Annotated in this window: 50 protein-coding genes (1 of these 50 running past the window's edge); 10 read left to right on the forward strand and 40 right to left on the reverse strand. The window is 44.0% G+C overall.

Annotation, left to right across the window (positions count from 1 at the left end; translation table 11 throughout):
* Positions 1-55 precede the first annotated feature (55 nt).
* The 3 genes from R7Q38_RS19575 (at position 56) to R7Q38_RS19585 (ending at position 3931) form a co-directional block, all read left to right on the forward strand.
* Positions 56-1591 (forward strand): bifunctional GNAT family N-acetyltransferase/carbon-nitrogen hydrolase family protein, encoded by a 1536-nt coding sequence (locus R7Q38_RS19575; protein WP_005381670.1) that lies wholly within the window; start codon positions 56-58, stop codon positions 1589-1591.
* 204 nt (positions 1592-1795) lie between these two features.
* Positions 1796-2383 (forward strand): DedA family protein, encoded by a 588-nt coding sequence (locus R7Q38_RS19580; protein ID WP_005383738.1) that lies wholly within the window; start codon positions 1796-1798, stop codon positions 2381-2383.
* A 180-nt stretch (positions 2384-2563) separates the two neighbouring features.
* A complete protein-coding gene (locus R7Q38_RS19585; RefSeq protein WP_017635705.1) occupies positions 2564-3931 on the forward strand; it encodes a Na+/H+ antiporter NhaC family protein in 1368 nt (455 codons plus the stop codon).
* Positions 3932-4005: 74 nt separating this feature from the next.
* Here the strand turns inward: R7Q38_RS19585 and R7Q38_RS19590 are convergent, their stop codons facing one another.
* The 4 genes from R7Q38_RS19590 to R7Q38_RS19605 all read right to left on the reverse strand — a co-directional run bounded on the left by R7Q38_RS19590 (position 4006) and on the right by R7Q38_RS19605 (position 8675).
* The gene (locus tag R7Q38_RS19590) at positions 4006-4845 is read right to left on the reverse strand and encodes a 3-keto-5-aminohexanoate cleavage protein (protein WP_047102133.1); all 840 of its coding nucleotides are present in this window, start codon (positions 4843-4845) and stop codon (positions 4006-4008) included.
* Positions 4836-6167, reverse strand: a complete 1332-nt coding sequence (locus tag R7Q38_RS19595; RefSeq protein WP_137281745.1) for an aspartate aminotransferase family protein — start codon at positions 6165-6167, stop codon at positions 4836-4838. Before R7Q38_RS19595 ends, R7Q38_RS19590 begins: the two co-directional genes overlap by 10 nt.
* A 208-nt stretch (positions 6168-6375) precedes the next feature.
* Positions 6376-7644 carry an O-acetylhomoserine aminocarboxypropyltransferase/cysteine synthase family protein gene (locus R7Q38_RS19600; protein ID WP_005381677.1) on the reverse strand — a complete coding sequence of 423 codons (1269 nt, stop codon included), beginning with the start codon at positions 7642-7644 and terminating at the stop codon, positions 6376-6378.
* A 119-nt stretch (positions 7645-7763) separates the two neighbouring features.
* Positions 7764-8675 (reverse strand): LysR substrate-binding domain-containing protein, encoded by a 912-nt coding sequence (locus R7Q38_RS19605; RefSeq protein WP_137281744.1) that lies wholly within the window; start codon positions 8673-8675, stop codon positions 7764-7766.
* A gap of 106 nt (positions 8676-8781) precedes the next feature.
* Here R7Q38_RS19605 and R7Q38_RS19610 point away from each other — a divergent pair, with 106 nt between their 5' ends.
* The gene (locus R7Q38_RS19610) at positions 8782-10038 is read left to right on the forward strand and encodes a D-amino acid dehydrogenase (protein ID WP_047102136.1); all 1257 of its coding nucleotides are present in this window, start codon (positions 8782-8784) and stop codon (positions 10036-10038) included.
* A 307-nt stretch (positions 10039-10345) separates the two neighbouring features.
* Positions 10346-11893: an alanine/glycine:cation symporter family protein gene (locus R7Q38_RS19615; RefSeq protein WP_005381681.1), complete on the forward strand. Its 1548-nt coding sequence runs from the start codon at positions 10346-10348 to the stop codon at positions 11891-11893.
* Positions 11894-11993: 100 nt separating this feature from the next.
* Here R7Q38_RS19615 and R7Q38_RS19620 read toward each other — a convergent pair whose 3' ends face one another.
* The 5 genes from R7Q38_RS19620 to R7Q38_RS19640 all read right to left on the reverse strand — a co-directional run bounded on the left by R7Q38_RS19620 (position 11994) and on the right by R7Q38_RS19640 (position 17685).
* Positions 11994-12584, reverse strand: coding sequence for an acetate uptake transporter (locus R7Q38_RS19620; RefSeq protein ID WP_005381682.1), 591 nt, complete (start codon positions 12582-12584; stop codon positions 11994-11996).
* 182 nt (positions 12585-12766) lie between these two features.
* Entirely contained in the window at positions 12767-14449 is a 1683-nt protein-coding gene (locus tag R7Q38_RS19625; RefSeq protein ID WP_137281743.1) for a chitinase, read from the reverse strand.
* A 212-nt stretch (positions 14450-14661) separates the two neighbouring features.
* A complete protein-coding gene (locus R7Q38_RS19630; protein WP_239938831.1) occupies positions 14662-16185 on the reverse strand; it encodes a Na+/H+ antiporter NhaC family protein in 1524 nt (507 codons plus the stop codon).
* A 213-nt stretch (positions 16186-16398) separates the two neighbouring features.
* The gene (locus tag R7Q38_RS19635; RefSeq protein WP_020840155.1) at positions 16399-16584 is read right to left on the reverse strand and encodes a hypothetical protein; all 186 of its coding nucleotides are present in this window, start codon (positions 16582-16584) and stop codon (positions 16399-16401) included.
* Positions 16585-16707: 123 nt separating this feature from the next.
* Positions 16708-17685 (reverse strand): WYL domain-containing protein, encoded by a 978-nt coding sequence (locus R7Q38_RS19640; RefSeq protein ID WP_151514542.1) that lies wholly within the window; start codon positions 17683-17685, stop codon positions 16708-16710.
* A gap of 169 nt (positions 17686-17854) precedes the next feature.
* On the opposite strand from R7Q38_RS19640, the gene R7Q38_RS19645 reads away from it, so the two are divergent.
* The gene (locus R7Q38_RS19645; RefSeq protein WP_020840153.1) at positions 17855-18025 is read left to right on the forward strand and encodes a hypothetical protein; all 171 of its coding nucleotides are present in this window, start codon (positions 17855-17857) and stop codon (positions 18023-18025) included.
* A 659-nt stretch (positions 18026-18684) separates the two neighbouring features.
* On the opposite strand, the gene R7Q38_RS19650 is transcribed toward R7Q38_RS19645, so the two are convergent.
* The 7 genes from R7Q38_RS19650 to R7Q38_RS19680 form a co-directional block, all read right to left on the reverse strand.
* Positions 18685-19800 carry a hypothetical protein gene (locus R7Q38_RS19650; RefSeq protein ID WP_318114326.1) on the reverse strand — a complete coding sequence of 372 codons (1116 nt, stop codon included), beginning with the start codon at positions 19798-19800 and terminating at the stop codon, positions 18685-18687.
* 174 nt (positions 19801-19974) lie between these two features.
* Complete coding sequence (locus R7Q38_RS19655; RefSeq protein WP_020840151.1) at positions 19975-21435, reverse strand: hypothetical protein; 1461 nt, start codon at positions 21433-21435, stop codon at positions 19975-19977.
* Between the two features lie 248 nt (positions 21436-21683).
* Positions 21684-23294 (reverse strand): P-type conjugative transfer protein TrbL, encoded by a 1611-nt coding sequence (gene trbL, locus R7Q38_RS19660; RefSeq protein WP_318114327.1) that lies wholly within the window; start codon positions 23292-23294, stop codon positions 21684-21686.
* A 10-nt stretch (positions 23295-23304) separates the two neighbouring features.
* Entirely contained in the window at positions 23305-23541 is a 237-nt protein-coding gene (trbK, locus tag R7Q38_RS19665) for an entry exclusion lipoprotein TrbK (RefSeq protein WP_050498103.1), read from the reverse strand.
* A gap of 12 nt (positions 23542-23553) precedes the next feature.
* Positions 23554-24324, reverse strand: a complete 771-nt coding sequence (trbJ, locus tag R7Q38_RS19670; RefSeq protein WP_102600896.1) for a P-type conjugative transfer protein TrbJ — start codon at positions 24322-24324, stop codon at positions 23554-23556.
* A 972-nt stretch (positions 24325-25296) separates the two neighbouring features.
* Positions 25297-26310, reverse strand: a complete 1014-nt coding sequence (locus R7Q38_RS19675) for a replication protein RepA (RefSeq protein ID WP_102600895.1) — start codon at positions 26308-26310, stop codon at positions 25297-25299.
* A gap of 12 nt (positions 26311-26322) precedes the next feature.
* Positions 26323-26547, reverse strand: coding sequence for a helix-turn-helix transcriptional regulator (locus R7Q38_RS19680; RefSeq protein ID WP_020840146.1), 225 nt, complete (start codon positions 26545-26547; stop codon positions 26323-26325).
* Between the two features lie 83 nt (positions 26548-26630).
* On the opposite strand from R7Q38_RS19680, the gene R7Q38_RS19685 reads away from it, so the two are divergent.
* Positions 26631-27788, forward strand: coding sequence for a transcriptional regulator (locus R7Q38_RS19685; RefSeq protein WP_065769829.1), 1158 nt, complete (start codon positions 26631-26633; stop codon positions 27786-27788).
* Positions 27789-27986: 198 nt separating this feature from the next.
* Positions 27987-30515, forward strand: coding sequence for a dGTP triphosphohydrolase (gene dgt / locus R7Q38_RS19690; protein ID WP_318114328.1), 2529 nt, complete (start codon positions 27987-27989; stop codon positions 30513-30515).
* A gap of 91 nt (positions 30516-30606) precedes the next feature.
* Here the strand turns inward: dgt and R7Q38_RS19695 are convergent, their stop codons facing one another.
* The 3 genes from R7Q38_RS19695 to guaB form a co-directional block, all read right to left on the reverse strand.
* On the reverse strand, positions 30607-31794 hold the full coding sequence (locus R7Q38_RS19695) for a tyrosine-type recombinase/integrase (protein ID WP_025441338.1): 1188 nt from the start codon (positions 31792-31794) through the stop codon (positions 30607-30609).
* 307 nt (positions 31795-32101) lie between these two features.
* Positions 32102-33655 carry a glutamine-hydrolyzing GMP synthase gene (gene guaA, locus R7Q38_RS19700; RefSeq protein WP_005381685.1) on the reverse strand — a complete coding sequence of 518 codons (1554 nt, stop codon included), beginning with the start codon at positions 33653-33655 and terminating at the stop codon, positions 32102-32104.
* Between the two features lie 99 nt (positions 33656-33754).
* Positions 33755-35221 carry an IMP dehydrogenase gene (guaB, locus tag R7Q38_RS19705; RefSeq protein WP_017633908.1) on the reverse strand — a complete coding sequence of 489 codons (1467 nt, stop codon included), beginning with the start codon at positions 35219-35221 and terminating at the stop codon, positions 33755-33757.
* Positions 35222-35452: 231 nt separating this feature from the next.
* Here guaB and xseA point away from each other — a divergent pair, with 231 nt between their 5' ends.
* On the forward strand, positions 35453-36784 hold the full coding sequence (gene xseA / locus R7Q38_RS19710; RefSeq protein ID WP_017633909.1) for an exodeoxyribonuclease VII large subunit: 1332 nt from the start codon (positions 35453-35455) through the stop codon (positions 36782-36784).
* 13 nt (positions 36785-36797) lie between these two features.
* Here the strand turns inward: xseA and R7Q38_RS19715 are convergent, their stop codons facing one another.
* The 20 genes from R7Q38_RS19715 to trmJ form a co-directional block, all read right to left on the reverse strand.
* Entirely contained in the window at positions 36798-37022 is a 225-nt protein-coding gene (locus R7Q38_RS19715) for a zinc ribbon domain-containing protein (RefSeq protein ID WP_005381691.1), read from the reverse strand.
* Positions 37023-37331: 309 nt separating this feature from the next.
* On the reverse strand, positions 37332-38207 hold the full coding sequence (locus tag R7Q38_RS19720) for a metal-dependent hydrolase (RefSeq protein ID WP_104979999.1): 876 nt from the start codon (positions 38205-38207) through the stop codon (positions 37332-37334).
* A 59-nt stretch (positions 38208-38266) separates the two neighbouring features.
* Positions 38267-39763, reverse strand: coding sequence for a ribosome biogenesis GTPase Der (der, locus tag R7Q38_RS19725; protein WP_017820569.1), 1497 nt, complete (start codon positions 39761-39763; stop codon positions 38267-38269).
* Between the two features lie 167 nt (positions 39764-39930).
* Positions 39931-41091 carry an outer membrane protein assembly factor BamB gene (gene bamB, locus R7Q38_RS19730; protein ID WP_151514538.1) on the reverse strand — a complete coding sequence of 387 codons (1161 nt, stop codon included), beginning with the start codon at positions 41089-41091 and terminating at the stop codon, positions 39931-39933.
* A 12-nt stretch (positions 41092-41103) separates the two neighbouring features.
* Positions 41104-41718, reverse strand: a complete 615-nt coding sequence (locus R7Q38_RS19735; RefSeq protein WP_005381697.1) for a YfgM family protein — start codon at positions 41716-41718, stop codon at positions 41104-41106.
* A gap of 126 nt (positions 41719-41844) precedes the next feature.
* Positions 41845-43113 carry a histidine--tRNA ligase gene (gene hisS, locus R7Q38_RS19740; RefSeq protein WP_005381698.1) on the reverse strand — a complete coding sequence of 423 codons (1269 nt, stop codon included), beginning with the start codon at positions 43111-43113 and terminating at the stop codon, positions 41845-41847.
* A gap of 26 nt (positions 43114-43139) precedes the next feature.
* Positions 43140-44258, reverse strand: a complete 1119-nt coding sequence (gene ispG / locus R7Q38_RS19745) for a flavodoxin-dependent (E)-4-hydroxy-3-methylbut-2-enyl-diphosphate synthase (protein ID WP_005381699.1) — start codon at positions 44256-44258, stop codon at positions 43140-43142.
* 6 nt (positions 44259-44264) lie between these two features.
* Positions 44265-45215 carry a cytoskeleton protein RodZ gene (gene rodZ, locus R7Q38_RS19750; RefSeq protein ID WP_213964413.1) on the reverse strand — a complete coding sequence of 317 codons (951 nt, stop codon included), beginning with the start codon at positions 45213-45215 and terminating at the stop codon, positions 44265-44267.
* Positions 45216-45650: 435 nt separating this feature from the next.
* Complete coding sequence (locus tag R7Q38_RS19755; protein ID WP_017633913.1) at positions 45651-46778, reverse strand: bifunctional tRNA (adenosine(37)-C2)-methyltransferase TrmG/ribosomal RNA large subunit methyltransferase RlmN; 1128 nt, start codon at positions 46776-46778, stop codon at positions 45651-45653.
* A 373-nt stretch (positions 46779-47151) separates the two neighbouring features.
* Complete coding sequence (gene ndk / locus R7Q38_RS19760; RefSeq protein WP_005381702.1) at positions 47152-47577, reverse strand: nucleoside-diphosphate kinase; 426 nt, start codon at positions 47575-47577, stop codon at positions 47152-47154.
* Between the two features lie 95 nt (positions 47578-47672).
* On the reverse strand, positions 47673-48971 hold the full coding sequence (gene pepB / locus R7Q38_RS19765; protein WP_136976156.1) for an aminopeptidase PepB: 1299 nt from the start codon (positions 48969-48971) through the stop codon (positions 47673-47675).
* Positions 48972-49132: 161 nt separating this feature from the next.
* A complete protein-coding gene (iscX, locus tag R7Q38_RS19770) occupies positions 49133-49327 on the reverse strand; it encodes a Fe-S cluster assembly protein IscX (RefSeq protein ID WP_005381711.1) in 195 nt (64 codons plus the stop codon).
* Between the two features lie 44 nt (positions 49328-49371).
* Positions 49372-49710 carry an ISC system 2Fe-2S type ferredoxin gene (gene fdx, locus R7Q38_RS19775; protein WP_005381713.1) on the reverse strand — a complete coding sequence of 113 codons (339 nt, stop codon included), beginning with the start codon at positions 49708-49710 and terminating at the stop codon, positions 49372-49374.
* 13 nt (positions 49711-49723) lie between these two features.
* Positions 49724-51577, reverse strand: coding sequence for a Fe-S protein assembly chaperone HscA (hscA, locus tag R7Q38_RS19780; RefSeq protein WP_213968981.1), 1854 nt, complete (start codon positions 51575-51577; stop codon positions 49724-49726).
* 21 nt (positions 51578-51598) lie between these two features.
* Complete coding sequence (gene hscB, locus R7Q38_RS19785) at positions 51599-52114, reverse strand: co-chaperone HscB (protein WP_213968982.1); 516 nt, start codon at positions 52112-52114, stop codon at positions 51599-51601.
* A gap of 55 nt (positions 52115-52169) precedes the next feature.
* Entirely contained in the window at positions 52170-52493 is a 324-nt protein-coding gene (iscA, locus tag R7Q38_RS19790; protein ID WP_005381717.1) for an iron-sulfur cluster assembly protein IscA, read from the reverse strand.
* Between the two features lie 70 nt (positions 52494-52563).
* Entirely contained in the window at positions 52564-52947 is a 384-nt protein-coding gene (gene iscU, locus R7Q38_RS19795) for a Fe-S cluster assembly scaffold IscU (protein ID WP_005381718.1), read from the reverse strand.
* Positions 52948-52985: 38 nt separating this feature from the next.
* The gene (locus tag R7Q38_RS19800; protein WP_005381719.1) at positions 52986-54200 is read right to left on the reverse strand and encodes an IscS subfamily cysteine desulfurase; all 1215 of its coding nucleotides are present in this window, start codon (positions 54198-54200) and stop codon (positions 52986-52988) included.
* A gap of 28 nt (positions 54201-54228) precedes the next feature.
* Positions 54229-54735 carry a Fe-S cluster assembly transcriptional regulator IscR gene (iscR, locus tag R7Q38_RS19805; protein WP_005381720.1) on the reverse strand — a complete coding sequence of 169 codons (507 nt, stop codon included), beginning with the start codon at positions 54733-54735 and terminating at the stop codon, positions 54229-54231.
* Between the two features lie 125 nt (positions 54736-54860).
* Complete coding sequence (trmJ, locus tag R7Q38_RS19810) at positions 54861-55580, reverse strand: tRNA (cytosine(32)/uridine(32)-2'-O)-methyltransferase TrmJ (RefSeq protein ID WP_005383693.1); 720 nt, start codon at positions 55578-55580, stop codon at positions 54861-54863.
* Positions 55581-55811: 231 nt separating this feature from the next.
* On the opposite strand from trmJ, the gene suhB reads away from it, so the two are divergent.
* Complete coding sequence (gene suhB / locus R7Q38_RS19815; protein ID WP_005381722.1) at positions 55812-56615, forward strand: inositol-1-monophosphatase; 804 nt, start codon at positions 55812-55814, stop codon at positions 56613-56615.
* Positions 56616-56824: 209 nt separating this feature from the next.
* Here suhB and secF read toward each other — a convergent pair whose 3' ends face one another.
* Positions 56825-57671, reverse strand: partial view of a protein translocase subunit SecF gene (secF, locus tag R7Q38_RS19820; RefSeq protein ID WP_005383689.1) — the 3' portion only. 101 nt of this gene lie beyond the right edge of the window; 847 of the gene's 948 nt are visible here — the last part of the coding sequence; its start codon lies beyond the right edge, outside the window — the gene reads right to left on this strand; the stop codon is at positions 56825-56827.

Raw genomic sequence — 57671 nt, forward strand, 5'->3', positions numbered from 1 at the left:
AAATTTATGGCATTCTCATCCATACTATTTAAAAAGGATAAATGGATAGTAGGATATGGACAGCAACACGCCAAGACTCTCTTTACGCACCATTGAGCCGACCGATTACCCAGAGCTCGCGGAATTAATGGACCTTGTTTTTCCTGATGTTGGTGGCTCATGGCCACGCCTGACCATCATGGATCTCATTCATCAGTTTCCTGATGGACAAATCTGTATTGAGGATAACGGAAAAATTGTCGGCGCAGCGCTAACAATCAAAGTGGACTACAACCGATTTTCACTTCCTCACCTATACACCGACATCATCACCGAGAACAACGTCATCCAAAACCAAGTGACCGGTGACGCCATGTATGGTCTCGATGTATTTGTTCACCCGGACTACCGTGGACTGCGTTTAGGTCGCCGTCTGTATGATGCGCGTAAAGAACTTTGCCGGAGTAAAAACTTCAAAGCAATTTTAGCCGGTGGTCGCATCCCGAATTACCACAAATATGCTGACGAATTGAGCGTGGCTGAATACATCGACAAAATAAAACGCCGTGAGCTTCACGATCCTATTTTGTCTTTTCAGCTTGCAAACGACTTCGATGTAAAACGTATTATGCGCGGTTACTTGCCAGAGGATAGTGCTTCTAAAGGCTACGCAACTCTGCTGGAGTGGGATAACTTCTTCTACGAAGAGGATATTCAATCCGTACATGATGTAGAAAAAACGCTGATTCGTATTGGTGTTGTGCAGTGGCAAATGCGCGCCATGAATGACTTAGAGGACTTGCTCGATCAGGCTGAGTTCTTCATTTCTTCTCTTGCGAACTACAAAGCCGATTTCGCCCTATTCCCTGAATTCTTTAACGCGCCGCTGATGGGCTTGCAAAACGACCAAAACTCCGTCGAAGCAATTCGCTTTTTGGCTAGCTTTACAGAAGAGATCAAAAACCGCTTCTCGCAGATGGCAGTCACCTACAACATCAACATTATTGCTGGCAGTATGCCCGTCATCGAAGATGGCAAGTTGTATAATGTGGCCTACTTACTGCAACGAGATGGTGAAATAAACGCTCAATATAAGATTCACATCACGCCCCATGAGCAAAAAGACTGGGTGATCGACGGTGGTGACAATGTTCAGGTGTTCGAAACCGATGCAGGCAAAGTCGGCATACTGATTTGTTATGACAGCGAGTTCCCAGAGTTGGGAAGAATGCTCGCCGAGCAAGGCGCACAAATTGTGTTCGTTCCTTTCTGGACAGACACAAAAAATGGCTACCAACGAGTACGAATCTGTTCCCAATCACGAGCCATCGAAAACGAATGCTACGTTGCAATTGGGGGCAGTGTCGGCAACTTACCTCGTGTTGATAATGTCGATATCCAGTACGCACAATCTGCCGTATTCTCACCGTCGGATATCTATTTCCCACACGATGCGACCTTGACAGAAGCAAGCGCCAACACCGAAATGATAATCTTCGCTGATGTTGATTTGACTAAGTTGAAACAGCTTAATACCGAAGGCTCTGTCACCAACTTACGTCATCGCCGCCTTGATTTGTATGGCGCATTCACCAAAGCCAAAGAGTCATAAGGATCTCCCTAATTCGCCGCTACCAAAGAGCGTGGCGGCGAGTAAAGCCAGCTGCAGGTTGATTCTGCGCAATTATCAGAGGCATGTCAGTTTTTCTCAATGGTGAGAAACAAGAATTGACCCAATAGGACATTCGGAGTATCACTCCAACTTCGTTCCGCTTTTATTAGGGGAAAGCTTTTGGAACATATTAACGAACTTCTCATGTCAATGAAGCCTTTGCTTGAGCAATACGGCTACGTTGCGCTGATTGTCAGTATATTTCTAGAAGGGATAGGTATCCCGATGCCTGGTCAATCACTGATGATCGCGGCATCTTTGCTCTCGTCAGAACAAGTCATGAACCTAAGTATGGTAATGATGGTATCGTGGCTGAGCTGCTTTTTTGGTAATACCTGTGGCTACTTAATCGGTTATTACTTTGAGGGGTGGTTAGATAAAAAAGGCTACATTTCCGGCCCGAAGATGCAAACGCTTCAATTGACTATCCAGAAATACGGCCCTACGTGCTTGGTGGTCAGCCGCTTTATTGAAGGAATGAAGCAATTTATGCCTCTTGCATGCGGTATCGCGAAAATGCCACGTAGAGAGTTTTTGCTCGGTAACGCCCTCGCGGCGACGGTTTGGGTATTGGTATTCAGCTTGTTAACTCACTTTGCATTTGAACATTTAAGCGTGTTGAGCAACCTGTACACCGAATACAAATATCTGGTATGGGCATTTGCTGCTGTCTTATTTACGTGGATGGTTTTAGGTATTGTTAAACGCAAAAAAGCCAAATCAATGCAATAACGACAGTCTCTTCATTAGCGCATAACTAAAGCTCGTGGTATCAGTGAGATACGCAACACGAGCTTTTATCTTTTTCTTTACGTGTAAAATTTAAACAGCCATTTAGACGTCTAGACGTTGACAATGTAGAAATGTGATATTAGTCTGCTCTTCTCTCTTATCATTAACATTGTCGTTTACATGTCCGGTTCCCAACAAACTACTAAAACAGTTGCACCGTCTGCGGTCGCACTGATCCCATTAATTGTATTCCTTGCGCTATTTATTGGCGTAGGCACTTACTTATCTTTGCAAGGCGTGGAATTTGCCTTCTACCAGCTGCCTGCACCCATCGCGGTATTACCAGCCATCATCATTGCGTTTCTTTTAAGTAAAGAGAAACTTAACCGCTCAATCGAACACTTCATGCGTGGTGTTGGCCACCCAGACATCATCGCAATGTGTATGATCTATCTGCTTGCAGGTGCCTTTGCTGCGGTAGCAAAAGCCTCTGGTGGTGTTGATGCAACAGTGAACCTTGGTTTATCCGCTATTCCAACCAGCATGATTTTACCGGGCATTTTTCTGATTTCTGCTTTTATCGCAACAGCAATGGGGACTTCGATGGGTACCATCGCAGCCGTTGCCCCCGTAGCGTTGGGGATTGCTGAATCAGCAGGAATGAGCTTACCGTTAACCGCTGGTGTTGTGCTGAGCGGCGCTATGTTTGGTGATAACCTTTCTATCATCTCTGACACCACCATCGCGGCGACACGCTCTCAAGGTTGTGAGATGAAAGACAAGTTTAAAGAGAACATTCGTATTGCTTTACCTGCGGCGTTGATCGCGATTGCAGTGTTCGCTTTCAACAGTACCGCGACTCAAGTGCCTGAAACTGGCGATATTGAGTGGCTAAAAGTCTTGCCGTACATCACTATTTTGATCCTAGCGGTATCTGGTGTGAATGTGTTTGTGGTTCTGTCGATTGGCATTCTTTTGGCTGGCGGCGTGAGCTTGGCATCGATTGACAATTACGGACTAACTAATCTAGCCCAAGACGTATACAAAGGCTTTGGTAACATGCAAGAGATCTTCTTGTTATCCATGCTGATTGGTGGTTTGAGTGAACTGATGCGTCGCCAAGGTGGTCTTGCTTTTCTAACAAATTTCGTTAGTAGCCTTATCCACGCGTTTGGCTCTAGTCACTCTAAGCATGCGAACAGTCGTGCAAGCGAGCTAGGTATTGCAGGTTTGGTATCAATGGTCAATGGCTGTACGGCAAACAACACCGTAGCCATCATTGTATCGGGCAGCGTTGCTCGCCAACTGGCGGAAGAGAATAATGTCTCTCCTCGCCGCTCAGCAAGCTTGTTAGACATTTTCTCATGCGTGGTGCAAGGCGTGTTGCCTTACGGTGCTCAAGTACTGCTGCTAGGTTCCGTATTCAACCTATCGCCACTTGAAGTAGTTGCCAATTCTTACTACTGTTTTGCATTAGCGATAGCGGCTGTTGTCGCGGTGTTTATCAAACATCCCGCTCGTCAACCTGTAGCGCAAACTGAGAACTAACGACAAATACCGAAAAGGCTCTGATGGAGCCTTTTTACTTTCCTTTCTTCTTTTTTTCTTTTCCGCGAGCAGATTTACTTCAAAGCTGAACGCAAACTTTGCGCACTGTGTAAAGGAATAGCAAAGCGATGCGCCACATCGCGTAGAGCTTCCACCTGAGCCGCGTTACTGATTGCTAATTCGCCTGCCACATCGACGTGGTTATTCTCAAACCCCACTCTCACATCGAATCCAAGTAACATCGCACTCGCTAAACAGTCTTGCTCTCGCGCGCCAAAAGCACAAATGGCACATCGAATTTCTTCCTCGACAAAACGCGCCAAATTCAAACCTCGTAAATCCCATGGCGAAGACTGTTGAGCTTGGTGATAACGCCCTAACACCACTAATGCATGCTGATGCGTTTTAGGTAACACGCCCGCATCACGCAGTTGGAAATAACGTTCAATGTCGGTTGCATCGTAGAGAATAATTTGGCTCACGATGTTGTGTTCTGCCACCCAATGGAAAAAGGCATGCCCTTCTTTCTCACTTGCGCGATCAGGGATTAACTCCCTCAATGCAAAAGAAGCCGCTTCTGGTTTCACAGCTTTAACTAACGCCATCTGTTGTGGCGGAGAATACAAGCCCACCGCCTCTGTGGTGAGCTGTACCATCATGTTTTGTCCCACCGCTTCTTTCACGGCATGGTAAATTGCCATGTTGTCGTCGATGTCTAATGAATGACGTCCGTTGGCGTCTCTAGCATGCAAATGGATCATGGCAGCCCCTGCCGTTTGACAAGCGATAGCCTCTGCAACCAGTTCGTCTGTTGTCATGGGTAAGCTGGCGTGATCGTGCTTAGTTTTTCTTGCACCGTTTGGGGCCACGATAATAGCGATAGGCTCTCGTATACATCGATTTTCTAATTCCATTCCTTCGCTACCTCTTTTAGCGTTAATGAGAGTTTGCCAACTAGCTCATCAATATGGTGAGGCTGAATAATGAATGGCGGCGCAAGCAAGATATGGTGCCCATTAACGCCATCAATCGTTCCGCCCATTGGATAGCACATTAAGCCATTTTCCATTGCTCGCTGTTTGATGCGTTTGTCTGCCAATGTGGCTTTACTCAGAGGCGCCTTGCTTTCTTGATCCGCCACCAGCTCAATGCCAAAAAACAAACCTTTACCACGAATGTCGCCAATGTACGGTAAATGGGCCAATGCAGAAGTAAGCTCATTACGCAGCAAAGCACTTTGCCGATTCACCGCCGTTAACAAATTATCTTGGAAGATGGTTTGAATGGTCGCCACGGCAGCAGCGCACGCCACAGGGTGCGCCATAAAAGTATGACCATGTTGGAAAAAACCGCTTCCATCAGCAATAGCTTGATAGACTCGATCATTCGCAACCACCGCGCCAATAGGTTGATAACCCGCACCAAGCCCTTTAGCCATACACACCAGATCGGGTTCTGCCTCTTCTTGCTCAAACGCAAAAAAACTGCCACTGCGTCCAACGCCACACATGACTTCATCCAAGATCAATAACACATCGTATTGGTCGCATATTTCGCGAATACGCTTGAAATAGCCTTGCGTTGCAGGCACAGCTCCAGCGGTGGCACCCACAATGGGCTCGGCGACAAAAGCCATGACATTATCAGCCCCCAACTCAAGAATTTTTGCCTCTAGCTCATTCGCCGCTCGCAATGAGTAATCCAATTCCGACTCATGACTCTGCTGATAACGATAAGCATAGCAAGGGGCGATATGATGGCTCGGGTGTAAGATGGGTTTGAACGGTTCACGTCGCCATTCATTACCTCCGACAGCCAAAGCCCCCAAGGTATTGCCGTGATAACTTTGCTGACGCGCGATGAATTGCTTTTTCTCTGGCTTACCTGATTCCACGAAATACTGCCGCGCCATTTTTAGTGCCGACTCCACCGCTTCTGATCCTCCACTGACTAAGTACACATGGTTGAACTGTTCAGGCATGTGCTGACAAATCAATTCTGCTAGGCGCTCACTGTTGTCACTAGTAAAAAATCCAGTATGAGCAAATGGCACTCGCTCGATCTGTTCCAACATGGCTTTTTTAACGGCGTGATGACTGTGGCCAAGGTTTGATACCGCAGCACCACCACAAGCATCGAGATACTGCTTTCCATGCTTATCGAATAGATAAACACCTTCACCTCTATCGATGATTGGTAGCGTGGCATGGCAATGACGGTGAAATACGTAAGACATTTGAGTCCCTTCCAATGTGTAATACTTGCACACATAATCAGGAACAAACCCAAACGTGACAAGAGAATAAATCTCACCCTCTATGAGCTTTTGGAATACCACAAACCAAAAACACCAAAACCCTTGATATTTAAACAATAAAATAAAAATAGGCCAGCTTTTTTAAAGGCTGGCCTATGGGTAACCCAAAGCTAAAAACAGAATCGTTTTACGCGTTTAGTGCCTGTTCTAAATCGGCTAGAATATCGTCAATATGTTCAATACCCACCGATAAACGAATCATCTCTGGAGACACACCAGCTTGTTTTTGTTCTGCTTCGCTCAATTGACGATGAGTCGTCGATGCAGGATGGCAAGCCAATGATTTTGCATCGCCAATGTTCACCAAACGCTTAAAGATTTTCAAAGCATCATAAAAACGCACACCAGCGTCATAACCATCTTTTAAACCAAACGACAAAATCGCAGAAGGCTTACCTTTCATGTATTTTTCGGCGAGATGGAAGTGTTCAGAACTTGGCAATCCGGCATAACTTACCCAACTGACTTTGTCATTCTGTTCCAAGAATTCAGCCACTTTGAGTGTGTTCTCGGTATGGCGCTCCATACGCAGCGGTAACGTTTCTAACCCTTGCATAAGCATAAATGCATTCATCGGTGATAATGCTGCTCCGGTATTACGCAGTGGTACGGTACGCGCACGCCCGATAAACGCCGCCTCACCAAACGCTTCGGTATACACCACGCCGTGGTAAGAAGGTTCTGGTTGGTTGAAAACAGGAAAGCGGTCTTTGTGCTGTGCCCAAGGGAATTTACCGGAATCCACAATCACGCCACCTAATGTGGTGCCATGCCCACCAACGTATTTAGTGAGAGAGTGAACTACGATATCCGCACCAAATTCGATGGGTTTGCAAAGCACTGGCGTCGCAACGGTGTTATCCACAATCACAGGTACGCCTTGTGCATGAGCAAGCTCCGCCACACGTTCTAAATCGATGATATTACCCGCAGGGTTACCAATGCTCTCGCAGTACACCGCTTTGGTATTTTCATCAATTAATTCGGCCAAACTTTCTGGCTTGTCATCTTTAGCAAACTTCACCTGAATACCTTGATTTGGGAGCATGTGCGCAAACAAGGTATAAGTACCGCCATAAAGTTGCGGCGTAGAAACGATGTTATCGCCCGCTTGCGCTAACGTCAGAATCGCATAGTTAATCGCTGCACTCCCCGCACTCACGACCAATCCAGCAATGCCGCCTTCTAACGCTGCCATGCGTTTTTCCAGCACGTCATTAGTCGGATTCATGATGCGAGTGTAGATATTCCCCGGCACTTCCAAGTTAAACAGATCAGCGCCGTGCTGCGCGTTATCAAACTCGTACGCGACCGTTTGATAAATTGGTGTCGCGACAGATTTGGTGGTCGGGTCAGTTTCGTAACCAAAATGGATAGATAGCGTTTCGTCTTTCATGTTCTTCCCTGTCTTTCATCACTCAAATAGCGGCAAGCAAAGCACTTACCTTGCTTATAAAACTTATATTGCCCAATTTTTCAACAAATAACGTAGGGATGAATCACAGAGATAAAACGCTAATTCAACTGTCCAAGTAACCAGTGACGAAACGTTTCTGTCGCATTCGTACGTGTGTTCATGATCAAGTAATACCCTGCATTGGCAGGAATCGGTTTGAATGGAGAAACCAAACGCTCTGTCGTCAATTCATCCTCAATCAATGCCATTCGAGCCATCGCAATCCCAACGCCAGCTTCGGCTGCAGACATCGCCATATCCGTTCGATTAAAAAAGTGTCCGATATCGGTTTTAAAATCCAACCCCATCGCTGACGCCCAATATAGCCACTCATAGTCACGCGTCGCTTTTTCCCATGGCATCGCATCGTGTAGTAGCGTCGCCTCTTGCCATTGCTTCACTGGCATTGAGTTTTTTTGCTCACCAAACAACGTTTTTAGCCAGCCATGATCCTCAAGGTATTTTGGACTCATCACCGGTAGCAGATGCTCATCCAAAATCAGCTCCGCGTTAGCATTTCTATAAGGATGAAGACCATAGTCAATTGCGACGTCATAGTCTTTTATCTCACTATTTACCAGCGCACCTTCCGCAAAGATTTGTACTTGGATATCCGGATTATCATGATGGAAGCTTTCGAGCTTTGGGACTAACCATTTGAAAGCAAAAGAAGGCGTCAACTTCAAACGAATTTCATTGGTTTGCTTTTCTACTTTGAGCTCATCAAGCAATTTGCTCAGTTCCGAAAAGTGAAACTGCGTCGCTTGGTGTAACTGAGTGCCTTTTACGGTTAAACGAATACCGCGAGAGTGGCGTTCAAATAAAGTAAAACCTAATAACGCTTCTAAATGAATAATTTGTTGGCTTATGGCACCAGTGGTGAGGTGTAAATGTCTTGCGGCACCAGTAAAGCTGCTGTACTCCGCGACTTGGCTAAATAGGCACAAACCACTTATCAGATTACTTTTCATCCTTGAGCCTATAGTTTTTCTAAACGCAGTGTGTAATTTATATCGATTGTTAACAAAAGGTAAAGAAAAGAAACTGAGCACTCTGATAAATGTGTGGAGTGCATCAATGGAAGTCATCGTATTAGGCAGCGGCGTTATCGGCTTAACCTCTGCTTGGTATTTATCTCAAGCAGGCTATCAAGTTACCGTCATTGACCGCCAACCAAGCAGTGCCATGGAAACGAGCTTCGCCAATGCCGGGCAGATCTCATATGGTTACTCTTCACCTTGGGCTGCGCCTGGTGTTCCTGTTAAAGCCATTAAGTGGTTAATGGAAGAGCATGCTCCACTTAAAATCAAACCCACCCTGAATGCCGACATGATCCGCTGGGCGAGTAAAATGGTCGCGAATTGCACCCTACCTCGCTATCAAGTTAACAAGGCTCGCATGCTTTCTATCGCTAACCACAGCCGTATTTGCTTAGAACAGTTACGCCAAGAACACGCCATTGAGTATCAAGGGCGTCAGTTTGGGACCTTGCAAGTATTCCGAACACATCAACAGCTGCAAGCTATTGAAAAGGACATGCAGCTCCTTGAACAAAGCGGAACCCGATTTAAGCTAATGGACGTCGAACAATGTATTGAACAAGAGCCAGGGCTTGCACTTGTGAAAGACAAACTGGTTGGTGGCTTGCATCTACCTGATGACGAAACGGGCGATTGCCATCAATTTTGCCAACAACTAACGGAGCTTGCTAAGGCACACGGTGTCCGATTTGAGTTCGATACTGAAGTAAGCAATTGGGTTACAGTAGGCAAAAAGATCATAGGTGTCCAAACGAACCGAGGACAATTTAAAGCAGACCAATATGTGGTGGCCTCTGGCAGCTACTCTACAGCGCTACTCAAGCAACTCGATATTGATATTCCGGTCTACCCTGTCAAAGGCTATTCACTCACCATCCCGATGGAAGATGAACACTTCTCTCCTCGATCTACTGTGATGGATGAAACCTATAAAGTCGCTATGACTCGATTTGATGACAGAATTCGCGTAGCTGGCACCGCAGAATTAGCAGGGTTTGATGCTTCCCTTCCACAAAAGCGCAAAAACACCATCGAAATGGTCATCCGTGATCTTTTTCCTCGTTGTGGTGACTTCAGCCAAGCTGAGTTTTGGAGCGGCTTTAGGCCAATGACGCCTGATGGCACACCAATTATCGGTGCGACTAAATACGATAACCTTTTTACTAACACCGGACACGGAACTCTGGGCTGGACGATGGCTTGTGGCTCAGGTCAATTGCTAGCAAGCGTAATGAAAGGTGAAAAAGCAAAAGTGATGGATAATGCGGAGCTTAACCTTTGTCGTTACGCCTGAGGACATGACTGAACAAAAAACAGGCAGACACTTACTCCACAAAATGCATAACCACTGGCATTTTTAACTCATCAAAATCGCAGCACATTTAAATGACAATGTGCTGCATAATTAATCATCAGGCAAATCTTCTACCTAAAAGGAGCAAATAAGCAACAAGAACCAAATTTTAACAACTACTCTCCATTCTGTGTTCATCATCACGCTACAAAGGATTTGTAGCTAAAAAAGTTAACAATTGCATTACATAAAGGGTAATGTATTGTGTGAAAAACAACCACAAACACAACTAACAGGGAAAATACTCATGCAGTCATTAGTTGATTTTCTGAATGGAATTATTTGGAGCCCGGTACTGATCTATTTGTGCCTTGGCGCAGGTTTGTTCTATTCAATCATGACGCGTTTTGTACAAATTCGTCACTTCTTTGAGATGTGGCGCTTATTACTTTCAGGGAAGAGTTCAACAAAAGGGATATCATCATTTCAGGCACTTGCCGTTTCACTATCTGGCCGTGTAGGTACAGGTAACATTGCTGGTGTTGCCGCTGCTATCGGTTTCGGTGGCCCAGGCGCCGTATTCTGGATGTGGGTCGTTGCCTTCTTTGGCGCTGCAACCGCATACGCAGAATCAACACTTGCACAAATTTATAAAGAAGAAGACGAAGGCGAGTTCCGTGGTGGCCCTGCTTACTATATTGAGAAAGCAATGGGACAAAAATGGTACGCTTGGATCTTTGCTATCGCGACCATCTTTGCTTGTGGTGTTCTACTTCCTGGCGTTCAATCGAACAGTATCGGTAACGCAGTAGAAGCCGCATTTGGCTCAGGTGACATGATTGAAACCGCTATTGGTACCTTCAGTTTTGCTAAAATTTTCACTGGTACGGTTGTTTGTGTCATTTTGGCTTTCATCATTTTTGGTGGCGTAAAGCGTATCGCGAACTTTACCCAAGTCGTTGTACCATTTATGGCGTTAGCTTACATCATTACTGCGTTTGTCATCATCCTTCTAAACATTGGTGAGGTTCCGCGCATTTTCGGCATGATTATTGGTGACGCGTTCACACCAATGGCAGGCGTTGGTGCAGCAATCGGCTGGGGTGTAAAACGTGGTGTCTACTCCAACGAAGCAGGTCAAGGTACTGGTCCTCACGCAGCAGCAGCAGCGAGTGTTGATCACCCAGCTCAGCAAGGTCTTGTTCAATCTTTCTCTATTTACATCGATACACTACTTGTGTGTTCAGCAACCGCGTTCATGATTCTTATCACTGGCGCGTACAACGTAAATGGTGCGATTGAAGGTACATTCCTGGTTCAAAACCTACCAGCGGATATTGGTGCAAATGGTCCTGTGTTTACACAGATGGCGATCGAAAGCGCACTACCTGGCGTGGGTAAACCATTCATCGCAATCGCTCTATTCTTCTTCGCGTTTACGACCATTCTGGCTTACTACTACATTGCAGAAACGAACATTGCTTACATTCGTCGTACGTTCAAAGTAAATGGACTGATGTTTATTCTGAAAGTCATCATTATTTCATCCGTGTTCTACGGAACCGTGAAAACCGCCAACTTAGCATGGGCGATGGGTGATGTAGGCGTAGGACTGATGGCGTGGCTAAACATCATCGGTATTTTGATCATCTTCTTTATGTCGAAGCCTGCACTCAAAGCACTGAACGACTACGAAGAGCAACAAAAACGTGGTGTGACCGATTTTACATTTAACCCTGTTGCACTGGGCATTAAAGGCGCAGATTACTGGGAAGATAAGTACCGACGTAAAACGGGTAAAGCACCAACGGCAGACAGCAATAGCGCAGAAACTGTTGAGCAACCATCAACATAGCGTTATCACATAAATAAGAAAAAGCAGTGGTCCGATTGAGGACATAAAAAAGGGGGATTAACCAATGGTTAATCCCCCTTTCTTCATTATGAGTAACAGCTTAGGCGATAACCGCTTCAACTTTACGAGCGATTTTTGCTTTACCTACAGGTAACACTTCACGACCAAATTCGTTGTTCAGTACTTGTGCCATTGCGAAGTAAATTGCACTTGCGCCACAGAAGATACCCTCGAAGCCAGCGATAGCACCGATCACTTCGCTACCAGTGAAATCACGAGCAGCAAGCAAGAAGAATAGGATAGTTAGAGAGCCAAATACCACTTGCTTCGCTGTTGGGTAACATAGAGAACCAATGAACATGAAACCAGTGAAGATGCCCCAAAGCGCTAGGTACCAACCCATAAAGCTTGCAGGGCTTGCAGGAAGACCCATGTGAGGCATTACGATTAGACCAACCAATGTTAGCCAAAATAGACCGTAAGAAGTAAACGCAGTTGTGCCGAACGTATCACCGCGTTTAAAGCACATGATGCCAACGATTACTTGGCTAAGGCCACCGTAAAAGATGCCCATCGCTAGGATCATAGAGTCAATTGGGAAAAATCCTGCATTATGAATATTGAGCAGAATAGTGGTCATACCGAAACCCATTAGACCTAGCGGTGCTGGGTTAGCCAGTTTTGTCGACATGTACAAATACCTTTTTTCAAAAATGTTGATAAAAAATGCGCGCGAATTTTAATGGGCTGCAGAACAAAAGAGAAAAGCTGTTATTGAAAACTTAGATTCCATAAATAAACCACTACATATATAAAAAAAGACCCTGCAAAAAAGCAGAGTCTTTATAGATGGTTAGGTTGTTTTTTACTCGATCACTGACAAGAAATCTCGTCCCAGAACCAGTTGCTTTGCGTTGGGCTTTCCCATACTCCAGGGCCATTTTTTGCGACAAAACATTTGTTTTGGTACGTCACTTTATCGCCGTTAGCGACTTGCGTTACACCCGGCTCCCACTGAATAAAATTGCCTGTCACTGGTGGTTCTGGCTCGGTTACTGGCGGCTCTGGCTCAATCACCGGTGGTTCAGGTTCCGTTGTAGGCGGCTCCGTAGGAGTGCCTGAAACCAGCTTCCAAGGGTCTCCTTTCGTTGGCTCATTACCTTGTGACCACCATTTCGCTTCGTAAACAGCACCTTGGTAAGAAACTTGATCACCCGTGTTATATACTTTGCCAGAATCCCAAGCTGCCACACCACCTACAGGCGGATCGACCGGATCCACTGGGTCTAACTTGTCAACTACACGAACTTCTGGCCAACCCGCATGAGATTGGTAGAAGTTAGTTACACATTTCTCATAATCACCCGCAACTAGCGCAGAGTAAGCCGTTTGGAAACCAACAAGCTCACATTCAAATGAGTGACCTCCAGGACGATCTGAGTAGTATTTCCAGTTACCATCCCAGTTGGTGTAAAGCACGTCTGTCGCACCATTTAGATTTAAGCTGCCGTAAGGCGTCTGCTGCCAACAGGTATTGGTCTCATCGGCTTCAATTGGAATTTGATAATGAGCGGCAAGTCCTTCCCAATAGCGAATACGGTTAACAGGTTGACCTTTATCTTTGTTTTGCTCCCCACACTCAATACCACCATTGATCACGTTGATGGTCGTACCAAAGCCGTAACCAATGCCAGCATCAAGCTCACGCTGTGAAGGCACCCAAGTACGGTCAATCACATGTAGCATTGCTGGTTTCGGTGCTTGTGGGGTTAGGAAGAACCAGATAGCCGATGCTAAGTTCAGCCACGAATCCGCAACCAAGCCTGGATTTTTCAACAATACAGATGCATCGCCATCAAACATCACTTCAGAGAACGCGCCATAGTTAAAATGGTAAGAAAGCTGTTTTGCACCACGTCCAAAGTAACCTTGTCCAGGTTCACATGGCCAGCGTTTGTTTTGCCAGTCATTTTGACCACAACCTGTTGTGTAACCTTCTTGCCCTTCAGACCATCCCATTTCTCGCACATGAACCAAAGCTTGCTGCCACTCTTCCAACCCTAGCGGATTATCCGATACGTTATCGATCGAAATATGGCCACCGGTTTCCTGTGCAAAGTGAGCAAACGCTGTCACGATCGATTTTTTACAAATCGCATCCGAATCACGACCGTCTGTGTACTCACCACAGAATGCTGGGAACTTGCCAATTGCACGTAGGAAACGCGTGTAAGTGTATTCAGGTGCCGCCATTTGAGTCAGGAAGTCCCACTCACTTTCGGGGAATACACGCTCTACACGCTTCACGTTTTCTGGGTTGGTTGTCGCCCCTGGAACAATCGCTTCAACCACTGAGTTCGGGCGTGTCTCTAATGCTTGTGACCAAATGGCATACATAGGATCAGAAGTTTTGCTTTGCTCTACGGCTTGAACGTCACCACGAGCAATAACATAACCATTCGGATTTTGCGGATCGGGCTGAATATTCATACTCGCATTCACTTGTGCTGCTAAGACACAACTCAATGCAAGAGGAAGATGTTTGAGTGCAAACATGTCTAGTCTCCGGATTTCAACAATACAATATACGAGGAATAACTAGACATATAGTGGATCATATATACGAAACACCGAGCCAAGTACGTTGATTCTGCGAGACAAAATGAATAAATAGGTCCTCACACACATTTTGTCACAAGAAAAATGTTACCTTGACTCAAAAGAAAAGCGGAGACCCTGTGAGCCTCCGCTTTGTGATGCTTCTCTCTTTATTGTTCTGCCGAAACCACCTCTAGCTTCGCGGTTGACTTTTGTTTAGACAGCACAAAATAAACCACACACTGAGAAATAATTGCGGCAAGCACAATCACTGGTGAGGCGTTGATTCCAGCTAAAAGAAAACACCCCAATGCGATCATTCCATTGAGTAATGCGTAAGGCAATTGTGTACGGAAGTGCTCATACTGTTCACACCCCGCTCCTGTCGACGACAAAATCGTAGTTTCAGAGATGGGAGAACAGTGATCGCCAAACAAGCCACCAGATAATACCGCACCAATACAAACCAACAGTGGTGCATCAATCGCGACGGCAGTTGGGATCACTAATGGCATCATGATGGCAAACGTCCCCCAAGATGATCCCGTAGCGAACGAGATAATACCGGCCAGTAAAAACGCAACCGCTGGCAATAACCAGTAAGGGAAACCGGCTTGAGCTTGTTCAGCAATGTATGCAGCTGCACCTAATTCTTTCCCAACCGAGCTAAGCGCCCAAGCCAATACCAGAATCACCGCCACTGACATCATGTTTGACATCCCTTTCAGATAAACCTGAATACCATCCGAAAGCTTTCTTACTCCATAAAACGCCATCAGCGCAATTAAAGTGAAGGCCGCGAAGAAATATGCAGAAGAAAGTGCAGCCCTAAACGTTGATCCTGCCACTTTTTGAAATGGAAAACCGTGTGGCACAAGGATGGTACATAGAACCACCAGCATAACGAGCAAAGGTGCCCATACAAAACTAGATTTTGCATTTTTATGCGTAAACACATTCATGGACTCCTGCACTTTCCCAAAGTCGGAGCCCTGCTCTGCTAGTTGTTCAGCCTTCGCCATCGGTCCGAAATCTAATTTGAAGAAAGAGACAATCGGCACAATCGCGATCGCAAGAAAGGCGTAAAACTGATACGGGATCGCACCAATGAAAGCATCCCAATCACTCATACTGACATTCAGGGCAGTAAACTCTTTTTGAATCAATCCCATGATGTAAACGCCCCATCCGATAAAAGGGATCAAGATTGCGACGGGAGAGGAAGTAGAGTCGATAATAAAAGCTAATTTTTGGCGTGATACTTTTAACTTATCAAATAAAGGGCGAAAAACAGGGCCAACAATCAGTGGTGTACCAAGGTCTGAGAAGAAAATAACCACACCACCGAACCATGCGGACAGTTGAGCTTGGCATTTACTCGCAACCCATTGAGTAACCTTTTGAGCAAACGCCACACCACCGCCAGATTTCTCCATCAAGGCAACAAAGCCACCAATAAAGACCAAGAGCAAAATGACGCCCGCATTGTAGCTGTCAGTTAATTGCGGCAGTAGATAGCTTTTCATCAATGCACTAAACGAGTCTAGTGGCCCTTTTTCGACAAATGTCCCTTCGAGCATAGCGACACCACTCACCACACCGGCGAATAAACCAACAACGACATTTCTTGTGGTCAGCGCGAGGAAAAGAGTAATAAGGATGGGAATGAGAGAGGTAACGTCAGCCTGTTCCATAGCAATACCATTTATGATAATCAAACAATTAAAATGAATATATATTTAATTTAACCGCATGTATATATCTCTCACGAAAAAGTTGAGCCTCCTCTTCACAAACTTGAAGTACAAAAAAACCAGCCCGAAGGCTGGTTCTTATAAACTCAACTGTCTAGAGGAAAATTATTCCCACTCGAATATCAACGAGCACAAAATACATCTAAATAACAGCTAGTTAGAAATGCCACCTTTCTCGATACCATCATCTATACCATGCGCAGAATTTTTTTGATTTTTTGCTGCTCGTCTACGTTTTAGTTCAGCTTTAGCCCAGACGGAGGATTCCTTCATATCATCACGAAGTGCTTCTATCTCGTTAGGAGAGAGCGCACGTGGGGTAGATTTTGTTTTACGCACTTTTCCTATCCTATTTAGAGTTATTAACCTCGAGCCTTCACAACCCAAAGTCGACCAGATTTCTCTATGATTAAATTTGATTCAGGTGCTTGAAGAACTAAAACACATTTTCAATGTTATCTACTATTCAGGTTTCAAACTTTGCATAACTGCATCCACCATATCTTTATTAGTTAATCTAAAGTTGTAGTGAGCATATTTCTGCTGAGTTTTAACATTATTATCAGCGCTTTGCGATTTTTCTATTTCTTTTTTGTACGAATTTAATTCATCCTTGTACACGCCATCACTACGTTTATCCACCCCCAATAAGTTGAAGACGTACCACAATAACGCAGCCCTTTCTGTGATAATCAATTTCTCATCTGTTAATCCAAAATCAGCAACCACAGTTTCTTTTTTCTTTTCGGACAACCTACCATGAGGAACTAACAATAGAGGCACCTGTGTATTCCACTCTCTGTCCTTACTTAGTTCTTCTTCAGGCCTTCTAATCTCAGTTGGAAGCTCTTCTACATGACAAGCACGGGAAAAGTTGAAGTTTCTAAATACTCCAGAGCCACTAGCATCCTTTCTATAAAATGCGCGAAATACCCAGTTTATCCCATCAAAAACAATTGATAATGGCAAAAGTATTCTTTCGTCATGGTTGTCACTACTACTAGAGTAATAGACACACTTAATTGCATACCCTGATGCAAGTGCTCTCGTAATCTTTTCTACATTATTTATATCAAGTTTGGTTTGGTTACCAATTCGTACATAAGGCAGCTCTGGTGTATTGTACAATTTGTTTTTGTTAAACCCATTAGCAAGCATACCTAACGCCGTTTCTGCATCAAGGTGTAGAAGAGGTTCAAAGCTCTCCCTTAGGATCTCGTTTACTCTTAACCTAGCGTTATAGTGCATATTATGCGGTCTAAACTCAGCGTATTTTGTCATCATTTTCGAGGCGGAAGCTTCCGCTAAACCGAACATAGCTCTAAGGTCTGAACGATTAATCATTCCTGTAAAACGTAATTTAAAATCGATATAAGCCATTCGTTCAGCAATGTTGTGGTCGTCACCAATATCCAACCCAAAAATACTTGTATTCTTCATTATGAACTCCTATCAGCACTTACTTACTATATCACCATTCAGAGCATGCACGTATACTTTTGATACGATATGTGACTTATTTTTGATCCTATTGCTTGACTATTATACACGAAACTGGAATACTTAAAGTATAGGTGAGATAGGCTCACCTTTGTAAAAGGAAAATACTATGGCTACAAATGGCAAAAGCGGCGATAACCGCCGTCATGGCGCAGTGCGTCAACGCACTCAAACTCAGACAAAGTCTGGACATTGGGTAAAACGAAATTCAGAAACAGGACAGTTTATGGACGTGAAAAGTGATGGCACTCCATGGAAAGGGGTGACCAAAGAGAAATAAAAAAAGCACCTTAGTTAAAAACTAAAGTGCTTTTTTCAAGTGAGGTAAAATCAGTTCGCCAAAACTGATGGCCCTACACTAGAGGTCTCAAGCCCGATAAATACAGACTCTATACCTAATGGTTATAAAGTATAGTAGCTGCATTTTGTGTTTACCTCAACAACAGAGATCCCTCTTTCACCATTTTTTGAAGGAGTCTCTAATGAGCACTCATAAAAAAGATGTACACGTATGCGCATATGTACGCCGCCGTAAAGGTCTATTGGAGTATGTATGTAGTCACTGGCGTTCTTCTCCAGGTACTCGTTAATACAAGATGCGGCTGTTTAGCAGCAGCCGCTCTTTTTTCAACACACTCCCAAACATTATTTACTCACTTGGACATTTTAACTAATGTGTGTACGACTGTAGGTGAATAATAAAGTCTCATACTAAAAACGTAAGTAACCCCGTTCCTACCGTTTTAAATTAAATGTGATCAGAAATAAAATTTCATACTAATTGCTACTACTAAGTCTGAACCAAGCTACAACTGAGTATAAAAGTATCATACTGTTTGCAACTCAGCGCTGGGCAAAATGTAAGCTAGCGGGAAGACCAAACTATGTTCTTTTTAAATAGATAAAGAATGGTGAAACCTCATATATTTGTTAGCCATACTACTTTAGTTTATTGAGAGCTGTTCCATTTAGCTGACCAAAGCCATCAGGTATACCTACTTTTTCAAACTCCGTAAAACCAAAGTAGAGTTCACCTTTGTCACCACCAACATGAGACATTACTCCTGACCAATATAGCGAATTAACACTCAAATCAATTGGATCTAACGGCATACCTGAAAATACTGGTTTCCCCCAATTCCAAAGCTCATCGACAACTAATTGATCGCTACCATACTTAAACACTCGAACAACGGCGTAATGGCTATCAAGTGTTGCTCTACCATCTTTTATGAAAGAAACCCATAGTATTTGGAAGTAACCTTTAATTGGATGATTGTTAAAAAAGTAACCACCGCCATTACGTAGAGAAGAGAAAATTTGCTTCCTGTCTGGAAACTCCAATACCCAATCATGTCCGGAAGTACCCATTACTGTTAATTCATCCACGGATTTTTCTATAACTTCTTCATCAGAGTTTCTTGCTCCAAAGTGAGTAAATGGGCGCGCTATGGGAGATAAATCGCGTTCAGGGTTCATTTCGATTGCTAGGTTAACTGATGGTAACCCTATATAAATCCATGCACCTTGGTTATTCTTTCTTAAAATTAATGGTGCAATTCCTCGACTATCCGCCCAAACTGACTTAAATCTTATGTGGATTTCCTTCTGCCCATCTTTATCAATGTCGATTAACTCTACATTGTCGAATACCATCACATCAGGGTATGGAACTTCGAACATTGCCAATGACTTTATTTCGAAAAAGCCATCTTTGCCTAATAGCTCATCAATTAAGTTAGCATCTTTTCTCTCATATACACTGATCCATCTGAATAGATTGTCCTTATCATCAGTCATAGTCCCGAAGAAGAAAACTACTTTGTTCGAACTTAGATCTATCTCTTGGGATAGGTACTTGTTTAACTCTAAGTCCTTAAAACTTCCGCTATAATTCTCCTCGATATACTTTTCAGTTATGCTAAACAGCTCTGATTTAATTTCTTCAGAAGAAGATGGTTGTGAATAAATATAAAAAACAATACATGTAAACAAAATACTTCCGATAGCCGTAAATACATTTGAAAACAGATTTTCCTTAATTTTTTCTAGCACTATATCTCCTAGCGTCCTTGTATAGCTAACGTCGGACTTTAACACTCCTGCTTCAACTACTTGTTAGGGTTTGTTACCAAACCTCAACACCTTCAGTATCAGAAATAAGAACTTCTTTCTTAGTTTTTAGCTGGGCTTGGCAATTTTAAAATTCCAGTTCTAAACGATGATAATTCATTTTGCATTGGACCCTGACGGTTTATTTGTTGCCCTTGCATCAATTAAAACTAGTTCTTTACCTTGGTTCAACTCCAGATCTTTAAGTGCCTTTAACACTTTATTTAGCTCAGAATCGCTGAAGTAGAGAATTACCTTAATCGATTTTTTGGTCTGATTGGCAGCTTTGTAAACCTCTACCTGCTTTGCCAGATTCTGCTTTAGTTTACTGTTACTAGCCAGCTTAAACTCAACAAGGGTGCTATCTTTAGACCCCCTTGATATTTTGTAATCTACAGGCCCTCGACCGTTATTGACCTCTGCGTTCACGTCTTCTTCAGCTGCATACCAGGTTAGACGGAATATAAGTTGCAAATCTGACTCTCGCTTTACCGGCTCTCCCTTAACGTAGAACAGACGATAGCCATCGTTGCTTTCAATTACCTGCTTTAGAAATGCAACTCGATTATATGCTTCCTCAAAAGTATCCCCTTTTTGTGAATAGAAGACTTTTTGCTCTCTAAGAATCTCTACAAGATTAGTAACTTGTTGAATAAATACAGCTTCAGTTTCTTTTACTTTTTGTTCGCTTAGAGCGACCGCCTCATACCCATGGTCTTCTTTATATCTAATGTAGTGATCAATGAGTGCAGGGAATTTGAGAAGAGTTCTGGAAATAGCCTGATTAATTTCTCTTTGATTTGCGCGCTCAGGTATTTGCCTCAGCAAATACTCATTGATTTGGGCGCGAAGCTCGACATTTGGTATGGAATCAGCTATTTCATCAAAGTCTCCAATAATGTCATGTTTGTTAATCCAGGCTTCATCTTTCGTAAGGATATCCTTTGGTGTTAAAAGAACAAAATCACCGTCAATATATGGCAAATTGTATCGCTTAGAGATCCACCTGCGAGTTTTATAATCGAACTTAGCATGCTTTACACTTACTTCTTTGCACCTTGACTTGTGCAAATGAGCATTTGCGAAATTCTGGGTATATTCACATAGATACCCTTTTATTAAGTTTGTTGTGAAATCACTGATCGAGTCTTTTCCAACTCCATCCTTGATAAGACATAATTTTTCTAGGTGGCTACTTTTAGTGATCTGCTCATTGCCGAAGTTATTAAAGATTGAGCTTAGATTTTCATTTAGAGCAGTGGCAAACTTTGTTCCTAATCCTGAACCACCATTACCTACTTTACTGTAACCAAGCCAGTTCTGCTTAACCTCGGGGAAAAGAAACCAATGTTTAATCAAACCTTTAGAAATGGCCCCTTTATCAGACATTTCGCGTAGAAAGGTAATATATTTGATTATCTCTTGATGTAAGTTTTGATATTCATCCTTCTCACTACTAAAAAGTAGAAAGGGATCTATGAAGACTGGAAGGTCATTGATGAGGGAAACGTTGAAGGCACCATAATTATCAAGGTCTTCCTTTGACAATCCAAAGTAGTCCGAAAAATAGATATTCACCGATCCCTCTCTTGAATTTAAAAAGTATTTTTAAGCAGACATAATCTGAATAATCATTAATAAACAACTAAATTCATATTCTGATATTAGTAAAGGGAGGTCAAGAACTGGTGATAAAAAGTAGTCAATGATCTCGGGCGAGCCCAATTTGGGGTACTTTCGATTTAGAAATGGCAGCGTACTGATGCTGTCGCTGCCATTTTAGTATGAGACTTTATGACTCTCCCACAACGAGTCAAAGAATTGATCTAACTGTAATTAGAGTCCGTACGATTCACGAAGCTGGCAACCTCCTCATTGCGCTCCTGCTGGCGTTCCTGGGCATACGAAACGTAATCCTCGACATTGGAAGTGTGCTTTTCTGGATCGTGTTCTTGCCATTCTGCGTGTGATTGGCGAGCTTTTTCCTGGTCTTCACTGGACAGAGAATCAAAGCCGCCAGTTTGGTTATTCCAGCCGCGATTGTCACCGCTCAAGCTGTCACTACTAAACGACGGTGAAGAGTTGTTATTTGCGGATTCGTTGCTGTCGCCATTAGATTCCATACTCTCGCGTATAGATGTAGCCAATCGACCGCCTGCAGTCTGGTTTACTGTGTCCTGAAACTTCTCTGCTACCTTTGCTCCCACCCCTTTAGCTAGTTCGCTTGCTGTGCCAGCAGCCAAAGAGGAAGCATGACTAAACCCTGCCGCTTGAGCAAATGGGGAGCTTCCAGCGCTAGCGTAGTCACTTCTAGAACTGTCCCTACCCCAGCTTTCGTTAACATCATTAGAACTACCACTACCAAAACTCGGCATACCTTCTTCTGACAAACTAGACTGGGCTTTAGTAACAGCTGCTTTGATGGCATTCGCTCCACCAACAGCATTTGCTGCACCACCCAAGACTGCGGAACCGGCCATTTTAACCCCAGAAACTCCCATACTAGCTGCTGTCACAGTAGCTCCGACAGCAGCACCAGCACCAAAAGAGCCAATTCCTGTAGAGCCTACACTACCACCTGATACCAAGCCAGAAAGCATAGGGGGAACCTTGTCTACCAAAAACAGTAAAATCAGAGATATAACCAACATAACGGCCAGCTCTTGACTTGCCATGTTCTCAGAACTCATTTGGTTGTGGTAATCCACGAGAAACTGCTTACCAATGGCAACAATCAACACCATCGCCAGCAATTGAGCAGCCAAACCTAGTATGGCTTTGTAATAGTTAATTGCTATGTCTGAGGTCCAACGAGAGCCTCCAAAGCCTAAAAAGAAAACCCCGGCATAAAGCAGTATCCAACTGGCCGTTAAAAGAAGCAGTAAGTTGACAGAAACAATAGCCAAAACAACCAACACAGCTAAAGCCATAAGTTCCATAATTAATGCTGTAGGGAACTGCCTCCAACTGAGTTCTGAAGTAGCCTCGACAGTTTTGTCATAAAGCTCAAACCCCATATCTAAAATACTCGATGGCCCGAGTTTACTACTGCTAAGCCCTCCGGCATCAGCCCCAAGTTGTTGCAATGAATCAACAATTGTTCCCGCGATATTCATCCCATGCGTAGCGTTGGATAGTAACCACCAGTAAAAACCCGTAAAAAGAGTGAAGCGTATGAATTCAGCGAAGAACTCACCGATATCGGCTTTGCGTAGCAACATGAACCCAAAAGTAATCACCATTGAAATAATCACTAACGTCCAAAAAAGCCGAGTTGCTGCAGCCTCAATCGTGGGCCCCCACATCGATGTAGCACCGTGAAAGCGGCTAAGCACATCATTCATAACTCCGCTGCTGCTCAATTCATCAGCAACAGCTACTCCAGGCAACAGGAAAATCACGACCACGAAAAAACTACCAAACATAATATTTTTCATAGTACCCCCGTTAAAAGTCATCTTCTGGACTGGGATTAAACTCCCACTTGCCCATTTGCTGAGCTTTACGAAAAGACTCGCATTCACTCGAAAATACCTGGCGTTTCGCTGCGCTTTTAATCTCGGAAAGAGCTTGTCGATATGCTTCTCCAGTACAGGTCACTTTATTTGCTTCTGGTGAAATATCTTCACACCCGATAAGCAAAACAGTCACTACAGCCAATATAGGGAAAATTGACTTTTTCATACCCAATTCTCCTTAAAAATCATCGATTGGACTTGGCTGAAATTCCCAAGAGCGTAACTGCTTTTCTCTAGCCTCTCCCCTGGCATGTGCATCACTCTCTGACGCCAGCCTAGCGGCTTCAGCATTCTGCTGAGCAATTAGTAAGCTACGGATTTGAAGGAGTTGGTTGGCCTGATTGCTGGCGAGTTGGTTAGCATAGCCAATAGCAGCTAACTGACCATCAGCTCCCTGAGCTGCAGACTGTAAGCGGTGCAGCTGACGAGCGTCGGCCTGCAAGTTTTCATGCTGTAACTTCAAGCTCTCAAATAGGGCATCGTTTGCCGTTTTCTGGGATTCAGACGCTAAACGACGGTTTTCTTCCATCGCGGCTTTTTCTGCTGGCGTACACCCTCCAGAACCGTTAAAGCAAGGTGAACTGCGGTAGTAGGCCACATCCTGGAATTTGCTTAGGTAAGCATCAAGGCTACCAAGCTGGTTTTGATAGTAAGCAAGCGTATTGGTGGCATGAGTTAAATCATCAATCGTCGATTGCGCCTGGTCCCAAATATAAGCCGCTGGGGCCATCGTGTTTTGCAGCTGGTTTTCATACTGCTGCAACTGAGTTTGGTACTGTTGGATCTGCTTGGCTGTTTGAGTGACAGACTCCATTGCTGACATAATATTTTGTGTCAGGTTCGTTCCATCAACAACCGGAATCCCAGCGATTACCGGTATGGGAGAGATAAATGATAATGAAATAGCAGCCGTAGTTATTTTAGCCGCTAAAATACGTACGTTGTTCATAATTGAGTGCCCTTAGTATTGTCGTGACTAAGTTGCACCCACCAACCTGTATCGGCCCAAAATCTATAGATATGAGCCTCTACCCCTACTGAAAGTCAGCGGTGAATGTGGACCTCTACAAAGATAGGTTATCACTTTCTATCCTGGCGTCCGACCTGCGCGACACCTTAAAAACGCGCGGCCTCAGAGCTTTGAAACATAGGTGTCATTCCCCTTAAAACTGGTTAGGAGTTCCAAGGGTTAAAGTCGAGAATTAGAGACCTCGTAGAGCTGGATACCGTTGAGCCCGAAAGTGCGAATAAAGGACGAGTGAAATAGGAACCATCAACTTGTTGGTGGGCCTACTTCACCTATCCTGCCCGCACCTCAACTCTGTTTATCCATGTTTTGCTATCTGCATATATCTGCAAAGACCACTAATCTCACCTGTATTTGTATGTATATGTCTGAAATCACATTGGAAAGACTGGTAATATTATTTCGCTTCCGAATATCCCCCGCCCCTCAAATGTCAATAAATGTTGAAACGCCAAGAGAATGAAATACTAAAGAAATTAATTTTCAATAACTTAAAAACCACCTATGCCGTTCAAATCCGTTCTATTGACAATTTCAGACATGTATAAATCAGCTTAACAGTTCGGTATTTTATAGACTGTATTATTCCAATTTCGATACTCAAACGGCTCAGTCTTTACCAAATTATCCACTGTATTTTTCTCTTAACTACAGGTTAATTTTTTATATAGGTATACCTACAGGAAAGTACTATAGGAGGATCCACAACCATCTGTTATTCAAAAACTTTTTTGCCTTTCGCGGGACAGAACATGCGCACTCCGGGACAAAACATGCGTAAACTGGGACAAAACATGCGCAAAACTCCCCTTTAAAGCGGGACAAAACATGCGTGGATAACTTTCTAATTTTCCAGACTTACTAACACCTAAAACGATGGTTCATACTGTTCCATCACACTTCAATATCCCGTTCAATCTGTCGTTTTGTCCGACGAGGTACTTGAGGAGCACTTGGCTTCAAAAGTAATCCTTTTTCGGTTGGAGTAGCATCTAGTTCTGGCCATGCCAGCTGTACCTTTATAAGTCCCCCCTCGAACCCTTGTTTAAAGTCTTTGACAGTGGCGTAATTCGCTCCAAATTGTCCCATCAAACCTAACCAAGGGATAATTGTGGATCGCTTTAAATAACTCACCCGATAAGTCGCCCAGCAATATATATCTACTGCCATCGGAGAACGCTTAATCAACCGCAGAACTCTCATATCCAAAGGGACAGGTTTATCTGTAATAAGTTGAAAAAACTTAGGCGATAGTTCCACCCAAGATTCTCCTAATGAATCTTGATCGGATTGCTTTGTACTCCACCAAATATGGGAAATATCAGCAACCCTGGCTCCAGTTTCATCTTCACAAATATATCCACTTTCATCATTTAGTTCTGTATAACTGACACTAATAGTAGTTTTGAACAACCGCCGCATTTGGTCCTTAAAGGGGCCTATTGACCCATTTTCTCCCCCACTTGAACGCACCCCTAGTTTTTTCATAAAACTGCTTTGAGAATCTCCTAGTTCAAGCTTGCGAGCTTCCTGTTCAGTGATAAAACCATTATCCAGTTTTGACTTATTTCTTACTGCTTGTGTACTTACCCAAAGCAAGAGATAGCGTGCATAACAACCGAAAGGTAAACCTACTGATGATGGTGCCATCATGTGCATTGTGAAATTACCATTCTTCCGGCTCCACTCATTCGATTCTGGCTTGCTGTGCGGCATGGTTGCTTGAATCAGAAGTCGAGCCATAAATCCGAGTTCATTAGCCTCCTGAGCACTGCATTCTTGAATCTCTATGATGGAGTCTACGTAGCTCGATCTCACCTCAACTTTTGTTTTATGGCGCGCTACTGGAACATTTTTTTTCTTGTTTGATACAAGGAGCTCTGTATCCATAAAATCTTCAAACGACATATTGATTACTGACTACCAAAAAAAACCCGGTCTAGCGGCTTTTAATGCAGACCTGCGTTTTTCTTCTATCCAGTTCTCAACCTCTGCAAGATCCCAGGCCACACTACGGCTAGTAAGTACTATTCGTCGAGGAAACTCTCCCCGTTGTTCCATGTTGTAGATAGTCCGATCAGACAACGGAATCATTTTTAACAATGTCTTTCGGTTAATTAGTGTTTTGTTTGTCCATGGCTCCATAACTAGTCCTCCTCTTCATTCTTTGCTAGATAATGTCAGGCTTTGCTAGTAGATTACGTACTTACATTGGACAAATAAGTTGAATGGAAGTGGATAAAGAAAAGAAAGTTGAAGAACGATTGGGAGATTTCTACATACCTATATGGGACGGTTGCGATAAATCCGTAGCCGCTGCTGTTCATCAATTTAGAGAAAAGTGGCATTCATACTCGGAGTTATCAAAAAGCCACAACATTATCAGCTTAATAAAAGAGTTAATTGACCCTGCGACTTGCGAATTTATAGATAAAATTCCAGCTGATTATCTGGAACTCTTACCAATATATCCTCCTCAATGTAGCTACAGCGATCTGATTAAATTTGGAGGTTTTCGGTATACCGTGGATCAAATTCACCACTATCTTCGAAATTTTGTAGACAACAGTTCATATACTGAACAGCGAAATTTATACATTTCGACTCAGGAAACTCTTAAGAATTTGTTTTCGCTGTGTGAAGGTAAAAGACCCAAAAGGTCAAATTTGACACCTGATATTTACTTAAACACTGAACGAAGAAGGAGTTTTTGTGCCTTCTGTGGGAATCCAACAGAATTCTCTTTATTCATGACAAAATGGGTTGAAGGCCAGTTTCTTGAGAATGAGGAGGATGCCGAAGGCAAAAAAAAGAGAGCTGTTCTCAGCCACACTTACTGCCTAAATCACAAGCCTAAGCTACAAGATGGTTCTTGGAATTCAATGTACAAGCAAGCTAAACGCTCTTCCAAACAGTTTGATCAAGAAGTTTTAAGATTACGCCGCCAAGTAGCTCAACCTGGTCGCCACAATGCTATGTCAGGAGATAAACTTATAGATGAGTATTTTTATTACTATCTCCAAGACAAGACTATCAAGCCCGAGCAATCCGATGCACTCTTTGAATATGTAAGAACGACGTATTCCAATCCCGTTACTTTAGATAAATCAAGTTACGAGGAGCTACTAGCCATTGCAAATCAATTAACTGCCGTTGGCTCAGCTTTAGGACCTGATGATGAAGGGGCTTTACGTAACATAGCCCGAAGAATTGTCGATTCACGACTTACTGACAATAAGAAAAGAATGCTAGCTCTGAGAAAGCAAGGCCTTAGTCAGGAGGAGATTGCTCAAAAGCTAACTCATCTTGGTGGTAAAAAAATATCTCACCAAGCTGTGTCTAAAGCACTAGGAACTATTCGCGATGAGTTTCTCTTACCACGCTAGAAGAACTGGCAAAATTTTAGCGGCTAAAATACGACTAAAAGACCACATTACCTCTACTTATCAAACTCATTTAACGCCAGCAGCTTTGTAAATAAATACTCATTTTGCTCTTCTATTTGTTGTAGACAACATGCACTTTTGATATTTGATACTATAATCATGCACTTATTGATCACTTGACCAACTCATGGAAGGTATATGACCATACAAACATCTCAAAAAGAAAATTGGGAAAGGCAATTAGAGAGTAAGATCAAAAGCTTATTACAACGAGGAGTGACTAGCTTTGAAGAAGTTTTGCCTTTGTGTGATGGAGCTCAACCCAAAGATGTTTACCCCTTGCTAGAAAAATTACAAGGCTCAAGTATCGACGTTTCATCAGTCTCACTAGATTATAAAACCAAGTTCTTTTTTAAATTACCTGCTGCAAACCCTAGACTCTTCCAGTGGTGGTACACCCTTGAGTCACAGGAATCTATGGCCAGCAGGCTTTTAGATATTCATGGAACACATGACATTGCTTGCTTAGGTACTCCCACACTAGCTGCTACAATTGCTTCATATAGTAAAAATGTAACTCTCCTAGATATAGATGAAGATATCGTCTCACTATTTAACTGTGTATTTTCAAATGGTTCAAAAGCAGAAGTTCATGATGTGAATAATGAACTTTCCGAACCCTATGAGAAAAAGTACGACTGTATAGCTATCGATCCGCCTTGGTATCCATCTGAGTTTAAAAAATTTATTTCCAGAGCCATAGAATTATCCAATGATGGTGCTGTAATTTATTGTTCCATTCCTCAAAAGCTCACAAGGCCTGGGATCGAAGAAGATAGAGCTGAACTAATATCATCACTACAAAATTGTGGCCACAGCATATTATACATTGAACCCAATGTGATGAAATATATAGTCCCATACTTCGAGGAAGAAGCTCTTAAAAATAGTGGCATTGATACAAATAACCAACCTTGGAGATCCTCAGATTTATTAGTAATTAAGGTAAATGGCTTTAAAAAATTACCATTTGAAAGTGCAGAAGAAAAAGAAATCAAATCTTTTTCAAGACCAAACAACAGTAGTGTCTTTCGAATTTTCTTAGAAAAAAATGATATTAACTCCTGTTTTCCTATAGCAATAGTGGAAGACTTTTCAGGCTCTATTAGTCAAAGGGATAGTATAGACCAAGTAAATCTATGGACTTCAGATAAGAAAGGATTTCAAGTTGACGATACTGCGTTTTTTAATGATGTTCTCCAGTTATGGAGTACTGGCCATGATATATATGAAACCATCAATATTATTAATAATAGGAATAGTTTCGAAAAAACAAAAAACCAAATTAAACAAATAATAGAAAAACTAGAAGAGCTTACTGGTCTTTGGGAAAAGAATTCAACATCTAAAGTCCGTCGAACATCGGAAGAAATAAAACATAAAAATGATGCTCTATCTAGTGAATGGGCAGCTAAATCTTCTGACAGAGAGCATGGAAATAAAAGTGACGGTTTCCGTATAGAGTTTCAAAGAGACCGAGATAGAATTATTTGGTCTAATGGATTTAGAAAACTCGCTGATAAAACTCAGCTTTTCCCACTGGAAGAAGACGAGCATCTAAGACAAAGACTTGCACATAGCATTGAAGTAATGCAGTTAGCATCAACAATAGGCGCTGCATTCGGCCTAGATAAAGACCTAATTGAAGCGGGATCTTTGGCTCATGACATCGGGCACACTCCCTTTGGCCATGCAGGAGAGTATGCTATAGATCAAATGTTTAGGATATTGGGATTTAAAGGCGGTTTTAATCACTATGAACACGGTGTGGATGTAGTCAGATTTTTAGAAGGTTCATATCAATATAGTGTTGTTGAATCACATAATGGACTGAATTTAACTCCAGAAGTATGTGATTGCATTCTAAAGCACACTTATTGCCATAAAGGAGAGGGACCTAGTCAAGAAAACATATGGAAATATACTAAGCATCAAAAGTACCTAAAGTGTGGGGGACATAGCCACCTAGAAGGTCAAGCGGTTAGGGCTGCTGATAAAATTTCATATCTATTATCGGATATAGAAGATGGCATCAAACTTGGTGCAATACAGCTTCACGACTTACTAGGATGTCGACTATTCCATCGCTCACCAATTGATTTTAGAATGAAGGTTGGTGATAGTTTGTATAGTAAATTCATCGAACAAAGAGGCTCAATAATTAAACTTCTAATGGAAGATATTATCTTAGAATCGACTAAGAGAATTAGTAAACTGACTTCTAGAGATGATGTTTTCAAGATAGATGATTATTGTATATTTCATAGTGGACAGATAAACAATGATATGAGTGAAATTTGGGACAAAATTCAAGTAGCCAAGTTACACCTAGATCCCAGAGTACTATCTGCAAATATGAAAGCTTCTAAAATGGTTAGCGAGCTTTTATTAATGTTTACACTATTTCCTGAACACATAAATAATCAATTCAAAGTAGAACATGAAAGACTAAATGCTACTGAATATATGAAGTATTACAGAGATCAACATAAAACAATAGAGATAGATCCTAAACTCTTGCGTTTTTTACCTTTAGACATGATGATAGGATTTGATTTAAAGAAGACCAAATATATAGATGTTTATAATCTAATTTTAGCAAAAGATTATGTAGCCAGTCTAACAGACAAAAAACTAAACAAAGTGTATTATGAATTATTAAGTTAATTTATTTTTGTCCATAATTTGTAATATTAAATTGAGCTAGAAAAATCTCTAACTCAATTTAATAAATTTAGATATTTTCTGAAATTATAGATTAAGAAATCCACTCATCAATCATATCAGCCCAATCCTGTAGCATTGATGCACGTTGCTCTCGATATTCAGCTTTGTTGTAAACTGCCCTTACCCCTTTCTGTTCGTGCGCCAGGCATTTTTCTATCCAATCCGTGTTGTATCCAGCTTCATGCAGCAGTGTACTCGCTGTTCTACGTAGGTCATGCGGCCCAAACTTACTTAGTGACTGACCTTCCTTTTGCGCGGCCTTGTATGTCAAATCCATGACTCGGTTCATCGTCGCACTACTCATTGGAGCATCAGAGTCATAACGGGAAGGAAGAATGTAATCAGACCCACCGGCAAATGTCTTCAAGGCGATCAGAATATCCATCGCCTGGCGTGACAAAAATACCAGGTGCGGGTTACGTCGTTTCATTCTCTCTTTGGGGATCGTCCACAACGCTTCACTAAAGTTAATTTCATTCCAGGTTGCATTGGTTAACTCGCTTTTGCGCACCATAGTCAACAACAGCAACTTTACCGAAGCACGAATCGAAGGGGTTGTACCTACCTTTTCCATGTAGCGGTACATCAAACCGATCTCAGCCGGCGTTAATGTTCGGTCTCTTGGTTCAAATCGAGCAATACTGGCGGGCCTCACCAAGTCTGCCGGGTTCTCAACTTTCTGCCCTCTCTCAATCGCCCATCGATACACCTGGAGTACAATGTCACGCGTATGCACAGCTGTTGCCGGTGCTCCACGCTCTACTATCGCATCCGTCAATGCTCGCAGATCTTCATGAGTGATTTCTGTCAGCTTCTGATTGCCAAATTTACCCTCTAACTCTCGGGCATAGACTGAGCGACGCATATCCCGGGTAGAGTCAGCCATCTGATAGCCACGCAGCCATTTCTGAGCCCAGGCACCAAAAGTTTCAGCATCTTTGGTTCTCGCCTTAGCTCGGGCTTTCTCTTTGGCCGGTGACTTTCCATCAGTAACCATTCTCTTCGCTTCATTGAGACGCTCACGCGCTTCAGCTAACGTGATGCCTCCTACTCCGTAGCGACCAAAGGTAATAGTTTCTTGTCTTCCATTGATCGAGTAGTTGTAGCGAAAGGAAATAGACCCTGCGGTGGTGACGGCAACATAGAGGCCATCACGGTCATTGACTTTGTAAAGTTTATCTTTGGGTTTGAGATTGCGTAGCTTGGTATCAGTAAGCATGTTTCGACCTATTATTCTTGTTTGATACCATGCTGAAAAACCTCTAAAAATCTAGAAATTAATCTTTACAAAACAGATAGATATAAAAGTTTAATACCATGCCCCATCAAAAACACTCAGCATGGTATCGGGCGTAATCCATGGCATTACCGATGAATCATACCCATCAAAATACCACGGTCAAACCGTGCTTGGCGTTGCCTGACATTGCCAAAAATGACTAAGCCAAAAACAAAAAAAGTCCGCAATTACGCGGACTTAAGTATGATTTAGTGCCTGTTAGTACCAGACGTTTCCGGTTGGGGAATTATTCCCACTCGATAGTCGCTGGTGGCTTACCTGAAATGTCGTAAACAACACGAGAAATGCCATCAACTTCGTTGATAATACGGTTAGAAACCTTACCTAGGAAGTCATATGGTAGGTGTGCCCAATGAGCAGTCATGAAGTCGATAGTTTCTACCGCACGTAGAGACACAACCCAATCGTACTTACGGCCATCGCCCATTACACCAACAGAACGTACTGGTAGGAATACCGTGAACGCTTGAGATACTTTGTTGTATAGATCAGCTGCGTGAAGCTCTTCAATAAAGATAGCATCAGCACGGCGTAGCAAGTCACAGTACTCTTTCTTGATTTCACCAAGAACACGAACACCTAGACCAGGACCTGGGAATGGGTGGCGGTAAAGCATGTTGTAAGGCAGGCCTAATTCTAGACCAATCTTACGAACTTCATCTTTGAACAGCTCACGTAGTGGCTCAACAAGACCCATTTCCATGTCATCTGGAAGACCGCCCACGTTGTGGTGCGATTTGATCACGTGCGCTTTACCAGTCTTAGATGCAGCTGACTCGATTACATCAGGGTAAATCGTACCTTGAGCTAGCCATTTCGCGTTTTTCAGCTTCTTAGACTCTTCATCAAATACATCTACGAATACGTGACCGATAGTCTTACGCTTCTCTTCTGGGTCAGACTTGCCTTCAAGTGCTTTTAGGAAGCGTTCTTCAGCGTCAACTTTGATGATGTTCAAACCAAATTGGTCGCCGAACATATCCATTACTTGTTGACCTTCGTTTAGACGAAGTAAACCGTTATCAACAAATACACACGTTAGCTTGTCGCCGATTGCACGGTGAACTAGCATCGCGACTACCGATGAATCAACACCACCAGATAGACCTAGGATAACTTCGTCGTCACCCACTTGCTCTTTAATACGAGCAACCGCGTCTTCGATGATAGATTCAGAAGTCCATAGACGTTCACAGCCACATACGCCAAGAACAAAGTTCTCAAGCATTTGTAGGCCACCTTTTGTGTGTGTCACTTCTGGGTGGAACTGAACGCCGTAGTATTTCTTCTCTTCATTCGCCATCGCAGCGTAAGGACAAGTGTCTGTCTCACCAACTTTTACGAAATCGGCTGGGATCTCTACTACTTTGTCGCCATGGCTCATCCAAACGTCTTGAGTTGCTTCAAGGTCTTTAAATAGAGCACATTCACCAGAAACTTTAACCTGAGCGTAGCCAAACTCACGTTCGTTAGAGCCCGCCACTTTGCCTCCTAGCTGTTCCGCCATGGTTTGCATGCCGTAACATACGCCAAGCAAAGGAACACCAGAATCAAACACATATTGAGGCGCGCGTGGAGAGTTCTCTTCCGTTACGCTTTCTGGACCGCCAGATAGGATAATGCCATCTGGGTTGAATTCGCGAATATCCGCTTCTTCTACATCCCAGCTCCATAGTTCACAGTAAACGCCGATTTCACGTACGCGGCGTGCTACTAATTGAGTGTACTGAGAACCGAAGTCCAAGATCAGAATACGTTGGTCATGGATATTTTTAGTCATTTTGAGCAGTCTTTTTAAGGCTAAGTGATTAAAACCGAGGCGAGTGTACTCGCCTCTTCTTAATGCTTCAAGGAAAAAGCAAACGTTTCCGTTAGGTAATTAGTTCCCTAGACGGTAGTTCGGTGCTTCCTTAGTAATTTGAACATCGTGTACATGAGACTCTTGCATACCAGCACCAGAGATACGTACAAATTCAGCTTTCGTACGCATATCTTCGATAGTTGCAGAACCAGTTAGACCCATGCTTGAACGTAGACCACCCATTTGTTGGTGTACGATCTCTTTTAGACGGCCTTTGTATGCGATACGACCTTCGATACCTTCTGGTACTAGCTTGTCCGCTGCGTTGTCAGACTGGAAGTAACGGTCAGAAGAACCTTGAGACATAGCACCAAGAGAACCCATGCCACGGTAAGACTTGTAAGAACGGCCGTTGTATAGAATCACTTCACCCGGCGCTTCTTCAGTACCTGCAAACATAGAACCAACCATCACACATGATGCGCCAGCTACGATTGCTTTACAGATATCACCTGAGAAACGGATACCACCGTCAGCAATAACCGGAATACCATAATCATTAGCCACTTCTGCCGCATCTGCGATTGCAGTGATTTGTGGAACTCCCACACCCGTTACAATACGAGTTGTACAGATAGAACCAGGGCCGATACCCACTTTCACTGCGCTTACGCCAGCTTCGATTAGTGCTTTAGCACCAGCACCTGTTGCTACGTTACCACCGATGATGTCTAGATCTGGGTAAGCAGCGCGAGTTTCGCGGATGCGGTTTAGTACACCTTCAGAATGTCCGTGTGAAGAGTCGATAAGTAGAATGTCAACGCCTGCTTCAACTAGAGCAGCAACACGCTCTTCGTTACCAGCGCCAGCACCAACGGCTGCGCCAACACGTAGGCGACCACGCTCATCTTTACATGCGTTTGGTTTACGTTCTGCTTTGTGGAAGTCTTTCGCAGTAATCATACCGGTTAGTTGGAACTCATCATTCACAACCAATACTTTCTCTACACGAGCTTCGTGCATTTTCTCTTGCACTTCTTCTCGTGTTGCACCTTCTTTAACTGCTGCCAACTTCTCTTTTGGCGTCATTACTGAAGATACTTTCTTAGAAAGGTCCGTCACAAAACGAACGTCACGACCAGTGATAATACCAACAAGCTCATTGCTCTCAGTGACAACAGGGAAACCTGCAAAACCATGCTTTTCAGTGAGTGCAACAACATCAGCGATGGTCGCGTCAGGGTTTACAGTAACCGCGTCAGTTACCATACCAGCTTCGAACTTCTTAACTTTACGAACTTCGGCTGCCTGCTGCTCAATAGACATGTTCTTGTGGATAAAGCCAATGCCACCCTCTTGCGCTAGCGCAATTGCTAGACGAGCTTCAGTAACAGTGTCCATAGACGCTGAAATCATTGGGATGTTTAGGGTGATGTTCTTAGTTAGCTGAGTGCGAAGATCAGCTGTGTTTGGGAGAACGGTGGAGTGTGCTGGCACAAGTAGTACGTCATCGAATGTCAGCGCTTCTTTGGCAATTCTTAGCATTTGCAATATCTCACAATTAGAGGAGTAAAAAGAACAATCCAATCTCATCGTTTCGCATAATGAGGGTAACCTGCGTTAGCAACTAGCTACATTTGGATTAGATATTGCGGAGGGATTATACGGTTAACGCAATCGCTTGACCACAAATTTTTTAATTTTTTTCTTGCAATTACCCCCTTGCTATGTATTATATTGCCGCTAATTTCCATACTCACGTCTAAGAGATTAGCTGTGCTCTCCAAGACCAATCAAAACATCTTTACTGTTTCTCGTCTCAACGCAGAAGTTCGTTTACTCCTTGAAAACGAAATGGGGATCGTTTGGCTCGTCGGAGAGATATCCAACTTTTCAGCTCCTGTCTCTGGTCACTGGTACCTCACTCTTAAAGACTCTCGCGCTCAAGTTAAATGTGCCATGTTTCGTGGTAACAATCGCCGCGTTACTTTCAAACCCGCTAACGGTAATCAAGTCCTAGTAAAAGCTCGTCTGTCTCTTTATGAGCCTCGCGGTGACTACCAATTGATCATCGAAAGCATGCAACCGGAAGGTGATGGCCGTCTTCAACAAGAGTTTGAAGAGCTGAAAATGAAGCTTGCAGCAGAAGGGTTGTTCGCGCAAATCAATAAGCAATCTTTGCCTGAGCACCCTAAACGTGTTGGCGTCATCACATCGAAAACTGGTGCCGCGCTTTACGATATCTTAGACGTATTGAAACGTCGTGATCCTTCCCTACCTGTTGTGATTTATCCGACAGTGGTACAAGGTGAGGACGCAGCCATTCAAATTGCACAAGCCATTGGTCGCGCTAACAGCCGTGATGAATGTGATGTACTAATTGTGGGCCGAGGTGGTGGTTCATTAGAAGACTTATGGTGCTTTAACAACGAGATATTAGCTCGCACGATTGCAGCAAGCCAAATTCCTATTATTAGCGCCGTTGGACATGAAGTTGACGTGACAATAGCTGATTTTGTCGCCGACGTACGCGCGCCTACTCCATCAGCAGCCGCTGAGCTAGTAAGCCGTGATAACAGCCACAAAGATCAAGCTTTAGTTACCCGCCAGCATAAGTTAGCGAGCGCGATGCGTTACTACCTAGCACAACAAAAGCAGCAATCTGCTCAATTAGTGCACCGTCTAGAGAGACAGCACCCAAGCTATCGCTTGCAACGTCAGACGCAACAGTTAGATGAGTTGGACATGCGCTTACAGCGAGCGATGAGTCGTTTTATTGCCTTGCGTCAACAGCGAATCGAGCGTCAACATTATCGGCTGCAATTAAATTCTCCTGTAACACGCCTTGCCGAGCAGAAGTCGAAGCTAGAACGTGTTGAGCAAAAGCTCATGGATGCAATGGATCGCAAATTACTGACTATGCGCCATCAACTCGCGATTGCCGCAGAAAAGTTGGACACCGTCAGCCCACTAGCGACATTGAAACGAGGTTACTCAATTACTCAAACTGAGCAAGGTAAAGTAATTACGCAATCTTCAGATGTAAAGTCGGGAGATGTATTGATTACCCGGTTAGCCGAAGGTGACGTTCGTTCTACCGTTAACTGAATACAAACTCTGGTTAACTGACTTTCTGGAACTCAAATCGGACACGTGATTTTGATTTGAGTTCATTACACACATTACAAAAGTAACTCGCAGCACCGCATGCTTGCAGCTTCTCCAGCTCCGCCTCACAATCAGGGCAAAAACCTACCTTTTTAAAATCCGATTCACACTGTGCACAATGGTATTGTCCTGTCCATTCCAGTTCGACATTGCAAGTCGGGCAAATGTTCTGCTGCATATCCCGTTCCTCTCTCTAAACTAAGCAATTTCGAGTAACGCATGCTACTCAAAATAACGAACAAGTGTGTTGATCTTCATCACCGCCCCAACAAGTTTCACGAGGCGTTAACCATACTTGATACGTAGGATCTTATACTGATCGTCTGATATTTACTCCTTGATCAGCGATCACCCCTTAAAAGAATATTTATATAACCACACACCGAAAGCATAAGTTACATATTCTGCATTCCAATTTAAGACAGAATAAAAAACCCTAGAGAGATTTAATTAAACGAAAAACCAGAATTTAATAAAAAGATCTTATTCAAAAAGCAGTGTTTACATTGGTGTGCATTTCGATAGTTTGAGCGTCGAGCTTAACGAGTTTAACTTGGATAAAAGCAAACTCATTTAAATGGCTCGCATGCGTTCCACCACAAGGGATTACCGCTAATTGACCTTCCCCTAAATCGCACTTCCAATAGCGAGAATCCGTTAATCTATCGCCGTGGCATTCCATGGTGATCATCGCATCTCTTTGAAGCCATTCAACCAGTTGGCCATTCACTTTTTCTGCAATCGCCTGGAGGTCATTCAGCATATCTGCACTGTTTAATCCTCTTTTACGGAGTGTTTTGCCTAAACGGTACGTATCGAGGCACTTGTCTGGAGTGACATAACTAGTAACTTGCGCATAGCTATTAAAGTCATAATAACCATGTGGGTCTTTGCGGTCTGCGTCTTTTCGCCAATAGTCTTCCGATAGTACTTTATTCAACGCCAAATACGCTAAGTGTCCTGCAGTGTGGCCTCGACTCACAGCATTTTGATAGTCTTTATCTACCGCTAATGTTACCAAGTCATTAATTGCAAATGATTCCGTACGTGATAAAACATGCACGACGACAAACACCCAACCTTCAGCATCACGCTTTACAGGGATGTCACTACCCACATACAAAGCACCACTCTCCTGCTCCACTGCTCCAACTTGGCAATCTACTACGTCATGCTCAGCCCCATTCACCTTCAACGTTCCTTTGTCTGCAGGGTGATCCGGCCATATGTGACTAACGGGATGGAACGGCGTGACATCTGTAATAACGTAAGTCACTTCTTCCGTAGATTGAACGAGCTGTATTTGTGCTTCTAATTGCCATGTTTGATGACAAAAACGAGTCTTTGTTGCTGTGATAGTCATTTTTACGATTACTTTTGATAAAAAAATACCCAAGTAGAAACTTGGGTATTCGAATTTCATTATTTATTGCGGTTTTTCACCATCGACATCATACGCTTACGTTTACGCTCTTGTGATAGCGTAAGCTTATTCGTACGGTTCTCGTATGGGTTATCACTGTTGTGGAAGTTAATGCGAATCGGTGTTCCCATAATTTCCAGAGACTTACGGAAGTAGTTCATCAGATAACGTTTATACGAATCTGGTAATTCACGAACCATGTTACCGTGGATAACAACGATCGGTGGGTTGTAACCACCTGCGTGTGCGTATTTGAGTTTGATACGACGACCACGAACCATTGGCGGCTGGTGATCATCCACTGCCATCTTCATGATACGCGTCAGTACTGACGTACCCACACGCGTTGTCGCCGAGTTATATGCTTCTTGAATAGATTCAAATAAGTGACCAACGCCAGTACCGTGCAGCGCAGAGATAAAGTGGATACGCGCGAAATCGACGAATCCTAGACGGCGGTCCAGTTCTTTCTTCACGCTTTCTTTCACGTCACTGTCTAGACCATCCCACTTGTTAACGGCGATGACAATTGAGCGGCCAGCATTCAGTGCAAAACCAAGCAAGCTTAGGTCTTGGTCTGAAATATTTTCACGTGCATCAATCACCAGTAGAACGACGTTTGCATCTTCTACCGCTTTCAGCGTCTTAACAACAGAGAACTTTTCAACCGTTTCATTAATACGACCACGACGACGAACACCTGCGGTGTCAATTAGTACGTATTCGCGTCCATCACGTTCCATCGGGATGTAGATAGAATCGCGCGTTGTACCTGGCATATCGTATACAACCACACGTTCTTCACCCAGAATACGGTTAGTCAGTGTCGATTTGCCTACGTTAGGACGACCGATGATCGCCAACTTAATCGGCTGCTCTTGAAGGCGTTTGAATTCAGCTTCTGCGTCTTCTTCAGTGTAATCTTCAACAAGAGGCTCTTCGTCTTCGAATCCAGTCAGGTCTTCAATCTCACCTTCTTCAGATTCACTTGTTAGTAGATCATCAAAGAATGGAGATAAAGCACGCTCAAGCAAAGCGGTCACACCACGGCCATGAGCGGCCGCAATCTGGTACATATCATCCACGCCGAGCTGCCAAAAGTCAGCACACGCCGCATCGGCATCAATACCATCGATTTTGTTTACTACCAGCATCGCTGGCTTTTCAATTTTACGCAGATGCGCAGCAATTGCTTCATCTGAAGGTGTCAGACCAGCACGACCGTCAACAAGGAACAATACAACATCAGCCTCATCAATCGCGGCTAATGACTGTTCTGCCATCTTTGTTTCCACGCCTTCTTCTGTGCCATCGATACCACCAGTATCAATCACAATGAATTCGTGCTCTTCACCAAGTCTCGCCTGGCCATATTTACGGTCTCGCGTTAGGCCTGGAAAGTCCGCAACCAACGCGTCACGAGTGCGAGTCAATCGGTTAAATAGTGTAGATTTACCTACGTTCGGACGCCCTACTAGAGCTACAACAGGTACCATAACAACCTCTACAATAATCTTTCTTCTGTAGTTATAGGTAACGACTTGCTCGATGCCAAATCAAACCAGCTTTTTACCTATAACCACGTCAGGGTTAATAAATTCAAACAACAAAACGGCTCCTAGCTGTCACCAGCCAGGAGCCGAATGTGAATTATATCACGATATTATTCGTTAATGGTTAGTTTCTTTACATCGCCGTTGCGAGTTGTAATCACATAACCATCCGACAATAACGTCGGGCCAACTGCCAAGCCACTATCATCGACAAACTGCTGCGCAACAAATTCGCCCGTTGAACGATCCATCCAGTGAAGGTAACCAAGCGTGTCACCGACAACGAGATAATTGCCAACAATAACTGGCGCTGTAAGTTGTCGGTGCTCAAGCAAGCTGTTTTCCCACAACTCAGTTCCGCTTCGTGAATCAACGGCAACAACATGATCTTTTTCCGTTATCACAAAGATGCGACTACCATCTGTAGAAATGTCTGTCGCAGATGAGTAATTACGCTTCCAAATCGGGTTCGCTGAACGCAAGTCAATGGCGATAAGTTGACCATTGTATCCAATGGTGAAAAGAGTACCGCCTAGCACAATTGGCGATGAATCAACGTCAACCAAACGATCAATTTCTGTCGCGCCTTTTGGCGTACCAACAGGCTGTTGCCAAATCAACTGACCACGCTCAACGATAGCAGCTGCGAGTCGGCCATTTGCCGTTCCCCAAAATACACCGCCGCCAATTGCAGTCGGAGTACTGTCGCCACGTAAAGTTAAGTTCGGCACTTCTGTACTCAATGCCCAGCGTTGCTCACCTGTACTCTCATTAAGGGCAATCAACATGCCTCGGCTAGTATTGATGATAATAAGGCCTGAATCTGCAACTGGCTTCGCCAGTACCTCACCACCAACTTTGACACGCCAAACAATTTCACCTGTTTCTTGGTCAAGAGAGATGACTTCACCATTCTCAGAGCCAATGTAAAGGTTTCCGTATGCCGCTGTGATACCACCAGAGAGACGAGCAATGACATCTTCTTCTAGGTCCGTTTGCCAACGTTGTTTACCATTCTCAGGATCCAGCGCTTTTACTAAGCCATCACGACTTGCCACGAACAATGTATCATTCGCAAATACAGGGGATAGTTTTGAAAAGTAATGACCAACACCATCGCCAACCGATGTGCTCCACTCACTACTGGTTGTAAACTGACTGTTTACCTGAGGTAGTGGCGCCATTACAATGGTGTCTTTCTCACCTGCACAACCGGCAAGTACTCCCATTGTTAACGCCCCTAGCAAGGCTTTCTTAAAGACTCTTTTCATCCAATGCGGTCCTTATTTCGCCAGATCGTCCAATTTCATTTGTAGTGTCGGGCTTGCATCTGCCGCTTGCTGAGCTTCAGTATACGCAGCGTACGCAGCATCTTTGTCACCTTGGCGAATCGCAATATCGCCACGAAGTTCAGCAATACGACCTGTCCATGCTGTATCAGTGACGTTACTTAGCTCTGCCGTTGCAGCGTCGAAGTTACCCATTTCCGTCTCAATACGCGCAATGCGGTAACTAATCAATGGTAACAACGCAGCATCTTGAGTGTTGCTTTGCGCCCACTTCAGTTGCTCCAATGCAGCAGAAAGGTCTTGAGCTTCAACTTGTGCTTTAGCAAGTTGTAGCGCAGCCAATACTGAATATTCTTTTACTTCATTTGACTCAATGAAAGCTTTCACGTCAGCTTGAGCATCAGTGCCTTTGTCTTGCAAAGCATTCATTGCTGTCGTGTAGCTTTGAGAAGCTGCTTCACTCGCCTGAATCACAGAATCCTGGTAGTAACGCCAGCCGAATAGACCACCTAAACCAACAACCGCACCGATGATGACGGCTTTGCCGTTTTCCTTCCACCAGTCTTTAATGGCTTCAACTTGTTGTTCTTCAGTATCGTAAAGTTCCACTTCCTGTCCTCTTAAAACATGTAAATGGCAGCTTAGCTGCCATTGTTCCTATTTCGTTTAAAGGCTCCACATTTGGGAGCCTTAGCTTACGAACTAGGATGTAATTTTGTTAGATTACTAAAAGACTTAAATCAGTGCTGCGATCTTTTCTGCAACTTCTGCTTGGTTGTAAGTCTCTTGCTCACCACCAGCCAAGTCTTTCAGTACTACGGTATTATCCGCAACTTCGTTTTCACCCAGAACTAATGCTACAACAGCACCAACTTTGTCTGCGCGTTTAAACTGTTTCTTGAAGTTACCGCCACCGAAGTGATTCATCACACGAACGCCTGGAACAGACTCGCGAAGCTGTTCTGCTAGCTTCATTCCTGCCATCATGGTGCCTTCACCCGCTGTGACTACGTACACGTCAACACTGCGACGAACGTCTGTCAGTTCCAACGTTTCTAGCATCAGTACTAGACGCTCTAGGCCCATTGCAAAGCCAACCGCTGGTGTTGGTTTACCACCTAATTGCTCTACAAGGCCATCGTAACGACCACCACCACATACAGTGCCTTGAGCACCTAGGCTCTCAGTGATCCACTCAAATACCGTGCGATTGTAGTAATCCAGACCACGAACTAGACGTTCGTTAACTGTGTATTTGATACCTGCGGCGTCTAAAAGTTCACATAGACCTGCGAAGTGTGCTTTAGATTCTTCACCCAAGTAATCTGAAAGGCGAGGCGCATCACCTAAAATAGCTTGAACGTCTGGGTTCTTCGTATCCAGAACACGCAATGGGTTCGTGTGCATGCGACGCTTACAATCTTCGTCTAGCACATCAATATGTTGCTCAAGGAATGCAACCAGTGCAGTACGGTAGTCTGCGCGGTCTTCTTGAGAACCGATAGAGTTCAGCTCAAGACGGACATGTTCATTGATACCTAGCTCACGCCATAAACGCGCCGTCATCATGATAAGCTCTGCATCAACATCTGGACCATTTAGACCAAACACCTCAACACCACACTGGTGGAATTGACGGTAACGACCTTTCTGCGGACGTTCATGGCGGAACATAGGTCCCATGTACCACAGACGCTGTTCATCACGGTTGATCAGGCTGTTTTGGATACATGAACGTACACAACCCGCCGTACCTTCAGGGCGAAGTGTTAGGCTGTCGCCGTTACGGTCATCAAAGGTGTACATTTCTTTTGAAACGACGTCTGTTTCTTCACCAACAGCGCGGCTGAATAGGTTTGTTTCTTCAACGATTGGCATGCGCACTTCGTTATAACCGTATGCGCTAATTACATTTTTCACTGTGTTTTCTAATTTTTGCCACAGTGGCGACTGAGTTGGGAGGCAATCGTTCATGCCTCGAATTGCTTGAATTGTTTTTGCCACAATACTTACCGTAATTCTCGTTGAGATTAATCTTGTACTTTAACTTCGATGCGGTTTTCGCCATTCATCATAGCTGCTTTCGCACGGATCTTAGCTTCTAGCTTATTCACAAGGTCATCGTTATCAAAGCGCTCTTTCTGGCGTTTACCATCTTCGTAGAATGCGCTCTTCTTGTTACTACCTGCTAGACCTAAGTGAGAAACTTCTGCTTCACCAGGGCCGTTTACCACACAACCGATGATAGACACATCCATTGGCGTGATGATGTCTTCTAAACGTTGCTCCAGTGCATTCACCGTACCAATCACATCGAATTCTTGGCGTGAGCAGCTTGGGCACGCAATAAAGTTGATGCCTCGAGAGCGAATGCGCAGAGATTTAAGGATGTCGAAACCGACTTTGATTTCTTCAACTGGATCGGCAGCCAAAGAGATACGCAGCGTATCGCCTATCCCTTCAGATAGCAGCATACCTAAGCCAACAGATGACTTAACAGCGCCAGCTCGAGCACCACCCGCCTCTGTGATACCTAAATGAAGAGGCTGATCGATTTTCTTCGCCAGCAGACGATATGAATCCACCGCAAGAAAAACGTCTGAAGCTTTCACGCTAACTTTAAATTGGTCAAAGTTAAGACGATCGAGATGATCTACGTGACGCATCGCCGATTCAACCAAGGCTTCTGGCGTAGGCTCACCGTATTTCATCTGTAGATCTTTTTCCAAAGATCCACCATTGACACCAATACGGATCGGGATGTTTTTATCGCGAGCGCAATCAACAACAGCGCGAATGCGCTCTTCATTGCCGATGTTACCAGGGTTGATACGTAAACAGTCAACTCCGTACTCCGCAACTTTCAGCGCGATACGATAGTCGAAATGAATATCAGCCACTAATGGTACAGAAACTTGCTGTTTAATCAGTTTGAAAGCTTCTGCTGCGTCCATCGTAGGTACAGAAACTCGAACGATATCTGCGCCGACTTTTTCTAGTGCTCGGATTTGAGCGACTGTCGCTTCTACGTCAGTCGTGCGAGTGTTAGTCATTGACTGTACTGCAATTGGCGCACCATCACCAATTGGCACATCACCCACATAAATACGCGTCGATTTACGACGAATAATTGGAGATTCGTGTTGCATAATTTTTTATAACGGTAGAGTGAATCTAGCTACTTTGCCTGAAGTATACCCAGAAAGGTCGACAGGTTCACTTGCAAATGTCATTGTAACCCCTTCCGGTGCGCCTAATATCACTTTAAATGGCGCTTTTCCGGTAAGTTCTACATCTTGTCCTGGCTTATGAGTACCACTTACCAGCGTTTTACCATTGGTGTCTTTCACTTGAATCCAACAGTCCGCTTTAAACTTCATAGTAAGAAGTGTCATGCCTTCAGGTACTACTGGCGCAGGCTGTTCCTCTTCCGCCGCTTCAATCACGGCAACAGGTTCTTCAGAATCTACGCTTGTTGTATTTTCAGTTTCAGTCAGCAAAGGATCCGCCCCTTGCTCAACGGGTGCTTCAGTCGATTCAGCAACGTCTTCATTAGTTGAAGCAACTTCTTCAGGAGTGCTTGCGATTAACTCTTCAGCCGTCATCAAATCGATATCAGCTAATTCTTGAGCAGTGGGCTGCGGCGCTTCAACACTTGAATCCGTTACTTCCTTAGTTAGGCTATTCTCTTGTTGGTTTTGCCACCACCATGCCGCTGAAATGCCAATAATGACCAGCCCGATAACCCAAGTAAGGAGCATAATACGGCTATTGTGCTTCTCGTCTTTTGTTTTACGAGAGAAGCTTTGCATTTCAATTTCTTGCTCTTGAGGCTGAGCATCGGCAGTCTGCTCTAACGCCGTCAAAACCACCTTCTCATCAAGACCTACGAATTTAGCGTAAGAGCGTAAGTAACCACGTGTAAATGTCGCGACTTGTTGAGATTCAAATCGGTTATTTTCAATATCTTCAATCACAGAAATGCGAAGCCTCAGGCGATCGGCAACTTGCTTTTGGCTCATTCCCAAGGATTCACGTTTGTTTTTCAGTAATGTGCCAGCTTCAATAGAGAGTGGCACTTCATTCGTATTTTCGTGTTCTGTCATAATGGCGGTATTTAATCTGTTTTAGTGGCTAACGTAGTCATGTATTTTCGTTATTGTTCTTAAGCCTCTTTAAAGATAGCTAGCCTAAACGCGTTAACCAAAAATAATAATTTTAAGAAACTCTCAGCGATCTGAGTGCGAATACCCGTTTTGCAAAAATCAGCAAAACGTATGTGAGAAAGTGCTGAGAATTATCGGTGTCATCGTTAGTGTTACATATCATGATAAGCGAATGCGCAACGAAGACAAAAACTCTTTACACTCAAACTAACAGATAGCTCAAGCTTTTGTCCAAACTTTGACAAAGGAATTCGAAATTATACCCAAATAACCTTAAGTTGAAGAGTGATAGTCCCAAATCTTGGCGAAAATGTCCTAAACAATAAACAAAATAGCCAGAGCGAATGGCTCTGGCTATTTTTGAATTCCGGTCGTTTATACAGCTTTCACTTCAATGGTATCGGCACCGCGTGACGCTTTCAGCATTGCCGTACGTTTAGTTCGGTCAATTACATCACCGACCAACTGACCACATGCGGCATCAATGTCATCACCACGTGTTTTACGAACCGTAACTGTGTGCTCGTATTGCATCAATGTTTTTTGGAAGCGATCAATACGTGAGTTACTTGGTTTCTTGTAAGGTGAACCTGGGTACGGGTTAAACGGAATCAAGTTAATCTTACATGGTGTGTCTTTCATCAATTCAGCCAGCTCGCGTGCATGGTCCATGTCATCGTTCACATGATCAAGCAACACGTACTCGACTGTTACCTTGCCACGGTTTGCATTCGATGAAGCAATGTAACGACGAACGGATGCTAGGAAATCTTGGATATCCCAACGATCGTTAATTGGCATGATTTCACTACGCAGCTTATCGTTTGGTGCATGAAGAGAGATCGCCAACGCAACGTCGATTTTGCCCGTCATCTGATCAAGACCAGAAACCACACCTGATGTTGATACGGTTACGCGACGCTTCGACAAACCAAAGCCAAGGTCATCCAACATTAACTCCAGTGCTGGAATCAAGTTCTTCATATTAAGAAGCGGCTCACCCATGCCCATCATCACGACGTTCGTAATTGGGCGACGGCCTGTTTCTTTCTCAAGACCAATTTCACGTGCAGCACGCCACACCTGACCGATGATCTCTGAAACTTTCAAGTTACGGTTAAAGCCCTGCTGTGCTGTTGAGCAGAACTTACATTCCAATGCACAACCTACTTGAGAAGATACACAAAGCGTTGCGCGATCATCTTCTGGAATGTAAACCGTTTCTACATCCTGATCACCAACCTTCATTGCCCACTTGATCGTGCCGTCTGAAGAATGCTGAGCTTCTGCTACAGTTGGTGCTTTAATTTCACACTTGTGTAAAAGCTTTTCGCGCAGCTTCTTGTTGATGTTTGTCATTTTTTCGAAGTCATCTACACCGAAATGGTAGATCCACTTCATAACCTGATCGGCACGAAACGCTTTCTCGCCAAGTTCTTCCGCGAAAAACTGACGCATGCCTTTGCGATCAAAGTCGAGTAGATTGATTTTTTCAGTGGTCATGTTGCCTCTCAATGACTGAAACAAGAATAAGGGCGCGAATTGTACAGCCTTTATTCAGCTACAACAAGGGGTGTAAGACCCTGAGTTTGCTAAGGCATTAAAATAAAAACGATTAAATTTTAATCAGACTTTACGGTGAGAATAATGATTAGACAACCGGCAGCAAAAGCGTAGAAGTGGTGCAGAGAAAGCAGTGAGAAGAAACACACGTAACTAAGCTTTCCCCCCTGTAAGGTGCTCAGATTAGCCAACGTCTTCGCGAGTACTTACGAATGAACTCGCCGATGAAATGGAGAACGCGGAATAAAAAACCTCGGACAATTCCGAGGTTATTACGAACTAGATCATCACGCAAAAGTGATGCATGAACGAGTTAGCGAGAGAAAACTTCTGATTCAGGGAAGAAAAACTCAATTTCACGAGCGGCAGACTCAGGGCTATCTGAACCATGAACTGAATTGTGACGCATGCTGAGTGCGTAATCAGCACGCAAAGTGCCACATGCCGCGTCCTCTGGGTTGGTTTTACCCATTAGCTCGCGGTAACGTGCAATCGCATTTTCGCCTTCCAATACCTGAACCATAATAGGACCAGATGTCATGAACTCTTTTAGAGGAGGGAAAAACTCTTTACCTTCATGCTCTGCATAAAAGCCGCTTGCCTGATCTTCTGTCAGGTGAACCATTTTGGCAGCGATGATACGTAGGCCAGCCTTTTCAATACGATTGTAGATTTCACCAATTAGGTTTCGCTCTACAGCATCAGGCTTAATGATTGAAAATGTTCTTTCTAGAGCCATAAAATTTCCTTTCTGTACTTGTAATAATAGTTGTGCTTTTAAAGTGACTTACTGGGTAAGAGCAGCACTCAAACAAGAGAGTGCTGCAATCAATCTTATTTTCCAGCTTGCTCATTGAGGAAACGAGCAAGTGTACGAACACCCATACCCGTTGCTCCCGCAGCCCATTTATCAGAAGCGGCTTTACGATACGTACCCGCACAGTCGAAATGTAACCAGCCTTTTTTGTAGTCCTCAACGAAGTAAGACAAGAATGCAGCTGCAGTGCTTGCACCTGGAGAATAATCACCAGAGCTGATATTCGATAAATCGGCAAAATTAGATGGCAGCATTTCTCGATGGAAGTCAGCAAGTGGTAGCGGCCACAAGCCTTCTTTTTCCTGGTTTGCCGCCGTAAGCGCTTGATGCGATAGCTCATCATCAAAGCTCATTAGCGCATGGTAATCGTTACCTAACGCATTCTTCGCTGCGCCTGTTAGCGTCGCGCAGTCAATAATTAACTCAGGCTTTTGCTCACTGGCGTAGATAAGACCGTCGGCAAGCACCAAGCGACCTTCCGCGTCGGTATTCATAATCTCAACGGTTTTGCCGTTTTTGTAAGTGATGATGTCGCCAAGCTTAAGGGCACGGCCAGAAACCATGTTCTCAGCACAACACAAGATCAGTTTTACGCGCTTGTTTAAACCGCGCAAGATAGCTAATCCTAGGCCACCAGTGATAGTACCCGAGCCACCCATATCAGCTTTCATTGCACTCATGAAGGTAGAAGGCTTCAAGCTGTAACCACCGGAATCAAAGGTGATGCCTTTACCCACAAGACATGCGAATACAGGTGCGTTTTCGTCACCTGTTGGGTTGTAGTCTAACTGAAGCATCGCAGAAGTACGCTCAGAACCACGGCCTACTGCGTAAATACCTTCCCAACCTTCTGCCAACAAGTCTTTGTCTTTGACGATACGAGCTGTCACCGTGCCTTTCGGCGCAACTGATTTGATGAATTCAGCAGCCATTGTCGCTAGCTGACGAGGAGCAACTTCTTCTGCCGTTTTGTTGATAATATCGCGGGTAAAATCAGTCGAAGTAATACGAGCTTGAAGCTCTGTTTGATCTTCATCAGACAATGCAGCCCACTCAACTGAGCCATGTTTTTTAGGGTTACGGAACCCTTGGTGGAAAGCCCATACGCTCTCTAGATCCCAGTTATCACCAGAAAGAAAAATAGAACGAATTCCTTGGCCATCTAGCTGACGAGCTGCACGTTGAATTGCGCCGAGATCATGACCTTCACCTAAGTGAATAGTTGCGCCGTTTTCAGCGAATGAAAGCAGTGCTTTTTCACCCCAATGTGGTGCTGCCGACTCTTGACTTAAAAATACAGACATCTGTGTAGACATGGTTTCTCCTTGTCTTATAGCAGCGTTGCCTACGCTGCTTCTTTTTAATAACTCACGGATGTTAGCATTATGTAGGGCAAAAATGTCAATTGGATAAAAAAACGGACCTAAAGGTCCGCTTTTTTTAGTAAGAATTGTTAACTAGGCTGTGTTTTACAGACTTAGTCCGCTTCGTCCATCCAGCACATGATAACGGCTTCTAGAATCTTTTCATTAGAACGGTTTGGCTCATCGTCAAACTCATCTAACTCCATGATCCATTGATGAAGATCGGTAAAACGCACTGTTTTTGGATCGACATCTGGAAACTTGTCACAAAGTTCAATCGCGATATCGCGAGAATCTGTCCATTTCATTGCTCATCTTCCTTTTGCTTCTTCCCTATATTGGGAAGATAGTTTTAGTGATCTTCTGAAGCGTGGTTGAGTGTGTATTTAGGAATTTCTACTACCAAGTCTTCATCAGCAATTCTCGCCTGACACCCTAGGCGTGACTCAGGCTCTAGACCCCACGCTTTATCTAGCATGTCGTCTTCTAGTTCTTCACTTTCTTCGAGTGAATCAAAACCTTCACGGATGATTACGTGGCAGGTAGTACACGCACATGACTTCTCACACGCATGTTCAATACCGATACCGTTTTTTAGCGCTACGTCTAGAACGGTGTCACCAGAGTTTGCTTCCAACACTGCACCTTCTGGGCACAAATCGTCGTGTGGTAATACAATAATCTTAGGCATAACTACTTATCTCTTATATATCGTCTACTGATTGACCTGACAACGCAGCTCGAATCGATTTATCCATACGGCGTGATGCGAAATCTTGGCTCGCTTTATCGGTATCTTTAATGCCTTGCTCTATCGCATCTGCATCATCACCATTACGCAGCTCAATCAAGGCTTCGATGGCTTTAATCAAGTTTTGTTTCTCTTGTTCTGATAGTAAGTCATCACCATCAGCTTGCATCGCTGCAATCAAACCTTCTATCACTCGGTCGGCTTCAACACGCTGCTCAGCTAAGGCACGAGCTTGCATGTCTTCTTTTGCGTGCGTCATTGAATCACGCAACATATCCGCCACTTCATTGTCACTTAAGCCGTAAGAAGGTTTTACTTGAATCTCTGATTGAACACCAGTGCTCTTCTCCATTGCCGTAACAGAAAGAAGGCCATCAGCGTCAACTTGGTAAGTCACGCGAATATGTGCCGCACCCGCTGCCATCGGAGGAATACCTTTTAACGAGAAGCGAGCAAGTGAACGACAGTCATCAACCATTTCACGTTCACCTTGTACCACATGAACACTCATCGCCGTTTGGCCATCTTTGAATGTGGTAAATTCTTGCGCACGCGCAACGGGAATCGTAGTGTTGCGGGGGATGATCTTCTCGACCAAACCACCCATGGTTTCAATACCGAGCGACAGTGGAATCACATCAAGAAGCAACATTTCAGAGTCAGGTTTGTTACCCGCTAGGATATCAGCTTGAATACCCGCACCGATTGCAACAACTTCATCTGGGTTAATGCTTGTCAGAGGTGTGCGACCAAAAAAATCGCCTACCATTTCACGAACCAACAATGTACGGGTTGAGCCGCCAACCATGACGACCTCGAGTACTTCATCTGCGTCGACATCCGCATCTTTTAATGCGCGACGACAAGACATCAGGGTTTTCTTCACTAGCGGACGAATCAGATCTTCGAACTGCTCGCGAGTCACGGTGCCTTTCCAACCAAAAACGTCAACGTCAACACTGTCTTGCTCAGAGAAAGCAATCTTAGCTTCAGTAGCAATGTTCAACAGTGTACGGTTCTTTTCTGCAGAAAGCGGCGCTTCTAGACCCGCTTGCTCCATTAAATAATCGGCAAATAGATGGTCGAAGTCGTCACCGCCTAATGCAGAGTCGCCACCTGTTGCTAATACTTCAAATACGCCTTTCGATAAACGTAGGATAGAGATATCAAAAGTACCGCCACCTAGATCGTAAACCGCAATCACACCTTCTTGACCAGAGTCTAGGCCATAAGCAATTGCCGCAGCGGTTGGTTCGTTAAGTAGACGGAGAACATGAAGACCAGCTAATTTCGCCGCATCTTTTGTACCTGCACGTTGCGCGTCATCAAAGTAAGCAGGAACGGTAATAACTACACCAGCTAACTCACCACCTAACGTATCTTCAGCTCGCTTACCCAATACTTTTAGGATGTCCGCAGATACTTCAATCGGGTTTTTTTCACCTTGAGGTGTTTGCAGAATTGGCAGGCCGTTTTCACTCTCTTTAAAACGATAAGGAAGTGAAGAGTAACGGGACTGAATGTCCTTTAATGAACGACCGATCAAACGTTTTACAGAGATAATCGTGTTCTCTGGTTCAAACTCTGCTTTGGCTTTGGCTTCGTGGCCGACCGTTAACGTTTCCTCAGCGTAATTAACGACTGAAGGTAAAATAGTACGGCCCTGCTCGTCCGCAAGTGGAGTTGCATCGCCGCTACGTACAGAAGCAACCAAAGAGTTGGTAGTACCTAAGTCGATACCCGCTGCTAACTTATGCTCATGAGGTGCCGAGCTTTGGCCCGGTTCTGCGATTTGAAGTAGTGCCATGATAGGTCCTTGTCACGCTTACTAGCCGAGGAGTTTGTCTTCGACTAGCTCAATTTCGTTCTTTAGTTTGGCAATGAATTTTAGCTTACGAACTCGGTCTGCGGCTTCAGCCCATAGACCATCATCAAGCTCTTGCTCGACGCTTGCCAGATGCTGTTTGTACATTTTGCTGACCTTAGAGTCGAAGTCAAAAAGCACCGATTCAGGATCGGAGTTGTCAGCAATCTCTTCCAGTTCTTCGCGCAGTTCCATTTGCTCCATTAAGAACATCGGATCTTGCATCGTTTGCTGTTCACCTCGGATCTCAACACCTTGCTCTGCGAGGATATACTCGGCGCGAGAAATAGGATTTTTCAGAACTTGATAGGCATCGTTGATTTGCGCCGCCTTTTGCACCGCCATCAAACGGTCACGTTCTGAGCCCGTTGCAAAGTTATCCGGGTGGAAGCGTTTTTGTAGTTCTCGGAACTGAGAAGAAAGAAGGCTACCATCCAGCTTAAACTGACTTGGTAGCCCAAATAATTCAAAGTGATTCATTAAGTTCGGGTCCTAGTAAAGCCTTCCGGACTCGTTTGCCCAGAAGGACAATCAATTAGACGTTGAAGCTTTCACCACAACCACATTCACTTTTCGCGTTAGGGTTGTTGAATTCAAAACCTTCATTCAACCCTTCTTTCACGTAATCCAATTCAGTACCATCTAGGTACACTAAGCTCTTTTGATCGATGATAATTTTCACTCCAGAGAGTTCAAATACTTCGTCTTCTTCATTGAGTTCATCAACAAACTCAAGTACGTATGCCATGCCGGAACAACCAGTCGTCTTCACTCCAAGACGTAAACCGATACCTTTGCCTCGGTTATCTAGGAATGCTCTTACGCGACTTGCCGCTGATTCTGTCATTGTGATGGCCATACTGCACCTTAGTCTGTCTAAATTTCGATTGGAATGGGAGCGTCAAAGCTCCCATTATATTACGGAATAATTATTCTTGGTGTTTTTTCTTGTAGTCAGCAACCGCTGCTTTGATTGCATCTTCAGCAAGAATAGAACAGTGAACTTTCACTGGTGGAAGCTCTAGCTCTTCAGCAATCTCAGAGTTTTTAATTGCTGCCGCTTCATCAACTGACTTACCTTTTACCCACTCAGTTACTAGTGAGCTTGATGCGATTGCACTACCACAACCGTATGTTTTGAACTTCGCATCTTCGATGATACCTTCAGGTGTCACTTTGATTTGAAGCTTCATTACGTCACCACACGCAGGAGCGCCAACCATGCCGCTACCTACTGATGGATCTTCTTTATCGAATGAACCAACGTTACGTGGGTTCTCGTAGTGATCAATTACTTTTTCGCTGTATGCCATGATAAATTACCTCGAATCCTCTATTTCAATCCCTGAGATTAATGGTGAGCCCATTCAACAGTGCTCAAATCAATCCCTTCTTTGTACATATCCCATAGAGGAGACATGTCGCGTAGCTTAGTCACTGCAACGCGGATTTGTTCAATTGCGTAATCAATTTCTTCTTCAGTCGTGAAACGACCAAACGAGAAACGAACCGAGCTGTGAGCCAATTCGTCATCCATGCCTAGGGCACGAAGAACGTAAGAAGGCTCAAGGCTTGCAGACGTACAAGCACTACCAGAAGATACCGCTAGATCTTTAAGCGACATTAGTAGTGATTCACCTTCTACGAATGCGAAACTGATGTTTAGGTTGTGTGGTACACGCTGCTCAAAGTCACCGTTTACCGTCACTGCTTCTAAGTCTTTCACGCCATCAAAAAGACGGTTACGAAGCGCTAAAGCATGATCGTAATCTTTTTGCATGTCTTCTTTTGCAATGCGGAATGCTTCACCCATACCTACGATTTGGTGAGTAGGTAGTGTACCAGAGCGGAAACCACGCTCATGACCGCCACCATGCATTTGCGCTTCAAGACGAATACGAGGCTTACGACGTACGTAAAGTGCACCGATACCTTTAGGGCCGTATACTTTGTGAGCAGAAAGTGAAATTAGATCAACTTTCATCTCTTGAACGTCGATTGGTAATTTACCTGCAGATTGCGCAGCGTCCACGTGGAAAACAATTTTACGCTCACGGCACAGTTCGCCGATCGCTGTAATGTCTTGAACCACACCAATCTCGTTGTTTACATGCATAATAGACACAAGCACGGTGTCATCACGCATGGCTGCTCTAAGCTTCTCTAGATCGATCAAGCCATTTGATTCTGGCTCAAGGTAAGTCACTTCAAAGCCTTCACGCTCAAGTTGACGACATGGGTCAAGAACGGCTTTGTGCTCTGTTTTACAAGTGATTACGTGCTTGCCTTTCTTCGAGTAAAAGTGCGCTGCACCTTTAATCGCAAGGTTGTCTGATTCTGTCGCACCAGATGTAAATACGATTTCGCGAGGATCTGCATTTAGAAGGTCAGCAATTTGCTCACGAGCAGTATCGACCGCTTCTTCTGCCTGCCAGCCGTAACGGTGCGAACGTGACGCTGGGTTGCCAAATGTGCCATCCATTGTCATGTACTGAACCATTTTTTCAGCAACACGTGGATCAACTGGACATGTAGCGGAATAATCAAGATAAATCGGCAGTTTCATTCTCTACTCCAATGTAAAAAGCTGACCGCTAAGAGCGGACGTTTACACCGATGGGCGCGGCGGTTGTATTTTTGTTTGATAGCCCATGGGTTACCGCCAGATCAATGTCCTGACGATCAGAAATTTCGAGTACTTCATTGTCTGTCATCAACTCACCAAGAGTGATGTTATTCAAAAAGTCACTAATGCGAGAGCTTAGGTCACGCCACAGCGTGTGAGTAAGGCAACGTGTTCCACCTTGGCAATCTCCTTTACCTTGGCATTTGGTTGCATCTACTGACTCATCAACGGCAGCAATCACGGTACCAATAGCGATACTGTGAGCGTCGGCACCAAGTCGGTAACCACCACCAGGACCACGAACGCTGGCAACGAGACCTGCTTTACGCAATTTTGAAAATAGCTGCTCTAAGTAAGAGAGCGAGATCCCTTGACGCTCTGAAATATCAGCCAGAGGTACAGGGTTTTGTTGCGAATGCAGTGCCACATCCAGCATGGCTGTCACCGCATATCTTCCTTTAGATGTAAGTTTCATACCACACCGTATCCACATGGTTTGTAATGGTTAAGATTTTTCCATACCTGAGTAATTTGGTCAAGTATTTATTTGACCATTTTACTCAGGTATTCATCCTTACACCTAAAGTGGTTATTATTTACTCAGAACTTCTTTTCTATCGAAGTCAAAACGCCTCGTAGAATATTAAGTTCTTGGGTTTCTGGTCGAGCACGAGAGAACAAACGGCGCAACTTATTCATCACCTGTCCAGGTTGCTCTTTGTTAATAAACTGGGTCTCAACCATCACCTTTTCAAGATGCTCGAAGAACATTTCGAGTTCTCGATGACGCGGGTATTCTTCCGATTCATTTGGGGAAAACTGGCTTTGCTCTAAGTTCAAGTGTGCAACTCGCACTTCGTAACTGAGAGTTTGTACAGCCATCGCTAGGTTAAGCGAGCTGTACTCAGGATTAGCGGGAATACAAACATGGTAGTGGCACTTTTGTAGCTCTTCGTTTGTCAAACCAGTTCTTTCTCGGCCAAACACGAGCGCAACCGGATGCTTTCGGCCTTCAACTGCAAATTTCTCACCGCATTCACGTGGCTCGAGCATTGGCCATTCTAATGTACGAGAGCGGGCGCTAGAACCCACAACAAGGCCACAATCTTCAACCGCTTCTTCTAATGTGCCGACAATCTTTGCATTTTGAGCAATATCACCAGCACCCGCAGCTAAAGCAAGAGTTTGTTCATCCACTTCACATTGTGGATCGACTAATACTAGTTGGTTTAAACCCATCACTTTCATTGCTCGAGCTGCTGAGCCAATATTGCCTGAATGAGAGGTACCTACGAGTACAATTTTTACTTGATCCAACATCTGTGTTTGCTACCTAAATTAAAACCGCAGAATGTTATCATAGTTTTTTAAGACACCCTAGAGGCAAGCAGACCTCTCTTCTCATTCTTGGTTATTGTTCTCGTCCGCAGTATGCTCTGTACACTCAACCAGTCGCATTTAGAACAAAAAATAACCACTTCCCTTTTTAATTATCTCTGGTATACTCGCCGCCGCTTTCATTTGTTCTTTAACATCCGTTGGGAAATTCGTATGCATCCAATGCTAAACATTGCTATTCGCGCTGCGCGAAAGGCAGGCAATCATATTGCTAAATCATTAGAAAACACTGATAAAGTAGAATCTACTCTTAAAGGCACTAATGACTTTGTCACTAACGTAGACAAAGAAGCAGAATACATCATCATCGATACTATCAAGCAGTCTTACCCTGAGCACTGTATCGTTGCTGAAGAACAAGGTCTTATCGAAGGTAAAGATAAAGACGTACAATGGATCATCGACCCACTGGATGGCACCACTAACTTTGTAAAAGGTTACCCAACTTTCGCGGTTTCTATCGCTGTTCGTATTAAGGGCAAAACTGAAGTTGCTTGTGTTTACGATCCAATGCAAAACGAGCTATTCACTGCGCAACGCGGTGCCGGCGCTCAACTAAACAGTGCACGTATTCGTGTTGCTCAACTAAAAGACCTTCAAGGTACTGTTCTAGCAACAGGCTTCCCATTCAAGCAGAAACAACACGCTGAGTCTTACATCAAGATCGTTGGTGCGCTATTCACTGAGTGTGCTGATTTCCGTCGTAGCGGCTCTGCTGCTCTAGACCTTTGTTACGTGGCAGCTGGCCGTGTTGATGGTTACTTCGAACTAGGCCTAAAACCTTGGGATATGGCAGCAGGTGAGCTTATTGCTCGTGAAGCTGGCGCAATCCTAACAGACTTTGCTGGCGGCACTGACTACATGAAGTCTGGTAACATCGTTGCTTCAAGCGCTCGTGGCGTAAAATCTATCCTTAAGCACATCCGCGAAAACGGTAACAGCGCGATCCTTAAGTAAGATTTGAAAGTCATATTTAGCCCGTCACGCTGATGACTTTAGAAAGCCCCGCTCAATGAGCGGGGCTTTTTTGTATCTACCGAACCGTATCTACTTAGCTGCAATGTAAGGCTCTCCATACAATGAGGTTCGGCAAGCTCACGACTCTATTCAGATACAAAAAAACCGCTGATTGTTCAGCGGTTTTTGTTTTCGGTTCTCAATCTGCCTTATGGCATTTCGTCGAACTCTGCACCTTCTTTTTCTACTTGAGGTGGCATCAAGTGCTCTTTCTGGATACCCAGTTTTAGAGCCAGTGCTGATGCTACGTAGATAGAAGAGTAAGTACCTACAGTGATACCGAGTAAAAGTGCGGTTGCAAAGCCGTGAATCATAGCACCACCCTGCATGAACAGTGCAATTACCACGAACAACGTCGTACCAGATGTAATCAATGTACGGCTCAATGTTTGAGTGATTGAAGCGTCCATGATGTCCGAAGGTTCACCCTTACGCATCTTACGGAAGTTTTCACGAATCCGGTCAAATACAACGATGGTATCGTTGAGTGAGTAGCCCACAACCGTCAGTAGCGCAGCTACGATAGTCAGGTCAACTTCAATTTGTAGAAACGAAAAGACACCTAGCGTGATAATTATATCGTGAGCCAATGCCATTACCGCACCAGCCGCTAGACGCCATTCAAATCGCATCGATACATAAAGCAGGATACAGATCAGCGATACCAAGATCGCTAGACCACCAGCTTCTGTTAGCTCATCACCAACGTTGGGACCTACGAACTCAATACGACGCATTTCTACGCTTTCGCCAGTACCATCTTTGATAGCACCAATGATTTGGTTACCTAGCGTTTCACCAGAAACGTCATCACGTGGACGAAGACGGACCATGACTTCACGAGCACTACCGAAGTTTTGTACTGTCGCATCGCCAAAGCCTTTTGAATCTAGTGCTGCACGAATCTCTTCAAGGTTTGCTGGCTGTTCAAAACCGACCTCGATAAGCGTACCGCCAGTGAAATCTAGACCCCAATTAAGCCACTTGGTTGACAAA

The sequence above is a fragment of the Vibrio sp. Vb0598 genome (assembly GCF_033338935.1).
GTDB lineage: Bacteria > Pseudomonadota > Gammaproteobacteria > Enterobacterales > Vibrionaceae > Vibrio > Vibrio alginolyticus.

Excerpts from the sequence above, each read along its gene's own strand:
- R7Q38_RS19575 (WP_005381670.1), top strand. The coding sequence starts at position 56 with ATGGACAGCAACACGCCAAGACTCTCTTTACGCACCATTGAGCCGACC.
- R7Q38_RS19580 (WP_005383738.1), top strand. The coding sequence starts at position 1,796 with ATGTCAATGAAGCCTTTGCTTGAGCAATACGGCTACGTTGCGCTGATT.
- R7Q38_RS19585 (WP_017635705.1), top strand. The coding sequence starts at position 2,564 with ATGTCCGGTTCCCAACAAACTACTAAAACAGTTGCACCGTCTGCGGTC.
- R7Q38_RS19590 (WP_047102133.1), bottom strand. The coding sequence starts at position 4,845 with ATGGAATTAGAAAATCGATGTATACGAGAGCCTATCGCTATTATCGTG.
- R7Q38_RS19595 (WP_137281745.1), bottom strand. The coding sequence starts at position 6,167 with ATGTCTTACGTATTTCACCGTCATTGCCATGCCACGCTACCAATCATC.
- R7Q38_RS19600 (WP_005381677.1), bottom strand. The coding sequence starts at position 7,644 with ATGAAAGACGAAACGCTATCTATCCATTTTGGTTACGAAACTGACCCG.
- R7Q38_RS19605 (WP_137281744.1), bottom strand. The coding sequence starts at position 8,675 with ATGAAAAGTAATCTGATAAGTGGTTTGTGCCTATTTAGCCAAGTCGCG.
- R7Q38_RS19610 (WP_047102136.1), top strand. The coding sequence starts at position 8,782 with ATGGAAGTCATCGTATTAGGCAGCGGCGTTATCGGCTTAACCTCTGCT.
- R7Q38_RS19615 (WP_005381681.1), top strand. The coding sequence starts at position 10,346 with ATGCAGTCATTAGTTGATTTTCTGAATGGAATTATTTGGAGCCCGGTA.
- R7Q38_RS19620 (WP_005381682.1), bottom strand. The coding sequence starts at position 12,584 with ATGTCGACAAAACTGGCTAACCCAGCACCGCTAGGTCTAATGGGTTTC.
- R7Q38_RS19625 (WP_137281743.1), bottom strand. The coding sequence starts at position 14,449 with ATGTTTGCACTCAAACATCTTCCTCTTGCATTGAGTTGTGTCTTAGCA.
- R7Q38_RS19630 (WP_239938831.1), bottom strand. The coding sequence starts at position 16,185 with ATGGAACAGGCTGACGTTACCTCTCTCATTCCCATCCTTATTACTCTT.
- R7Q38_RS19640 (WP_151514542.1), bottom strand. The coding sequence starts at position 17,685 with ATGAAGAATACAAGTATTTTTGGGTTGGATATTGGTGACGACCACAAC.
- R7Q38_RS19645 (WP_020840153.1), top strand. The coding sequence starts at position 17,855 with ATGGCTACAAATGGCAAAAGCGGCGATAACCGCCGTCATGGCGCAGTG.
- trbL (WP_318114327.1), bottom strand. The coding sequence starts at position 23,294 with ATGAAAAATATTATGTTTGGTAGTTTTTTCGTGGTCGTGATTTTCCTG.
- trbK (WP_050498103.1), bottom strand. The coding sequence starts at position 23,541 with ATGAAAAAGTCAATTTTCCCTATATTGGCTGTAGTGACTGTTTTGCTT.
- trbJ (WP_102600896.1), bottom strand. The coding sequence starts at position 24,324 with ATGAACAACGTACGTATTTTAGCGGCTAAAATAACTACGGCTGCTATT.
- R7Q38_RS19675 (WP_102600895.1), bottom strand. The coding sequence starts at position 26,310 with ATGTCGTTTGAAGATTTTATGGATACAGAGCTCCTTGTATCAAACAAG.
- R7Q38_RS19680 (WP_020840146.1), bottom strand. The coding sequence starts at position 26,547 with ATGGAGCCATGGACAAACAAAACACTAATTAACCGAAAGACATTGTTA.
- R7Q38_RS19685 (WP_065769829.1), top strand. The coding sequence starts at position 26,631 with ATGGAAGTGGATAAAGAAAAGAAAGTTGAAGAACGATTGGGAGATTTC.
- dgt (WP_318114328.1), top strand. The coding sequence starts at position 27,987 with ATGACCATACAAACATCTCAAAAAGAAAATTGGGAAAGGCAATTAGAG.
- R7Q38_RS19695 (WP_025441338.1), bottom strand. The coding sequence starts at position 31,794 with ATGCTTACTGATACCAAGCTACGCAATCTCAAACCCAAAGATAAACTT.
- guaA (WP_005381685.1), bottom strand. The coding sequence starts at position 33,655 with ATGACTAAAAATATCCATGACCAACGTATTCTGATCTTGGACTTCGGT.
- guaB (WP_017633908.1), bottom strand. The coding sequence starts at position 35,221 with ATGCTAAGAATTGCCAAAGAAGCGCTGACATTCGATGACGTACTACTT.
- R7Q38_RS19715 (WP_005381691.1), bottom strand. The coding sequence starts at position 37,022 with ATGCAGCAGAACATTTGCCCGACTTGCAATGTCGAACTGGAATGGACA.
- R7Q38_RS19720 (WP_104979999.1), bottom strand. The coding sequence starts at position 38,207 with ATGACTATCACAGCAACAAAGACTCGTTTTTGTCATCAAACATGGCAA.
- der (WP_017820569.1), bottom strand. The coding sequence starts at position 39,763 with ATGGTACCTGTTGTAGCTCTAGTAGGGCGTCCGAACGTAGGTAAATCT.
- bamB (WP_151514538.1), bottom strand. The coding sequence starts at position 41,091 with ATGAAAAGAGTCTTTAAGAAAGCCTTGCTAGGGGCGTTAACAATGGGA.
- ispG (WP_005381699.1), bottom strand. The coding sequence starts at position 44,258 with ATGCAACACGAATCTCCAATTATTCGTCGTAAATCGACGCGTATTTAT.
- rodZ (WP_213964413.1), bottom strand. The coding sequence starts at position 45,215 with ATGACAGAACACGAAAATACGAATGAAGTGCCACTCTCTATTGAAGCT.
- R7Q38_RS19755 (WP_017633913.1), bottom strand. The coding sequence starts at position 46,778 with ATGACCACTGAAAAAATCAATCTACTCGACTTTGATCGCAAAGGCATG.
- ndk (WP_005381702.1), bottom strand. The coding sequence starts at position 47,577 with ATGGCTCTAGAAAGAACATTTTCAATCATTAAGCCTGATGCTGTAGAG.
- pepB (WP_136976156.1), bottom strand. The coding sequence starts at position 48,971 with ATGTCTACACAGATGTCTGTATTTTTAAGTCAAGAGTCGGCAGCACCA.
- iscX (WP_005381711.1), bottom strand. The coding sequence starts at position 49,327 with ATGAAATGGACAGATTCTCGCGATATCGCGATTGAACTTTGTGACAAG.
- fdx (WP_005381713.1), bottom strand. The coding sequence starts at position 49,710 with ATGCCTAAGATTATTGTATTACCACACGACGATTTGTGCCCAGAAGGT.
- hscA (WP_213968981.1), bottom strand. The coding sequence starts at position 51,577 with ATGGCACTACTTCAAATCGCAGAACCGGGCCAAAGCTCGGCACCTCAT.
- hscB (WP_213968982.1), bottom strand. The coding sequence starts at position 52,114 with ATGAATCACTTTGAATTATTTGGGCTACCAAGTCAGTTTAAGCTGGAT.
- iscA (WP_005381717.1), bottom strand. The coding sequence starts at position 52,493 with ATGGCCATCACAATGACAGAATCAGCGGCAAGTCGCGTAAGAGCATTC.
- iscU (WP_005381718.1), bottom strand. The coding sequence starts at position 52,947 with ATGGCATACAGCGAAAAAGTAATTGATCACTACGAGAACCCACGTAAC.
- R7Q38_RS19800 (WP_005381719.1), bottom strand. The coding sequence starts at position 54,200 with ATGAAACTGCCGATTTATCTTGATTATTCCGCTACATGTCCAGTTGAT.
- iscR (WP_005381720.1), bottom strand. The coding sequence starts at position 54,735 with ATGAAACTTACATCTAAAGGAAGATATGCGGTGACAGCCATGCTGGAT.
- trmJ (WP_005383693.1), bottom strand. The coding sequence starts at position 55,580 with ATGTTGGATCAAGTAAAAATTGTACTCGTAGGTACCTCTCATTCAGGC.
- suhB (WP_005381722.1), top strand. The coding sequence starts at position 55,812 with ATGCATCCAATGCTAAACATTGCTATTCGCGCTGCGCGAAAGGCAGGC.